General features: G+C 71.3%; 35 protein-coding genes, 4 pseudogenes and 3 riboswitches. Of the genes and pseudogenes, 18 read left to right on the top strand and 21 right to left on the bottom strand.

Features of this window, described 5'->3' with window-relative positions:
* Window positions 1-590 (top strand): S8 family serine peptidase (locus tag ABZ570_RS22045; RefSeq protein ID WP_358066557.1); only part of this gene is annotated, 590 nt, incomplete at its 5' end.
* Window positions 591-602: 12 nt separating this feature from the next.
* Here the strand turns inward: ABZ570_RS22045 and ABZ570_RS22040 are convergent.
* Window positions 603-923 (bottom strand): hypothetical protein, encoded by a 321-nt coding sequence (locus tag ABZ570_RS22040; RefSeq protein ID WP_358066555.1) that lies wholly within the window; start codon window positions 921-923, stop codon window positions 603-605.
* 270 nt (window positions 924-1,193) lie between these two features.
* On the opposite strand from ABZ570_RS22040, the gene ABZ570_RS22035 reads away from it, so the two are divergent.
* Together ABZ570_RS22035 and ABZ570_RS22030 are read left to right on the top strand one after the other, a co-directional pair.
* Complete coding sequence (locus ABZ570_RS22035) at window positions 1,194-1,490, top strand: GYD domain-containing protein (protein ID WP_358066552.1); 297 nt, start codon at window positions 1,194-1,196, stop codon at window positions 1,488-1,490.
* A 472-nt stretch (window positions 1,491-1,962) separates the two neighbouring features.
* A pseudogene (locus ABZ570_RS22030) lies at window positions 1,963-2,743 on the top strand (transposase family protein).
* 214 nt (window positions 2,744-2,957) lie between these two features.
* On the opposite strand, the gene ABZ570_RS22025 reads toward ABZ570_RS22030, so the two are convergent.
* Complete coding sequence (locus tag ABZ570_RS22025; protein WP_358066550.1) at window positions 2,958-3,698, bottom strand: alpha/beta fold hydrolase; 741 nt, start codon at window positions 3,696-3,698, stop codon at window positions 2,958-2,960.
* A gap of 55 nt (window positions 3,699-3,753) precedes the next feature.
* Here ABZ570_RS22025 and ABZ570_RS22020 point away from each other — a divergent pair, with 55 nt between their 5' ends.
* The gene (locus ABZ570_RS22020; RefSeq protein ID WP_358066547.1) at window positions 3,754-4,716 is read left to right on the top strand and encodes a YafY family protein; all 963 of its coding nucleotides are present in this window, start codon (window positions 3,754-3,756) and stop codon (window positions 4,714-4,716) included.
* A 160-nt stretch (window positions 4,717-4,876) separates the two neighbouring features.
* Here ABZ570_RS22020 and ABZ570_RS22015 read toward each other — a convergent pair whose 3' ends face one another.
* Window positions 4,877-5,605, bottom strand: coding sequence for a restriction endonuclease (locus tag ABZ570_RS22015; RefSeq protein ID WP_358066545.1), 729 nt, complete (start codon window positions 5,603-5,605; stop codon window positions 4,877-4,879).
* Window positions 5,606-6,143: 538 nt separating this feature from the next.
* Between ABZ570_RS22015 and ABZ570_RS22010 the strand changes: the two are divergent.
* A pseudogene (locus ABZ570_RS22010) lies at window positions 6,144-6,643 on the top strand (integrase core domain-containing protein); the annotation flags it as partial.
* Between the two features lie 115 nt (window positions 6,644-6,758).
* On the opposite strand, the gene ABZ570_RS22005 reads toward ABZ570_RS22010, so the two are convergent.
* Window positions 6,759-7,295: a hypothetical protein gene (locus ABZ570_RS22005; protein ID WP_358066566.1), complete on the bottom strand. Its 537-nt coding sequence runs from the start codon at window positions 7,293-7,295 to the stop codon at window positions 6,759-6,761.
* Between ABZ570_RS22005 and ABZ570_RS22000 the strand changes: the two genes are divergently transcribed.
* Entirely contained in the window at window positions 7,185-7,979 is a 795-nt protein-coding gene (locus ABZ570_RS22000) for an FAD-binding protein (RefSeq protein ID WP_358066563.1), read from the top strand. The two genes, ABZ570_RS22005 and ABZ570_RS22000, sit on opposite strands and share 111 nt — an antisense overlap.
* A gap of 231 nt (window positions 7,980-8,210) precedes the next feature.
* Here ABZ570_RS22000 and ABZ570_RS21995 read toward each other — a convergent pair.
* The 6 genes and pseudogenes from ABZ570_RS21995 to ABZ570_RS21970 all read right to left on the bottom strand — a co-directional run.
* Window positions 8,211-8,582 (bottom strand): annotated as a pseudogene (locus ABZ570_RS21995) (transposase); the annotation flags it as partial.
* A gap of 630 nt (window positions 8,583-9,212) precedes the next feature.
* Window positions 9,213-10,601 carry a hypothetical protein gene (locus ABZ570_RS21990; RefSeq protein WP_358066542.1) on the bottom strand — a complete coding sequence of 463 codons (1,389 nt, stop codon included), beginning with the start codon at window positions 10,599-10,601 and terminating at the stop codon, window positions 9,213-9,215.
* The gene (locus ABZ570_RS21985; protein ID WP_358066539.1) at window positions 10,598-11,101 is read right to left on the bottom strand and encodes a SigE family RNA polymerase sigma factor; all 504 of its coding nucleotides are present in this window, start codon (window positions 11,099-11,101) and stop codon (window positions 10,598-10,600) included. Before ABZ570_RS21985 ends, ABZ570_RS21990 begins: the two co-directional genes overlap by 4 nt.
* A 186-nt stretch (window positions 11,102-11,287) precedes the next feature.
* The gene (locus tag ABZ570_RS21980) at window positions 11,288-11,638 is read right to left on the bottom strand and encodes a hypothetical protein (RefSeq protein WP_358066536.1); all 351 of its coding nucleotides are present in this window, start codon (window positions 11,636-11,638) and stop codon (window positions 11,288-11,290) included.
* A gap of 51 nt (window positions 11,639-11,689) precedes the next feature.
* Entirely contained in the window at window positions 11,690-14,044 is a 2,355-nt protein-coding gene (locus ABZ570_RS21975; RefSeq protein WP_358066533.1) for an FtsX-like permease family protein, read from the bottom strand.
* A 5-nt stretch (window positions 14,045-14,049) separates the two neighbouring features.
* A complete protein-coding gene (locus ABZ570_RS21970; RefSeq protein ID WP_358066530.1) occupies window positions 14,050-14,754 on the bottom strand; it encodes an ABC transporter ATP-binding protein in 705 nt (234 codons plus the stop codon).
* A gap of 205 nt (window positions 14,755-14,959) precedes the next feature.
* Here ABZ570_RS21970 and ABZ570_RS21965 point away from each other — a divergent pair, with 205 nt between their 5' ends.
* Both ABZ570_RS21965 and ABZ570_RS21960 read left to right on the top strand, forming a co-directional pair.
* Window positions 14,960-16,303, top strand: coding sequence for a histidine kinase (locus ABZ570_RS21965; RefSeq protein ID WP_358066527.1), 1,344 nt, complete (start codon window positions 14,960-14,962; stop codon window positions 16,301-16,303).
* Entirely contained in the window at window positions 16,300-16,977 is a 678-nt protein-coding gene (locus tag ABZ570_RS21960) for a response regulator transcription factor (protein ID WP_358066524.1), read from the top strand. The genes ABZ570_RS21965 and ABZ570_RS21960 overlap by 4 nt, the downstream gene beginning before the upstream one ends.
* A 655-nt stretch (window positions 16,978-17,632) precedes the next feature.
* Here the strand turns inward: ABZ570_RS21960 and ABZ570_RS21955 are convergent.
* Entirely contained in the window at window positions 17,633-19,306 is a 1,674-nt protein-coding gene (locus ABZ570_RS21955; RefSeq protein WP_358066521.1) for a M14 family zinc carboxypeptidase, read from the bottom strand.
* A gap of 402 nt (window positions 19,307-19,708) precedes the next feature.
* On the opposite strand from ABZ570_RS21955, the pseudogene ABZ570_RS21950 reads away from it, so the two are divergent.
* Window positions 19,709-19,910, top strand: a pseudogene (locus ABZ570_RS21950) (transposase); the annotation flags it as partial.
* 283 nt (window positions 19,911-20,193) lie between these two features.
* On the opposite strand, the gene cobF reads toward ABZ570_RS21950, so the two are convergent.
* Genes cobF through cbiE form a run of 3 tightly spaced genes read right to left on the bottom strand, consistent with a single transcriptional unit; the run spans window position 20,194 to window position 22,963 of the window.
* Complete coding sequence (gene cobF, locus ABZ570_RS21945; RefSeq protein ID WP_358066519.1) at window positions 20,194-20,964, bottom strand: precorrin-6A synthase (deacetylating); 771 nt, start codon at window positions 20,962-20,964, stop codon at window positions 20,194-20,196.
* Between the two features lie 5 nt (window positions 20,965-20,969).
* Complete coding sequence (gene cobM / locus ABZ570_RS21940) at window positions 20,970-21,740, bottom strand: precorrin-4 C(11)-methyltransferase (protein ID WP_358066517.1); 771 nt, start codon at window positions 21,738-21,740, stop codon at window positions 20,970-20,972.
* Entirely contained in the window at window positions 21,737-22,963 is a 1,227-nt protein-coding gene (gene cbiE / locus ABZ570_RS21935) for a precorrin-6y C5,15-methyltransferase (decarboxylating) subunit CbiE (RefSeq protein ID WP_358066514.1), read from the bottom strand. The genes cobM and cbiE overlap by 4 nt, the downstream gene beginning before the upstream one ends.
* A 79-nt stretch (window positions 22,964-23,042) precedes the next feature.
* Window positions 23,043-23,146: riboswitch (cobalamin riboswitch) on the top strand.
* A gap of 78 nt (window positions 23,147-23,224) precedes the next feature.
* On the opposite strand from cbiE, the gene ABZ570_RS21930 reads away from it, so the two are divergent.
* Genes ABZ570_RS21930 through ABZ570_RS21920 form a run of 3 tightly spaced genes read left to right on the top strand, consistent with a single transcriptional unit; the run spans window position 23,225 to window position 28,142 of the window.
* Entirely contained in the window at window positions 23,225-25,312 is a 2,088-nt protein-coding gene (locus ABZ570_RS21930) for a putative cobaltochelatase (protein WP_358066511.1), read from the top strand.
* Window positions 25,312-25,926, top strand: a complete 615-nt coding sequence (gene cobO / locus ABZ570_RS21925) for a cob(I)yrinic acid a,c-diamide adenosyltransferase (RefSeq protein WP_358066508.1) — start codon at window positions 25,312-25,314, stop codon at window positions 25,924-25,926. Before ABZ570_RS21930 ends, cobO begins: the two co-directional genes overlap by 1 nt.
* Window positions 25,923-28,142, top strand: coding sequence for a cobyrinate a,c-diamide synthase (locus tag ABZ570_RS21920; protein ID WP_358066505.1), 2,220 nt, complete (start codon window positions 25,923-25,925; stop codon window positions 28,140-28,142). Before cobO ends, ABZ570_RS21920 begins: the two co-directional genes overlap by 4 nt.
* Window positions 28,143-28,184: 42 nt before the next feature.
* Here ABZ570_RS21920 and cobN read toward each other — a convergent pair whose 3' ends face one another.
* On the bottom strand, window positions 28,185-31,823 hold the full coding sequence (gene cobN / locus ABZ570_RS21915; RefSeq protein ID WP_358066502.1) for a cobaltochelatase subunit CobN: 3,639 nt from the start codon (window positions 31,821-31,823) through the stop codon (window positions 28,185-28,187).
* Between the two features lie 72 nt (window positions 31,824-31,895).
* Window positions 31,896-31,978, bottom strand: a riboswitch (cobalamin riboswitch).
* A 68-nt stretch (window positions 31,979-32,046) separates the two neighbouring features.
* Here cobN and ABZ570_RS21910 point away from each other — a divergent pair.
* The 4 genes from ABZ570_RS21910 (at window position 32,047) to ABZ570_RS21895 (ending at window position 37,040) form a co-directional block, all read left to right on the top strand.
* Window positions 32,047-33,249, top strand: a complete 1,203-nt coding sequence (locus tag ABZ570_RS21910) for a precorrin-3B synthase (protein ID WP_358066499.1) — start codon at window positions 32,047-32,049, stop codon at window positions 33,247-33,249.
* On the top strand, window positions 33,246-33,875 hold the full coding sequence (locus tag ABZ570_RS21905; RefSeq protein WP_358066496.1) for a precorrin-8X methylmutase: 630 nt from the start codon (window positions 33,246-33,248) through the stop codon (window positions 33,873-33,875). The genes ABZ570_RS21910 and ABZ570_RS21905 overlap by 4 nt, the downstream gene beginning before the upstream one ends.
* A gap of 121 nt (window positions 33,876-33,996) precedes the next feature.
* Window positions 33,997-35,529 (top strand): RNA-guided endonuclease IscB, encoded by a 1,533-nt coding sequence (gene iscB / locus ABZ570_RS21900; RefSeq protein WP_358066493.1) that lies wholly within the window; start codon window positions 33,997-33,999, stop codon window positions 35,527-35,529.
* A complete protein-coding gene (locus ABZ570_RS21895) occupies window positions 35,526-37,040 on the top strand; it encodes a precorrin-2 C(20)-methyltransferase (RefSeq protein WP_358066490.1) in 1,515 nt (504 codons plus the stop codon). Before iscB ends, ABZ570_RS21895 begins: the two co-directional genes overlap by 4 nt.
* Here the strand turns inward: ABZ570_RS21895 and ABZ570_RS21890 are convergent.
* From ABZ570_RS21890 to ABZ570_RS21870, 5 genes are all read right to left on the bottom strand, one after another.
* On the bottom strand, window positions 37,028-37,864 hold the full coding sequence (locus tag ABZ570_RS21890; protein WP_358066487.1) for a cobalt-precorrin-6A reductase: 837 nt from the start codon (window positions 37,862-37,864) through the stop codon (window positions 37,028-37,030). The two genes, ABZ570_RS21895 and ABZ570_RS21890, sit on opposite strands and share 13 nt — an antisense overlap.
* Window positions 37,865-38,287: 423 nt before the next feature.
* The gene (locus ABZ570_RS21885; protein WP_358066484.1) at window positions 38,288-38,986 is read right to left on the bottom strand and encodes a (2Fe-2S) ferredoxin domain-containing protein; all 699 of its coding nucleotides are present in this window, start codon (window positions 38,984-38,986) and stop codon (window positions 38,288-38,290) included.
* A complete protein-coding gene (locus ABZ570_RS21880) occupies window positions 38,983-39,744 on the bottom strand; it encodes an ATP-binding cassette domain-containing protein (protein ID WP_358066481.1) in 762 nt (253 codons plus the stop codon). Before ABZ570_RS21880 ends, ABZ570_RS21885 begins: the two co-directional genes overlap by 4 nt.
* Entirely contained in the window at window positions 39,744-40,748 is a 1,005-nt protein-coding gene (locus tag ABZ570_RS21875) for an iron chelate uptake ABC transporter family permease subunit (protein ID WP_358066560.1), read from the bottom strand. Before ABZ570_RS21875 ends, ABZ570_RS21880 begins: the two co-directional genes overlap by 1 nt.
* A 56-nt stretch (window positions 40,749-40,804) precedes the next feature.
* On the bottom strand, window positions 40,805-41,791 hold the full coding sequence (locus ABZ570_RS21870) for an ABC transporter substrate-binding protein (RefSeq protein ID WP_358066478.1): 987 nt from the start codon (window positions 41,789-41,791) through the stop codon (window positions 40,805-40,807).
* 30 nt (window positions 41,792-41,821) lie between these two features.
* Window positions 41,822-41,997, bottom strand: a riboswitch (cobalamin riboswitch).
* Between the two features lie 282 nt (window positions 41,998-42,279).
* On the opposite strand from ABZ570_RS21870, the gene ABZ570_RS21865 reads away from it, so the two are divergent.
* Window positions 42,280-42,552, top strand: a complete 273-nt coding sequence (locus ABZ570_RS21865; RefSeq protein WP_358066475.1) for an IS3 family transposase — start codon at window positions 42,280-42,282, stop codon at window positions 42,550-42,552.
* 211 nt (window positions 42,553-42,763) lie between these two features.
* Here the strand turns inward: ABZ570_RS21865 and ABZ570_RS21860 are convergent, their stop codons facing one another.
* Window positions 42,764-43,537 carry a maleylpyruvate isomerase N-terminal domain-containing protein gene (locus tag ABZ570_RS21860; RefSeq protein WP_358066472.1) on the bottom strand — a complete coding sequence of 258 codons (774 nt, stop codon included), beginning with the start codon at window positions 43,535-43,537 and terminating at the stop codon, window positions 42,764-42,766.
* Window positions 43,538-43,839: 302 nt separating this feature from the next.
* Between ABZ570_RS21860 and msrB the strand changes: the two genes are divergently transcribed.
* Entirely contained in the window at window positions 43,840-44,304 is a 465-nt protein-coding gene (msrB, locus tag ABZ570_RS21855; protein ID WP_358066469.1) for a peptide-methionine (R)-S-oxide reductase MsrB, read from the top strand.
* The last annotated feature ends 122 nt before the right edge of the window (window positions 44,305-44,426 follow it).

Here is a 44,426-nt window from a genome sequence, read left to right as displayed (position 1 = left end):
CGAACTCGGCGACCACCAAGTTGCAACGGGCGCTGGCCGCCGAGGGTGTCGTCACCGCCTGGGCGGCCGGCAACGACGGCCCGGACAACAGCGCCACCAACCCTCCGGGTCAGGACCCCACTCCGGGCATCATCATGGTCGCCTCCTACGACGATCACGGCACCGGCACCCGCGACGGTAGCGTGTCGACGTTCTCCAGCCGCGGGTCGGCGGGGCACCCGGAGACCTACCCGGACGTCTCGGCGCCCGGATCGAACATCACCTCGGCCTGCCGGCCATACCTGCTGATCTGCTCGACCGGTCTGGACCCGCGCAACGGCCCCGGGCCGCTGGACCTCGGCACGTTCAACACGATCAGCGGTACCTCGATGGCAACCCCGCATGTCGTGGGCATCGTCACCCAACTGTTCCAGGTCGCACCGAACGCGACCCCGGCCCAGGTCGAGGACGCGCTCAAGGCCACGGCGTACAAGTTCACGGACGGCGCGGCGTACCAGACCGTCGGGCCGTACACCACCGCAGTCGACAAGGGAACCGGCCTCGTCGACGCGTACGCGTCGGCGGTACGGCTGGGGGCGACACCTGCCTGACGGCCGATCAGCTCAACGGCCCAGCAGCGAGTTCCGCCACAGCTCACGACCCACGACCAGGACCGCTACGAACCGCACGCCGCGGCGTTCATGAAGTAGTACCGGGGACGTCTGGCGCAGGAGAAGGTCGTCCTGCTGGCGTTCGAGGAGAGGCAACACTGCGAGCGCTGGGCTTGCTCCCCTGAATACCGTGAGCCTTTCCGAGGGCCGGGCAGCCGCGACGGCAGCCCGGCCCTCCCGGTCAGAGCGTCCCGGCTTCCCTGCGCCGGAAAGCGACGCGTCGCCGACCCCGTCGAGGGCGTCCTCGTCGATGTCGGCGAGCGTCCGCGGCATCCTGGCGAGTCAGCCGGCCGCCGTGCGGGCCGTGCGCAGTGCCCTCAGGTCACCGCATGCGGATCGGCACCGGCGGACTGCCAGCTCTCCAGCTCGACGGACGCCGGCGGCTGGCAGGACGTCACTGGACACCATGGGCACGCCGGTCGGCGCGTACTCCCCCGGCTTCCACCCGCAATAAGCCCGAACTGGTGTGCACTTGATGCGGATTCCGGCCGTTATGCCCAGAATTAACCTTACGATGAGGTCTCTTCATGGAGGTGAAGGACCATGCCGACGTACATCGCGCTGCTGAACTGGACCGATCAGGGGATCCGAGCCTACAAGGACACCGCGAAGCGCGCCGAGGTCTTCGCCGCAGCCACCCAAAATCTCGGGGCGAATCTCCTGAAGATTTACTGGACCGTCGGTCCGTACGACCTCGTGGCCGTCATCGAGGCGCCCGACGACGAAACCGCCACCGCGGCGCTCCTGCAGCTCGGCGGGGCGGGCAACGTCCGTACCACAACCCTGCGGGCCTTCGGTCGAGAGGAAATGGACCGCATCATCGCCAAAACCGCTGGCTAAGGCCTTCCACACTGCCTACGACGGATCCGGCTCCGCTGGTGGGTCAGATATCCCGGTTTAACGTTTCGCAACACCCTTTCCCGGGACCCACGTCCGCCCCCCGGTCGGATCAACCAACCCCTGCCACCTGCGCTCGCTCCTACCAAAACCTGGATGTTCCTCTGGAGCTCAAGGCACGAGGCGGTGAAGTCGGCGACTACGGGCGTGGACAACTGGAGAACTTTCCGCTCGTGCTGAGGGCTAACCTGCGCCCACGCCAGGTCCCAGCACGTGCCGGCGCTCACGTCTCCGAGAAGCCCTCGCATGGCACCGCCAGCTGTCGCATCACGGGTGGCTACTGGCCCGGGGATGGCCCGGCCCCCACGCGAGCGGCAGAGGTCATCCCCTCGCGAACGGCAACCGCTATCGCACCTAAGGGACGTCTCGTAACCCCGGCCTCTGTCCGCTAGGGACGATCATCAATGATGCCTGCGTGCAGGTGATCTCCGCAGCCCGAGCCCAGTGGATCTTCCCGTTCACCGGGCTGCAGCCCGCCCAGCTCCGCCGGCTGGTCCGCCTGGTCGCCGAGCGCGGCGGGGACTCGATCGCCGACGGGCGGCCGGGCCGGCAGCGAGCCCTCGACCTCGCCGATCGGGTGCTGCTGGTGGCCACGTATTGGCGGACGAACCTGACCATGCGTCAGATCGGCCCGCTGTTCGGGGTGTCGCACTCCGCCGCGCGCCGAGTCATCGCACCCTCGGACCGCTCCTCGCACTCGCCCCGGTGCGGCGGCGGCCGGTCGACCAGATCGCGATCGTCGACGACACGCTCGTCCCCACCCGCGATCACCGCCTCGCGCCGCCGAGCAAAAGCTACCGCTACTCGACGAACCTGCAGGTCGCCATCGACGCCAGCACCCGCCTGGTCATCGCCGTCGGCGACCCTCAGCCAGGCGACCGCAACGACACCATCGTCTACCGCAGCAACGGCATCCACCAGAAACTCGAAGGAAGGCCGGTCATGGCCGACGGCGCCTACCGCGGCAACCCGGAGGTGATCATCCCGTACCGCAAACCCGCCGACGGCACCGCGCTGCCGACCTGGAAACAAGACCTCTACCGCGAACACCGCGCGCACTGTTCGCGCCCGGGTCGAACACCCTGGCCAGGATCAAGAACTGGAAAATCCTGCGCGGATGCCGCCGCGCCGCCCACACATTGACCGATGCTGCTTCTGGCATCGCCAACCTGCGCAACATCGCCCTCGCCGGGTGAGCACCAACCCGGTACCAGGCAACGCCTTCACAGAGTTACGAGACAACCTTTAGCGACGGCGCCTGCACGTCGCGGACCATTCGAATCTCCCGCACGCCGTCCTCGACCCGGGTCGTCCCGTCGGCGGCTTTGGGTGGCATGGCCGGTCGTTCGGTTCCTTCGTCGATTGCGTACCGCTGCCGGGTGAGCTGGTGTGGTCACCCGGCAGCGACGGTTACGCCGTCAGCCGCGTGTGGTGCAGGATTGCGGCCAGCTCGACCGGCCGGTTGAGCATCGGCCAGTGCCAGGTCGGCAGTTCCTCGTAGCGCCACGCGTCGCCAGCCATGTGGCGGTACAGCGGATTTGTCGCGGCCATCCCCTGCACCTGCGCGGCGGCGAAGCTCGACAGCACGCCGAGTCTGGGCAGTTTCTCCCATGCCCCGGTCAGCCGGACCGGGGCGGTGGCGGTCGCCCACGGCTGGTCGACCGACCGCTCGCGCAGCAGCGTGACGATCGAGTCATCCACGTCGGGCACGCCAGCGGCCAAGTCGGCCCAGGGCGGCGGCGGCAGCCGCCAACCGTCACCGTGGTCGGCCACCAATGCCGCGTTGCGCTCGCGCTCGGCTGGCGGGGTGAACTCGACCTGGGACACCCCGTCGGGCAGCGGGCCGGTGTCGACATAGACCAATTGGGCGACGCGGTCGGTGACGCGGTCGGCGGCCGCCGTGACGACGCTACCGGCGTAGCTGTGCCCGACGAGGACCACGTCGCGAAGGTCCTCGTAGCGCAAGAGGTTGACCACGTCGGTGACGTGGACGTCGAAGTCGGTGTCGGGACGGGCCAGGTGGGCGCGCTCCCCGAGGCCGGTCAGGCTGATCGGGTACACGTCGTGGCCGTGCCGGCGTAGTTCAGCGGCCGTCGAATGCCAGGCCCAGGCGCCGAGCCAGAACCCGGGGACCAGTACGAATGTCGTCATGCCCGGCACGCTACGGTCAATACCGGACAGTTTCCGCCCGGATTAGGAGGACTTCTTGGCTAGGCCGACCGCCCGGGTACTGGCCCTGCTGGAGATCCTCCAGTCGGGCGGCGCCTTCAGCGTCGCGGACCTGGCCCGCCGGCTCGGCGTCGACGAGCGCACCGTCCGCCGCTACGCGACCCACCTCCTCGACCTGGGCATCCCGGTCGAGGCGCGCCGTGGTCGCTATGGCGGGTACCGCCTCGCGCCCGGATACAAGTTGCCGCCACTCATGCTCACCGACGAGGAGGCAGTCGCCATCGCCCTCGGCCTTGCCGCCGGGCACAGCGCGGGACTGGTCACAGCCGATCACCCGGCCACCGAGAGCGCCATCGCCAAGCTGCGCCGGGTACTGCCAGCCGCCCTTGCCCGGCGTATCGACGCCCTACTGGTCACCATGGACGTCACCGGGCCGGTCCGGCGGCCCACCCCGCCCGGCACCGAGGTGCTGCTGGTGCTCGCCGAGGCGGCCCGCCACCGACACCCGGTGCAGCTGACGTACACCACCTGGCATGGCCGCGCCAGCGAACGCGGCCTCGACCCGTATGGGCTGGTCTTCCACAACGGTCGCTGGTACGTCACCGGTCGCGACCACGCCAGCGGATCCGTGCGGACGTTCCGACTCGACCGCATCGGCTCCACTCGCGCCACCGGCGGGACGTTCGAGGTGCCGGCCGGGTTCGACCCCACCGGACACGTCCTTGCCGGACTGGCCTCGGTGCCCTACGCCCACGACGTCTCGGTCCTGCTGCACACCAGCCTCGCCCAGGCACGGCGGCGGATCCCTCCATCGGTCGGCACACTCACCGAAGTCGCCGACGGAGTGCGACTGACCACCCGAGCCGAACACCTCGACGGCGCCGCCCAGATGCTGGCCGGGCTCGGCTGGCCCTTCACCATCGAACGGCCCGCCGAACTCAGAGCCGAGGTGCGCGCCCTGGCCGCCCGCCTACTCACCCACGCAGACGCAGGCGATTGACATCCTCTCCCGCCTAAAGGCACTAGCTGTATCACTCCCGGAGCGCAGGGTCATTGCGAAGCCCGCCGGATAGCGTTCACCGGAGAACAGCGAGGAAGCGGCGAACGCCACAGCAATCGCTGCTACTAGACGTGACTGAAGCGCCAATGAGGTCGCTGAGTCATTGCCGTTGGGAGAGGAACCGAGAGACCAAGAGGGCTGGCAGGGCACCCAGGCAAGCCACGGTCATCCAGGTGGCCCACACCTCCCTGAGCCACGGTGGCGCGAGGTCTGGGTTCTGAGAGAAGAACCAGATGGTGACGGCGCCAACAAGGCACATCACGAAGGGCGCTAGAAGAATCGCCAGGCTGACAGGACCCGGCGCCCTCAGCGCAGGTTGCGGCGCACGTGCATCGGGAGCAGCCATGCCCGGTCGCATGGACACGAGTGAGGACGGGGACGGGACCGTCGATGGCTTGGCTTCTGCTCTGGGTTCACTGGCAGGGTGGGAGCGCCGGGTGCTGATGCGCCGGGCGCTGGCATTCACGGCGGCCATGGAGCCGTCGAGTGAGTAGACGAACAGTGCGATGTTGTGCTCATCGGCGTAGGCGACAGCAGTTGATGCGTAGTCACTGCCGGTGAAGAAGATCAGCTGCTTATGGGTGGCATGACCACGGGCGCCGAACAGCAGCTGCAGCGCGGGCCGGCCGACAGCGAACGCTTGATACTTGACCTGAGCGAGTGCGTCTGATGCGCAGACGTCGATCCCCCCATCCGAGCCGCCCGGGTTTGCGCGTGCGTCTCGGTAGCCCCAGTAACGCATCCAGGCGGCCGCGTTGTGCTCGGCGTCCCGCCACGTCCGAATCTGCCGAGGCGCTGGATGTTCGGACCCGCTGCCCGCGCTGATCACAGCCGGGAGTATGGCAGCCGCCCCAGTTGCGCGCCATCCATGAATGGGCGTCGGGCAAGCCTGCGTCGCAGTGGTACACCTCGCACCCCGCCACTAAATCAGGTATTTGCACCAATAACGAAACTTTTGATGCACTTGCGTGCATTGCGAGCCGCCTCCCACGGAGGGTTGTCCCTGTCGGCCCGTGAGCGGGCCGCGCGACGCCGCCCTGGGCGCGCTCTTTCGTTAAGCGCTGCACGCGTGGAAGTAGCCGTCGCCCCGGTGATCACCCTCGAGGTGCAGCTACATCCGGAATTAGATATTGCGTGATGAATCGCTGATGTTTCTCCCGCCTCGGCGTCGAGCCAGCCTCGCACTGTACGAGCCTGGTCGTGCTCGCCGAGGGCCTTGAGGAGTTCGGCGATCAAGGTCGCCACGGCGAGGCTGCGTTCGTCGGCCACGTCGCGGGAAGGGCCCCTTCAGCTCGCGACACGCGACCCGGCTCGGTATCGCGCCGTCGCGGTGCACCGCATCCTCGCCGCGGCGCGGTTGAACCGGCGACCGCGCAGCGACGCCCGGAAAGCCGAAGAACAAGTGGCACGGCTCGAAGATGGGCCATGCCTTCATCCACACCGTCATCGACGGCCACTCGCGCGTCGCCTACGCCGAGGTCCACGACGACGAGGGGCCGCCATCGCCGCCGGAGTCCTGCACCGCGCGGTCCAGTGGTTCGCCGACCGAGGTGTCACCGTTGAGCGCGTCATCTCGGACAACGGGTTCGCCTATCGCTCCCACCTGTGGCGGGACGCGTGCGAGGCCCTCCCCATCAAGCCCGAGCGGACACGGCCCTACCGGCCACAAACGAACAGCAAGGTCGAGCGCTTCCACCGCACCATGGCCGACGGCTGGGCCCGCGCCCGCTACTACACCCCTGAGCCCGAGCGCCGCGACGCGCTTGAGGCGTGGCTGCATCACTACAACCACCATCGACCGCGCACCGCCTGCGCGAACCGGGCGCCCTTCACGCGATTGATCAACGTCCCCGATCAGTACAGCTAACAGGCCTAGTGTCAGGGGCCCGCAAGCTTCCGCTTCACGACTGGTCAGGGCGGTGAACCACCGAAGAGGTGCCCGAGCCATCGACACGCTCAGTCACGCACGGCTGACGATAGGATCAGCAGCTCCAGTCGCCCCAGCGCCAGACCTTCCACGTGGCCTTAGGCCGACCGTGATACTCGCAGCCAGCACTGCCGCCGCCTGCGCTGCCTGCGCCACCTGTGCCCTTGGTGGCCCGCTGAGTTTTCCACGGCTGCTGCACGTAGCAGAGGCCTGTCTTGCCCGAGCCGGGCTCCCCGTTCGGCGGCTCGCCAATAGCCTCTGTGAGGCTGCGAGACGCGTAGAAGTGGGCATCGCCGGCATCGTCTGGCCCGAGCAGCGAGCTATTCCACTCCTCCTCATAGCTGTCTCGCGCCTTGCCAACCTTGTCATAGGCGTGCCGCATATCGACGTTCACGGGGTTTGCGTCCGCGCCATCCGGCGCAGCCAGCGCCGCCTCCTCGTAGCTGGAGTGCGGAAGCGACACGAGCGCATCGGCGATCGCCTGCCCAGGATCGAATGCCTCAACCTCGGCCCACAGTGCGTCAGCCTGCGCCTCCCGCTTGCTGTTGTCGAGCGCGACGCGGGTACGGCCACGGTCGGGGGCGGGGCGCACATCGGCGATTTATCCGGCGCTGGGCAGCAGCACGGCTTGGCCACGCCCACGGGGACCGTACGGACGGTCGGGATGGCCGGTCTGACCCTCGCCGGCGGTTACGGTCCACTCTGCGGGCGGTACGGGCTGGCGGTGGACAACCTGCTGCGCGCCGATGTCGTACTGGCCGACGGCCGCCTCGTGACCGCCAGCCCAGACGGCGACGCCGAACTGTTCTGGGCCTTGCGCGGCGGCGGTGGCAACTTCGGTGTCGTCACCAGCCTGATGTACCGGCTGCACGAACTGCCGACCGTCCTGTCCGGGATGATGCTGTTCCCGTTCGCCCAGGCGGCCACCGTGCTGACGGGGTACCGCGAGATCGTGGCGACCGCCGCCGACGAGGCGACGATCATGGCGGGGTTCCTGCCCAACCCGGACGGGCCGCCCCTGGTGTTTCTCTGCCCCATGTGGAGCGGAGCCGACCTCGCCGAGGGCGAGCGGCTCATCGCGGGGCTGGAGCGGCTGGGCAACCCGGTCATGAGCCAGATCGCCGCAACGCCGTACCACGACGCGCTGAGCATGTTCGACGGCGCCATGCGGGTCCCGCCGAGTTACGGCCCCAACTACGAGCGGCTGGCCAGCGCCAAATGCCGCTACGACCCGGACAACATCTTTGCCTCCGCCGTACCGGCCCTTGCGGTCTAGCCCTCTCGATCAGGCCTGCGGGTGCCGAAAAACCTATTCGGGCAGGTCAAGCGGCATGTTCGTAAGCCATACCGAAATGCCCTCTGTCCGGCGTCTCGCAGGCAAGGACTTCAACGGATACCCGCGGACTCGACTTCCGCAGAAGCTGGGCGAGGTCCTCGATTCGGTGGTGGATGCCTACGTTGCGGGGTCACAGGCGACGCGCAAAGTCATGCTCGCCTCTGTGCGGCCGGTGCCGGTGTACTGCCGCTGGACCCCGACCGAGCACACGCCCTTCTTCAGGAAGCCGGTCTCGTCAATGACCAGCACGCCGTCGGGGTCGCCGAGCTGCTCGATCAGCCAATCACGCACGTCGTCGCGGACGGCGTCGGCGTCCCACACCGCCGTACGCAGCAGCCGCTGCATCGCCTGCGGATCGGCGTGACCAGCCCGACCGGCCAACGACCAGCAGGTCTTGCGTTCCACGCCTGACAGCAGCCCTTCCACGAACTGCCCGGCGGTCCGACGTGGCTCCGCCCGCACGAACCGGGCAGCGACACGCGTCACCGCCTCGTCCAGGATGACCCGCCACCGGTCAAGGTCTAGGCTGTGGCCCACGGCCATCGCACGATCTTCGGTTGTCCTCACAAACCATCGATGATCAACGCGGTGGCCGTCCTCATGCCCGCGCCACGCCCAACGCCGAAAACAAGTGCTAAGGAGGCCGAATGACGAAGGTAGGCAACGTCCTGCTCGTTGCTGGTCTGACATTCGGGACCCTGGGCTTGGCGCTCATTCCGCTTCCCGGTCCCGGGGTCCCAGTTCTTTACACGGGGGCAACGGTGGCGGTCATCGGATTGGTTGTCAGGCTGGGCGGGGCGGGCCGGCCGGGTCGGTGGCGGCCAACACGAAAGTGAACCAGGCCGTGTTGTTGCGGCATGAGCCGCCGGCTCAGCGGAGTGATGTTGGAGTACGAGGCCGCGTTTTAGAGGTGAATGCGCTGGTCATCGACGGAATTCGGTGGAGGACGCGGGTTGGGGCGCCGTAGCCGGACGTGCCGACTGCTACGGGCCCTGGCAGACGGTGTTTGGGCTGTATCGGCGCTGGCAGCGTGACGGCACGTGACAGCGGATCGTGACCGGGTTGCAGGCCGGCGCTGATGCCGCGGGTGCGACGTGGGACGTCCCACGTTCACGGTTCCACCGGGTCTGGGCTCTGGCCGTGCCGGTGGCGTGTGTTGTCCAGCCCATGTGATCATGAGGATCGCCCACCCAGTCGGCGTGCTTGCCTGGTCCGCCGGTTGTGGAGCCAGAGCGCCAGCCCTTCGCGATTGCGGTACGCCGCGATACCGGCCACCAGGACGGTGATAAGGACCCCCCAGTACCAGAAGCGGGGACCCACCCCGTGAGGCGGGCTTGCGTCGCGGGTGCGGCCGCTGTGGATCACGTCGTTGGAAACGTCGATCGAGACGACGTCTTGCGGGGCGGTGAGCAGGGTGGTGGGAGCCTCTGCGCCTCGGCGGAGGGCCAGCACCCGGACGCTGCCGACGTTGCCGTACGCCAGTCGCTGATCCATCTCCAGGGGCGCGTTGAACGCGCCCGGCGCGTCGGGTGCAGGTTGGTAGGCGACGACCCACGCGGATCCGTCCGCCGCCCACCCGAGCAGCCGGATGGCGGTCACCCCGGAGACGGCCGGAGTGTCGATCGCGCCGAGGTCCCGGCCGGTGGCCGGGTCGACCCGTCGCAGGCTCCAGCTGTCGCCGTCCCGGCGGGTAACCGTCAACGCCCGGCCGTCGGTGCTCCAGGCACCCTTGCCGGCCAACTCCGTCTCCGGCGCGAGGGTGAACGAGGAGAGCCGCCGGCCGTCCAGTTCGGTGACGGTGACCGTCCGTCCGGTCTGGAAGGCGAGCCGTGCACCGTCCGGGGCGAATGCCGGCCAGGCGAGGCCCTCGGACTCGTCGGCCAGCCGGGTCCGGCGCTCGCCGTCCAGCCAGACGATGCTCAGCATTTGCCGGTAGGCGCTGCGCTCCGGGTTGGCCGGCACAGTGTCCCAGACGATCAGCGCCCGGCCGTCCGGCGACCAGCCGGCCGGTCCGGTCAGGACCGTGCCCGGGACGCCGCTGGACACGGTACGGCTGCGCCCGGTGACCAGGTCGACGATTTCCACCCGGGGCGCGAGGCCGACCGAGCGGAAGGCGACCAGGCGGCCGTCGGGAGACAGGACGGTGTCCCCACCGGCTTGCGCCTCGATCTCGCCCTTGATGATCCGGTAGCGGTCGGCGTCCGCACCGACGAGCGTAATGATGCTGCCCTCGTCGCCGTACATCAACCCGGGAGCCTGACCGGTGAAGATCACCGAGGCGGGGCCGAGTCGCGGCCAGTCGGTGGCGTGCAGGCTACCGAACGGCGGCACGCCGACCCGGTCAGGCAGTGCCGCGTCCGCGCCGGCCGCCCGGTCGACGGCGGGGGTGCCCGCCAGCGGCAGCACCAGCCCGGCCACCGCGACCAGCACCAGCGCCGCCCCGGCCGCAAGCACGGTACGGCGGCGGTGGCGGCGGGCGCTGGCAAGCGCCTGCTCGTAGACCGGGTACGCGGGGACGTCGGCCGCGGCGGTGTGCAGCACCTCGCGAAGTCGAGCAGTCATCGTGGACTCCTTTGCGCCGTCCGGTCGACCAGGTCGGGGGCGATGGCGCGCAACCGGCGAACCGCGTCGTGGCTGTGCCGCTTGACCGTGCCGACCGAGCAGCCGAGCACCTCGGCGACCTGCGACTCGGTCAGGTCTTCGTAGAACCGCAGCACGACCACGGCACGCTGGCGCGGGGTGAGCTGACGCAGCGCAACCGCGAGGCTCAGCCGCAGCGCCGTAGCGTCTGAGTGATCGTCACCGGCCCGGTCGGTGGGCTGCGACTCCAGCCGCTCGGCGAACCGCCGGCGCCGCCACCAGGAGACCTGCTGGTGGTACATGACCCGCCGCACGTACGCTTCCGGGTCGCCGCCGTGGATCCGGCGCCAATGCCGGTAGGTCCGTGCCAGGGCGTTCTGCAAAAGATCCTCGGCAAGCTGATGATCGCCGGTGAGCAGATAGGCCGCCCGGGACAGCGCCGGCGACCGGTGCACTACGAACTGATGGAACGTCTCGGTCATGCCCACCCCCTCGCACGTTAGAACGCCTCCCGTCGCCCCGATGGTTGAGGCCGGGCGCGGCGGGAAAGCAAGCACCGCCCCCGTGTGTTGTCGATGTGGGTGGCAAGGAAGACTGAGGTGGCCAGCACGATGGCCTCAAACAGCCCGGCCAGCAGTACTCGCATGAGGGGTGCTGCTTCTTCTGCTCTACCGTGTCGTCCGATGCGTCAGCCGTCGGACCGCTTCGGAGAGTTGGTTTCCTCGTTGGCGATACCAGGTCGTGGCCGGTGCCACGGCAGCAAGCGCGAAGAAGGCACCCGCGGTGATCAGGTGCGGTTCCGTTCGTCCTTGAGCGAGCGCGTACAGCCCGCCGGCCGTGCCCCCGGCAACGAGGCCCAGCGCGGGCGGCCAGCGGTCAGTTGCCAGTCCCGTAATCACCACGATGTAGGACGGCATTGCCATGAGAAAGAGCACCCAGCCGTGCCACTCGTAGCCGTCGGCAGCAACGAGTAGCTGTTCGCCGGTTCGCCGGGTCGGCTTTGTGATCTCGGTGCTCATGGTGTCCTTTCGCAGACGTATGGTGCCGACGGGTCGGCGTCGTTGAAGCGGTTACTCGGTGCGCAGGGCGACGGCGGTGCGGGTGCGGGCGGCCCAGCCGGCTGGTAGGAACGCGCCGGCGCCGGCGATGAGCAGGCCGCCGAGACCGAGGAGTAGCAGCGTGGTCGGCTGGTAGACGTCGGTGACGGAGGCGGGCAGGTTGGTGCCGGCAGCCTGGCCCATCGCGGGTGTGACTGCCCGGTGCACGGCGACGCCGATCGCGACGCCGATCGCGCCGCCGGCCAGTCCGGTCACGGCCACGGAGGCGATGACCATCGCGATGGTCTGCCGGGGCGTCATGCCCAACGCCTTGTGGATGCCGAGATCGCGGACGCGTTCGCGGGTGTCGAGCACGACCATGTTCAGCACGCCCATGGCGGCGACGGCCACCAGCATCAGGGTGAGCAGAGCGGCCAGCGCGTCGAGGAGCACGATGGTGCCGCTGCTGCCCGTGGATCGTTGCGGCTCCGCGGTGAAGCCCGAGGTTGCCAGCGCGCTGTTCAGGCCGGTGAGGTACCTGGTCACGTCGACGCCGTCGGCCAGGCGGATGTGGTAGCTCGCGGCGGTCAGGTTCGGCTTCGTGGCGGCGAACGTTGCGGCGTCGGCGAACACCAGCAGGTTGTTGGTCGGGTGGAGCACCTCGCCGACGATCCGGACCGGCATCGCCTTGCCGTGGTCGGTCAGCACGATGCTGTCGCCGATCCGGGTGCCGGTCGCGGTCAGGAACGTGCTCGGCACCGCCGCCTCTCCGGGGCGGGTGAACCACCTGCCGGAGACCATCTCGTAGCCGTCCCAGGAGGCGTCGCCGGTGAAGGCGTCGAGGCGGGCGGAGCCGGTCATCCCGGCGACGGCGACCCGTGTGGTGGCGACGCTGTAGTACTTGCCCGTCCCGGGTTGCGCCTGGATCGCCGTGGTGATCTTCGCGGTGTCGTCGGCGCTCAGCACCCGCGGTTTGGTGTTGGGGGCGGGGCCGGCTCCGGGCGGTGGGGCGAAGGTGTCGATGATGACGTCGGCGGCGGCGTGGTCCTTGGCGAGCTGCACCTGGTTCAGTGAGGCGGCCACGCCGACGGCGAAGGTGACTGTGGTGGCGCCGAACATGATCGCGGCGAGGACTGCGGCGGCGCGGGCGGGCCGGGCGAACGGGTGGGCCAGTCCGAGGCTGACCGGTCGCGGCAGCGGGAGCCGGGCGGTCAGCCGGGCTGCCCATTGCCCGCGGCCGGGGCGAGGCCTACGTCCGACGGCGATCGCGTCGATGGTGCGGAGCCGGCCGGCCCGTAGCGCCGCGGCCCACGCGGTCAGCGCCACCATGCCCAGCGCGCCGGCGACCACGACGGCGTCGGTCCACCAGGTGACGCCGGCGGTGGTCGTGCCGTAGAGCTGATCGGTGTCGGCCAGCACCGGGATGGCCAGGAGATTCCCGGCCACGACCCCGGCCGCGATGCCGACCGCGGCCGGAGTCAGCGCCTGCGCCACGTACGCTCGCACGACCTGCGCGGGAGTGAACCCGATGGCCTTGAGGACGCCGATGCGTCGCGTCGCGGTGCCGACCGCGCCGGCGATCACGGTGCCGACGACGAGCACGGACATGACCAGGCCCAGTACCCCGAACGCGAGCAGGAACGGCAGGAACAATGCGACTTCGCGCTCGTTGGCGTCCTTGACGGTGAGCCACGATTGCGCCCCGGCCAGCGCCGGCGATCCGACGAGCGCGACCACCGCCGCCTGGCCCCGGTCGACGTGCGCGGCCGTGCTCGCCTCCGCGAAGCGGTAGAGCATCTGGTAGCCGCCGGCCGCGCCGGGTGCGGTCAACGCGGCAACCTCGGACGGTGACACCCAGGCGTCGCCGGTACGGCTGACCGAGCGGGCGACACCGACCACCGTCAACGCCGGCTGCCCCGGCAGGTCGGGAAAGCGCAGGACGGTGTCCAGCGGGGACGGCCCGAGGGGGTAGTCGGCGGCGACCACGATCTGGCCGGGGCCGTTCACCCACCGTCCCTGGCTCAGCGGCACGCGGTCGACTTCTCCGCCGGGCGTCGCACGGCCGACGATCGTCATCGGCGGCAGGTCGATGTCGGCGGCGGCATCGCGTGGCGTGGCGGTCGCGGTCGGGAACGGGCCGGCGGACGCGATGACGCCGTCGGCCCGCGCGGAGGCCGTCAGCCGCGCGGCCGTCGTCTTGGCCGCGTCGAACTGCGTCGTGAGGTGCGCGCCGTGCTGCTGGGCGAACGCGCGGTCGAACGGCCCGCTGGAGGCGGCCAGCAGCGACCCGCCGAGCACCGCAGCGGTCACCGCCATCATCGTGGCCAGCCCGATCACCACGGTCTGTACCCGCCGGCGTGCCACGCCGGCGCGCACCACACGTGCCATAGCGCTCATCGGGCCCGCCCCACCGTGACAGCGCGGGTGTTGTCGGCGACGACCCGGCCGTCCACGAGCCGGATCGTGCGGGTTGCGCACGACTCCGCCAGGGCCAGGTCGTGCGTGACCAGGACGATTGTCTGGCCGTCGGCGTGCAGGTCGTTGAGCAGCCGCTTGACCTCGTCACCGGAGGCGGTGTCCAGCGCGCCGGTCGGTTCGTCGGCCAGCAGCAGCGTTGGCCGGTTCATCAGTGCTCTGGCCACGGCGACGCGTTGCCGTTCGCCGCCGGAGAGCCGGCCGGGATAGGCGGCGGCGTGCCGTGCCACGCCGAGCGCGTCCAGCAACTCCTCGGCGCGGAGGCGGGCTGCACTGCGCGTCATGCCGGACAGTTGCGCGGGCAGGACGACGTTGTCGAGGACGGTCAGGTCGTCGAGCAGGTTGAAGAACTGGAACACCATGCCGATCTTGTCGCGCCGGTAGCGGGCCGAACCCGCCTCGTTGAGCTTGTCGACGCGTACGCCGTCCACGGTCACGGTGCCGCCGCTGGGCCGGTCCAGACCCGCGATCAGGTTGAGCAGCGTGGACTTGCCGCTGCCGGACGGCCCGAGAACGGCGACCGCCTCGCCGGGCGCGATGCTCAGCGTCGTGTCATGCAGTGCGGGCGGTCCGTCGTCGTATCGTCGCGTTACGTCGTGCAGCTCGATGGCTGGCACGGTCATCGTCGTCTCCCTCGATTTGCTGATTGGCTGGTGAACGACGCTAGGCGCGACCGGCCCCCGGAAGCGTCGGCTCGGCGAGCGATCTTCGGCGGCCCCGCGGGATGACGGCGATGCATGTCATCCTTACGGCCTACGCTCCCGGCGTGAGCCCGATGGATCTTCAGGCCGATGCCGTCGGCCGCGGCGCACGGTCAGAATGGGCCGGGTGACGAACGCGGCAACGATGACGCACCCGCTGCGGGCATGGCTGAGCCAGCTGCTGCGACCATCGGGTCCGTTGCCGCGGCCCTCCCGGCGCAACCAGGTCTTCGACGCGGTCCTCGCGCTCGGCCTCGGCCTCTTCGCGATCCAGGCGAGCTACGGCGTGTCCTCTACCGCCGCCAGCGGGGGCGTCGCCGTGCCGCAACAGCCGGAACCGCCGGAACCACCGATCCCGCTGGAACCGGCGGACACCCTCGAGGCGAACGTTCCGGCGCTGGCCCAACATCACCTCATCTGGGCGATCGTTATGGTGCTCATCGCGGCGCCACTGATGGTGCGCCGCCGCTATCCGTTGGCGGCACTCTGGATCGTCATGGGTACGGCCGTAGCGCTGGCCACGGTGACGGACGACCGCGCCACGCTGAGATTCTCGTTCTACGTCTGCGTCATTGCGGCGTACAGCGCCGCCGTCTACAGCCCTTACCGGCTGCCCACGCTGGCGAGCCAGTCCGCGGCGGCCCTGCTTTACCAACAGCTCCAGACATCGTCGACATTGCCCACCGTCTCCACCGACGCAGTCCCGTTCCTGGTGCTGATCCCCATCGCCATCGCGACCGACGGGCTGCGCAGGTGGCGACGCCGGGCCGAAGAGGAACGCGCGCGGACGGCCGCGCTGCAACGCGAACGGCAGGAGGCGCTACGCCGCGCCGCCGAACAGGAACGGGCCCGCATCGCGCGGGAACTGCACGACGTCGTGACCCACAACGTGAGCATGATGGTCATCCAGGCTGGCGCCGCTCGCCGGGTGATGGCGGCCGACCAGGCGCAGGCCCGCGAGGCGTTGCTCGCGGTCGAGGCCGGCGGCCGGGCGGCGATGTCCGAGCTGCGCCACGTGATGGGGCTGCTGACGATGACCGCCGGCGGCCCCGACGCGGCCGGCGCCGCCGACCTCGCACCCCAACCCGGCCTCGACCGGCTGGACGCGCTCGTCGCTGGCGTACGGGCCAGCGGCGTACCGGTCCAGCTGCGCGTGACCGGGCAGCCCCGTCCGGTGCCGGACGGGATCCAGTTGGCGGCCTACCGGGTGGTGCAGGAGGCGCTGACGAACACCGTTAAATATGCGGCCGGCGGGTTCGCGACCGTCGACGTCGACTACCGCGCCGACCACCTATGCGTGGAGGTGGTCAACACCAGCGGCGCGGAGCGCGGTCCGGCAGTGACCGGCAGCGGAAGCGGGCTGATCGGGCTCCGGGAACGTCTTGCCGTCTACGGTGGAACCCTGCACGCCGGGCCACGCCCCACCGGCGGCTACCGCGTCCACGCACAGATCCCCCTGGAGGCCCCGTGACCCCGCCGCTACGCGTCGTGATCGCCGACGATCAGGCGCTGGTCCGGGCCGGCTTCCGGATGATCCTGGCCAGCGACGGCTTCGACGTGGTCGCCGAGGCCACCAACGGCAGCGAAGCGGTCGACGCTGTCCGGTCTACCCGCCCCGACGTGGTCCTCATGGACATCCGAATGCCCGAGCTGGACGGCTTGGAGGCCACCCGGCGCATCCTCACCGGCGCCGCCGCCGACCAGCCAAGCGTGATCATGCTGACCACCTTCGACCTCGACGAGTACGTGTACGCGGCGCTGACCGCCGGAGCCAGCGGGTTCCTCCTCAAAGACGTCAGCCCCGAACACCTGCTCGCCGCCGTCCGGTTGGTCCGCACCGGCGACGCGCTCCTCGCGCCCACGATCACCCGCCGCCTCGTCGAACGATTCGCCCGCCGCCACCACAGCGAGACGCCCACGATTCCCCGCGACCTGGCCGCCCTGACCGCACGCGAACTCGAAGTCCTGCGCCTGCTCGCCGAGGGCCTCAACAACGCCGAAATCGCCGACCGCCTCACCGTCTCCGAAGCGACCGTCAAAACCCACGTCGCCCACATCCTCGCCAAACTCGGACTCCGCGACCGCGTCCAAGCCGTCGTCCTCGCCTACCAGACAGGACTGATCAACCCGGCAACACCGCAGTAGCCCAACCCGACGGCGCGACGCGTCTGGCCGGGGAGAACCCACGGTGGCGATACCTGCGCATCGTTGGGAGTGCCGCAAGAGCTCGGCGTGCGGGACTCGGCGACGTCGGTGCGCGCGATCCTGCGCCGCCATCGGCTCGGTCCGGCGCCCCGTCGCGGTGGCCCGACCGGGACCAGTTCCTGCGCACCCATGCCACCGGGACGATCGCCTGTGATTTCCTGACCGTCGAAACCATCGGCCTGGCCAGGCTGTACGTGATCGAACTGGAGCACCGCCGGGTGCACCTGGCCAGGATCACCACCCACCCCACCGCAGCCTGGGTCACCCAGGCGGCCCGCAACCTGCTGATGGACCCCGACGAGCACGCCGGGCGGTTCCGGTTCTTCATCCGCGAGCGCGACAGCAGGTTCAGGGCCGCGTTCGAGGCGGTGTTCACCGCGGCCACCATGGAAACGATCAAGACACCGCCGCCTCGGCGGCATCATCCATCCACGAGTACCAGCATGCCGCGCACGGACGACATTTTCGACACCCGCAGGGTTGAGGAGGGGTACGGGCGATGCCGAGCTTGCCCGGATACGAGATCGTGCAGGGTGTCGCTTCCGGGAGAGCGTCGCCTGGCGAGTTGCCCCGCCAGGCGGCGCCTACGTCGACGTCAGCGCTCGGTGCCGATCGGCTTCTTCGGCCCGGCCGGGCAGCCGCTCATGTCGATGGCCTTAGTCTCGCCGCGGCCGATCGTGACCCTGACCGAATGGTGGATCTTGCCCTTGGGGTTCCGGCACGACACCACCCAGCTCTCCTGCAGCAGGGTGGAGCTTTGCTGGCTCTGCCGTAGGGACGGCAGGACGTGCCACTCGAACCGCCCGTTGTCGGGCACCCGCATCGTGCTCTCGATGTGCAGGTCGGACGGCAGCACGACCATCTCGCCGTCGCGTTCGACGGGCGAGGAGTCAACCGAGACGTCCTTGCTGATGGTGAGCTGGATGCCCCGCGGGGCCGACCCGGTGAGGATGGAGTGCGTACGCGGATCGTTGGCGGCATCCCAGGCGATGAGGAGCGCGTCGCGGATGCTCGACCCCGCGTAGAACCCGGTTCCGCGGTACTGGTCGATGACGTACTGGTACTGCGGGTGAAACCGTTCGAGGCCGCTGTGGCCCGGCGTCAGCTCCGGCGTGAAGCCGAGGGTGCCGTTCGCGTACAGGCCCTCCTGCTCCGCCACACCGCTGGCGACGTAGTAGACGTCGGGCCAGGGACCGGTCGGCCAGCCGCCCAGGGCCGCGCCGAGTTGCTGCGCCAGGCCGTCATAGAGGGCTACCTCGGCCGGCACGGGCTCCAGCGGCGACGACGGGGCGCGCAGCAACCGGGCATCCGGCGTGTGGTTGTTCACCGCGACCACGACCTGGTGGCTGTTCAGCAGGTCGGTCATGGCCGCGATCTCCGGCTCGGAGTAGGGGGCCGCGCCGTGGTGGTTCTCGGCGGTCCGGGAAGCGCTCGATCCCGGGCCGCCCCAGAACGCTCCGTAGTTGCGGTTCAGGTCCACGCCGAGTTGCCGGCTGTCCGCGGCCGCGCACTGCTCCCAGGTCGGCACCGCACCGGCCGCGACCCGACAGTTCTTGCGCTTCATCTCGTTGATGAGCTCCCGCGACATCGTGTAGCCGTCGGGGTTCACCGCTGGCACGATGATCAACCGAGAGGAGTCGACGAGCTTTTTGATGTGGCTGTCCGTGGCGTAGTTCTCCAGGACGTCCCGGGCGAACTCCATGGTGAATTCCAGCGTCGGCCACTCGCGGGCGTGGTGCAGGCCGGTGGTCAGGAAGACCGGCTCGCCGGAGTCGGTCTGCACGTCGCTGCTGATCTCCATGCCCAGGATCGTGTGCCCCAGCAGGGACTTCCGGGACAGCTCGAACACCTTCACCTTGTCGGGGTAGCGGCGCTCGAGCTCTCGCATCTCACGTTCGGCCTCGTCGAGCGTCCGGTACGACACGCGGCCGCTCGGCAGGCCGGAGGCGATCGCGGGGTTCGTCTGCCGCGCCGCTTCCCGCTGCGCCTCGACCACGCGCTCGGCCGTCATGTCGGCGAGTTGTTCCGTCGCGTCGGATACCTCCACCTGCCAGTTTCCGCCGGCGAGTTGCGCGCGGTCAGCCGCGCCGTGCAGCAGCACCTCGGCATGCGTGCCGGTGAAGTCGATCACATCCAGACCAAGGTCCATCAGTTTCTGACGTTCGGCGTTGGTGGTGGCCTTGACCTTCGCGATGGCCAGCCCGTTCACGGCAGCGCTCGGCTGTGGATCGGGGGCCGCGGCGGCGGCCGTCGCGAGGCTGACGGACATGGCGACCACCATGCCGAGGGCACCCGCCCGTCTTGGCCATCGAGAACTCAACGAGGTGATGGCGGCCGTTCTCGAGTGGCGGGCAGCGGGGATGATCGACTTCAACGGGCACTCCTGTCGGTCGTGCGGGGCTTACCGGTCCGACCTGGGCAATCCGTCACCGCAGTAGACGGACGGCGGAACTCCGAATGGAGGGAACCGCCGTAGGACGTCACCGTAAAGATCGTCCGATTCAATGCGGTGTCCGTCAATGCCGCACGGCAAAACGGTGATCGACGCGCCGACGTCGTACTGTCGGGTCCCCGCCTCTAGGATTCCCTTAAGCTCGGCCCCGTGTGCCGCAGTGGTCCTGTGTGGCCTCGGCGTGTTCGCGGAGACGTGACCGGTCACCGCATGATCATCCTTCACGATCCGCTCTGGATGCCGGCGGGATCGGTGTCGCCCGGCTGCGGGTGACCCTCGCAGGACGGGCGTTGCCCCGCACCACCGACGGGCGGATCATGCTGCCCGTTGACGTCAGCGGTTGGCTGCGCCCGGACGCGGCCACCAGCCGTCGTGGACGCAGGTGCTCGGCGCGGTGCGGCTGGGCCCAGCCGACGACGCCAGGTAAGTACCCGCGTTGTCTGCACCACGCCTTCTGGCAGCGAGGACGCCCTCGGCAGGCTCGTTGCGCTCAGTGAGCCGTCGCGCTTGGCCGGCGTCGTCACCTCTTAAGACTGGATGTTGGTCCGGAGGAAGGGGTGTCCCTGTTGGGGCGTCCATCGAAGTACACGGACAACGCCGTGGCGTTGGGCGCCCGGTGTGCGCCGCCGCCTGTCGGGTCTTTCGATCCCGGCCTCGACGGTTTGTCGCTTCGCGTCCAGGGCGAGTCTGACGGCGCTTTCGGGTCACGGGCCGTTCGGCGCGTCGCGGCGGCGCAGCAAATACGTGTCCATGATCCAGCCCTTGCTCTCGCGGGCCTCCTGTCGCGCTCGCACGATGCGCGCCGCGACGTCCCGCAGGGGCCCGGCGATGAGGATCTCGTCCCGGGTGCCGAGATAGGCGCCCCAGAAGATGTCCAGATCCTCGTCCACGTGCCTGGTGAAGGCGCATTGTGCGTCAAGCATCACCACGATGTCGTCGACGTCACGCGGCAACTGCGCGGCCAGGCGGCGGCCGGTGGTGACCAGGAACGGACGGCCGACCCGGTTGAGGCCGATCCGGTGCCGCGCGGCGAGGGTTGCCACACTGCTGATGCCGGGGATCACCGTGTAGGTGAAGGTGATGCGCTGGCGGGCCAGGATGTCCTCGACGACGGCCAGGGTGCTGTCGTAGAGGGCCGGGTCCCCCCAGGCCAGGAAGGCGCCGCAACCGTCGTCCGGCAGGTGCTCGGCGATGGCCGCTTCCAGCAGGTCGGCTCGCTCCCGCCGCCAGTCGTCCACCGCTTTGACGTAGCCGTCGGCGCTGCGGTCCCGGTCGGGGTCTCGTACCTCGACGACCCGGTGGTCTGGGCGAGCGAAGCGGGCCATCAGCTCCTGCCGCAGCGCGATCAGGTCGTGCTTTTCGGCGCCCTTGTCGAGCAGGAAGAACACGTCGGTCTGCCGCATCGCCTCTGCGGCGGCCAGGGTGAGCTGACCGGGGTCGCCCGCACCGATGCCGATGATGAGGATCGTCCGCATCCGGGTCACCGTGCCCGACCGGCCGGGCGCTTCGCGTCGCGGTCTCGTCCCGGGGAGTAGAGGTAGCTGTCGGGGAATGAGTCGGCGGCCAGGACGGCGCCGACGATGATGACCGCGGTGCGGCGGATGCCGTGTGCCTCGACCTGGTCGGCGATGTCGGCCAGGGTGCCGCGCAGGATGATCTCGTCGGGCCGGCTGGCGTTGGCAACCACGGCGGTCGGGCAGTCCGCGCCGTAGTGCGGGAGCAACTGGTCGGCGAGTTGGCGAGTGCGGGCGACGGCCAGGTGCAGTACCAGGGTGGAGCGACTGCGTCCCAGCTCGGCGAGGTCCTCTCCGGGCGGCATCGGCGTCGAGCGCGCCTGGGTGCGGGTGAGGATCACGGTCTGCCCCACCGTCGGCACGGTCAGCTCCCGGCGCAGCGCGGCGGCGGCCGCGGCGTACGACGGGACTCCGGGGACGATCTCGTACGGCACGCCGGCGGCATCCAGGCGGCGCGCCTGCTCGGCGACGGCGCTGAAGACGGCGGGGTCGCCGGAGCACAACCGGGCCACGTCGTGCCCGTCGCGGTGGGCGTCGGTCATCGCCGCGATGATTTCGTCGAGGGTCAGCTCGGCGGTGTCGACCAGCCGCGCTTCGGGTGGGCAGGTGGCGAGCAGGTCGGCGGGGACGAGGCTGCCGGCGTACAGGCAGACCCGGGCTTGGGCGAGCATGCGCTGGCCGCGCACCGTGATCAGGTCAGCCGCGCCCGGCCCCGCGCCGATGAAATAGACAGTCATGACTTCCTCACCGCCCATTGCACGACCGGCCGGGCGGGTGCCCAGCCGGTGAAACTGCCCAACGGCGCGACGCGTTCGATCGACAGACGGGTGAGGTCCCCGCCGCGCCGGGTCGCCTGGTCTGCGAGTTCTCGTTCGCCTTCGAGCGTGACCGCGTGGGCGACGAGTCGTCCGCCGGGGCGCAGCGCGTCCCAGGCCGCGTCGAACACCCCCGGTGCGGTGAGCCCTCCGCCGACGAACACCGCGTCGGGCGCGGGCAGCCCGGCGAGGGCTTCCGGTGCGCGGCCACGTACGACGCGTAGCTGCGGCACGCCGAGGGTACGGGCGTTTCCGGCAATGCGGTCGGCACGGTCGTCGCGGCTCTCCACCGCCACCGCCGAGGTTGCCGGGTCGCTGCGTAGCCACTCGATGGCGATGCTGCCAGAGCCGGCGCCGACGTCCCAGAGCAGCTCACCGGCGGTGGGGGCGAGGCGGGACAGGGCGAGCGCTCGCGCCTCCCGTTTGGTGAGGGCACCGTCGTGGTCGAAGGCGTCGTCGGGCAGCCCTGGCATCGTGGCCAGCACGCGGGTACCGGCCGCGGCGGCAACCCGGACGGCGACGATGTTGAGGGCGTCGCCGGGCTCGGTGACCCACTCCTGCGCACGGCCGTCGACCCGGTGTTCCCGATCCGTGCCGAGCGCGGCCAGGACGGTCATCTCGCTGGGCCCGTAACCGGCGTCGGCGAGGATGCGAGCCAACGCGGCGGACGTGGCGGCGTCCTGGCTGAGTACCAGCAGTCGCCGGTCCGGGACCAGGTCGCGGCGGATGCCGTCCAGGTCGCGGCCCACCGCGCTACGCACTGTGACCTGCTCCACCGGCCAGCCCATCCGCGCGCAGGCGAGCGCGATCGACGACGGGTGGGTGACCACCCGTACCCGGTCGGGACCGAGCAGCTGCACCAGGTGGCTGCCGATGCCGAACCACATCGGGTCGCCGCTGGCCAGCACGCAGACCCGCTGCCCGGCATGCGCGGCGAGCAGACCCGGCAGGGCGGGCAGCAGCGGCGTCGGCCAGGGCACCCGCTGCGCCGGCACGGCCGCCGGCAGCAGGTCGAGGTGCCGCTGCCCGCCCAGGATCACCTGCGCGTGCTGGAGCGCGTCGCGTCCGCGCTCGCCGAGACCCGCCCAGCCGTCCGCGCCGATGCCGACGACGGTGACCGGCTCGTCGAACGTCGTGGACCTCACGCGGCGCAACGGTAGTGCAGGAGGTCGCGGCCCTGCCGTCCCGGGGGCGGGTGTGACATCATCGGCGGCGACGGCGCGGTGAGGAACACCGGTGAGGCGGCCCGAGTCAGGGTCGGCGAGTCCGGGGCGGTCCCGCCACTGTGACCGGTGCGGCCCTGTGCCGTATCCGGGAGCCAGACACTCGCTGAGCCGTACCGCGCCGCTGTTCGGCGGCGTGGTTGGTGACCGGCCGTGGGCGAGGACCCACGCGAGGTGAAAGGTGTGACCGTGCGGTCGTACCCGTTCTCTGCCGTCGTCGGCATGGACGACATGGCGTTGGCGTTGAGTCTGTGCGCAGTTTCCCCGGCGATCGGTGGTGTGCTGGTCCGGGGTGAGAAGGGCACGGCGAAATCCACCACCGTCCGGGCCCTGACAGCCCTGCTGCCGCCCGTCGAGGTGGTCGACGGCTGCCGCTTCTCCTGCGATCCGTCGGCGGTCGACCCGCACTGCCCGGATGGGCCGCACCCGGCCTCGCCGCCGGCGGACACCCGGCCCGCCCGGCTGGTTGAACTGCCGGTCGGAGCCGGCGAGGACCGGGTCCTCGGTGCGCTGCACCTCGAACGCGCGCTCAGCGAGGGCGTGACCGCCTACGACCCGGGCCTGCTGGCCTCCGCCCACCGCGGCCTGCTGTACGTCGACGAGGTCAACCTGCTCCACGACCACCTGGTCGACGTGCTGCTCGACGCGGCGGCGATGGGACGGGCCACGGTGGAACGCGACGGCGTGTCGGTGACCCACGCGGCCCGGTTCGTGCTGGTGGGCACCATGAACCCCGAGGAGGGGGAGCTGCGGCCGCAGCTGCTGGACCGCTTCGGTCTCACCGTCGAGGTCGCCGCGAGCCGGGACCCGCAGGTGCGGGCCGAGGTGATGCGCCGACGCCTGGCGTACGAGGCCGACCCGGACGGCTTCGCCGCCCGCTACGCCGACGCCGACGCGGCGCTGGGCGCCCAGGTCGCCCATGCCCGGAAGCTGCTGCCGGCGGTGCGTCTCGACGACGCCATGGTGGCCCGGATCGCCGCCCTCTGCGCGGCCGCCGAGGTCGACGGGATGCGCGCGGATCTGGTCATCGCCCGCACCGCGATCGCGCACGCCGCCTGGTGCGGACGCACCGAGGTAATGGTCGGTGACGTGCGGGTCGCCGCCCGGCTGGCCCTGCCGCATCGCCGCCGCCGCAACCCGTTCGATCCTCCGCAGCAGGACCAGGCGGAGCTTGACCGCGCCCTGAGCGACGCCGGTCTGGACGAGCCGCCGCCCGGGGGCGAGCCGGATCCGCCGTCGGACGACCCGACGCCTCCGGACGACCCCCAGGGCCCCGACGGCTCCGATGGCCCCGATGACCCTGACGGGCCGCCCGACGGCGGCGGACCGGGCCACGGGGCGGACGGCGGGCGGGACGACGAGCGGCCGTACCGGCAGCGCCCTGACGCCCGGTCCGTCACCGGATCGGACGGTGACCGGCCCCGTACCGCGCCGGTGCCGGCAGCCACGCCCTACCGGGCGCGACTGTTGCAGGTCAGCGGGACCGGTGCCGGTGCGGCCGGACGCCGGTCCGCCGCGCTTACCACCAGCGGACGCACCGTCGGCGCACGGCGTGCCACTGACGGAATGCCCGGCCGACCGCACCTGGTGGCGACGCTGCGCGCCGCCGCCCCGCACCAGCGGGCCCGCGGGCGGCGGGGCCCCGGCATTGTGGTCCGCCCGGTGGACGTCCGGCTGCCGGTACGGCAGGGCCGGGAAAGCAACCTGATCCTGTTCTGCCTGGACGCCTCCGGGTCGATGGGTGCCCGGCAGCGCGTCGGTGCGGTCAAGGCGGCGGTGTTGTCCCTGCTGTTGGACGCCTACCAGCGCCGCGACAAGGTCGGGCTGGTGACCTTCCGGGCCGCCGACGCCGAGGTGGCCCTGCCGCCTACCGCCAGCGTGGAGGTGGCAGCCGCCCGCCTGGAAGCGTTGCCGACCGGGGGCCGCACTCCGCTGGCGGAGGGCCTGCTGCGCGCCCGCGAGGTGCTGCGCGTCGAGCGGATCCGCGACCCGCGGCGGCGTCCGCTGCTGCTGGTGGTGACCGACGGGCGCGCCACCGCCGGTCCGGACGCCGTGGCCCGTGCCCGGCACGCGGCCCGGCTCCTCGCCGCCGACGGCATCCACGCCGTGGTCGTCGACTGCGAGCAGGGCCGGGTCCGGATGGGGCTGGCCGCGGACCTCGCCGTCACCCTCGGCGGCGAACACATGCCCCTGGAAGACGTCGCCGCCGACACGCTCACCCACGCGGTGCGATCCCACACCGCCGCCCAGCACAGAATGGGAGCCGCCTGATGCCACAGGGACAACCGGTCACCGTCCCCGATGACGGCCTCACCACCCGCCAGCGCCGCCACCGGCCATTGCTGATCGTCCACACCGGACAGATGAAGGGCAAGTCCACCGCCGCCTTCGGGCTCGCGCTGCGCGGCTGGAACCAGGGCTGGTCGATCGCGGTCTTCCAGTTCGTCAAGAGCGCCAAGTGGACGGTCGGCGAGGAGAACGCGCTGCGCGCCCTCGGACAGGTTCACGAGCAGACCGGGCAGGGTGGCCCGGTCGCCTGGTACAAGATGGGTGCCGGGTGGAGCTGGAGCCGCACCCGCGGCACCGAGGCCGACCACGCCGAGCAGGCCGCCGAGGGCTGGGCGGAGATCAAGCGCCGGCTCGCCACGAGCGAACATGACCTCTATGTGCTCGACGAGTTCACCTACCCGATGAAGTGGGGCTGGGTAGACGTCAACGACGTGGTGGAGACGCTGCAACAGCGACCCGGCCACCAGCACGTTGTCATCACCGGCCGGGACGCCGACCCTCGACTGGTCGACGCCGCGGACCTGGTCACCGAGATGACCAAGATCAAGCATCCGATGGACGCCGGGCAGAAGGGCCAGCGGGGGATCGAATGGTGACCCTCCCCCCACGGCTGCTCGTCGCCGCTCCCGCCTCCGGGCAGGGCAAGACGACGGTGGCCACGGGCCTGATGGCCGCGCTGCGGCAGCGTGGCCTGACCGTCAGCGGCCACAAGGTCGGCCCGGACTACATCGACCCCGGCTACCACGAGCTGGCCACCGGTCGCCGCGGCCGCAACCTTGACCCGTTCCTGCAGGGCGAGCAGCGGATCCTGCCGCTGCTGCGGCACGGCGCCACCGTCGGGGCACCCGCCGACCTCGCGATCATCGAGGGCGTGATGGGCCTGCTCGACGGCGCCGTCGGCCGCGCCGGATTCGCCTCCACCGCCCACGTGGCCCGGCTGACCCGCACCCCCGTGCTGCTCGTCGTGGACGTCTCCGGCGCCTCCCGCAGCATCGCCGCGCTGGTGCACGGCTTCGCCACCTTCGACCCGCAGCTCACTGTCGCCGGGGTCATCCTGAACAAGGTCGGCTCGGTGACCCACGAGGCGGAGGTCCGGGAGGCGCTCGCCGTCACCGGCGTCCCGGTGCTCGGGGTGCTGCGCCGCGACCCGTCGCTGGACACCCCCAGCCGGCACCTCGGCCTGGTGCCGGCCGCCGAGCGGGTCGCCGCGGCGCGTCGCACGGTCGACGCCCTCGCCGCGCACATCGCCGCCGGCGTCGACCTCGACGCGGTCGTCGCGGTCGCCCGTCGCGCACCCGCCCTCTCCGGTCCCGCCTGGGACCCGGCCGCCGAACTCGGCGGTCTCACCGTCGACGCGACCGTGGCCGTCGCGTCGGGCCCGGCGTTCACCTTCCGGTACGCCGAAACCGACGAACTGCTCGCCGCCGCCGGCCTCCGGCTGGCCCCCGTCGACCCGCTGCAGGATCCGGCCCTGCCCGACGACACCGCCGGGCTCTACCTCGGCGGCGGGTTCCCCGAGATGTACGCCAGCGGGCTGGCAGACAACGCGCCGCTGCGCCGGGCGGTAGCCGCCGCGGCGGCGGCCGGCCTGCCGGTCGTGGCCGAGTGCGCCGGCCTGCTCTACCTCGCCCAGGACCTCGACGGCGCGGCGATGGCCGGAGTGCTTCCCGCACGCGCCCGGATGACCGACCGGCTGGTGCTGGGCTACCGGGAGGCCCGCGCCGCCACTGCGAGCATGATCGCCGACGCCGACGACCTGGTCACCGGGCACGAGTTCCACCGCACCCGCGTCGAGGCGATGCCCGGCGGGACGTCCGCCTGGCGTTTCCGGCCCCGCCCGTCGGCGGCGCACGGCACCGCCGCACCGACGCTCGACGGCATCGTCGGCGGTCCGGATGGCAACGTGCACGCCTCCTATCTGCACGTGCACTGGGCGGGGCACCCGGACCTGGCCGGCCGGTTCAGCGCCGCCGTCCACCGGCACGCCACCGGGGTGGCGGTGCGCGTGCCGCGGACCCGGCGCCCCGCCGCCGCCGCTTCGCCGGCCGCGGCGGTCCACCCATCCACCGTCGGCCGGGTCGCCCTCGTGGGCGCCGGCCCCGGCGATCCGGGGCTGATCACGCAGCGAGGACTGGACCGCCTCGCCGAGGCCGATGTCGTGGTCGCCGACCGGCTTGTGCCGCACGCCCTGCTGCGCGAGCTGCGGCCCGGGGTACGGGTCATCGACGTGTCGAAGGTGCCGCGGGGCGCGTTCGTCCCGCAGGAGCGGATCAACCAGATCCTCGTCGAGGAGGCCCGCGCCGGACACCGGGTGGTACGGCTCAAGGGCGGCGACCCGTTCGTCTTCGGCCGCGGTATGGAGGAGGCGCAGGCGTGCCGGGCCGCCGGCCTGCCGGTCGAGGTGGTGCCGGGCGTCTCCAGCGCCGTCGCCGTACCGGAGTTGGCCGGGGTGCCGGTGACCCACCGTGGTCTCACCCAGGGCTTCACCGTCGTGTCGGCCCACCTGCCTCCCGGTGATCCGGGCAGCACCGTCGACTGGGCCGGCGTGGCCCGGGCGGGAACCACCATCGTGCTGCTGATGGCGGTGCAGACCCTGCCCGACGTGGCGGCGGCGCTGCTCGCGCACGGCATGGACCCGGCCACCCCGGCGGTCAGCATCGAGAACGGCGGCACCGACCGGCAGCGGGTCCTGTCGGGCCGCCTCGATGACATCGCCGCCGTCGCCGCCGCCCACGGCCTGTGCGCGCCCGCCGTCACCGTCGTGGGCCAGGTCGCCGCGTTCGTGGACGCCGCCCAGCCCGCGGACGCCTGAGCGCGCCCGCGGGGCCGGACCGGCTCCGGGGGCGCAACCAGGTCAGTCGGCGTCCTCCAGGTCGCCCTCCACCTCCAGGTACGCCTGCCGCAGCGCGTCCATCAACGCCGGGTCCGGCTTGGCCCACAGTCCCCGGTCGGCGGCCTCGGTGAGCCGCTCGACGATGCCGCGCAGCGCCCACGGGTTCGACCGGCGCAGGAACTGCTGGTTCTCCGGGTCCAGGACGTAGCTCTTGGCGAGTTGCTCGTACATCCAGTCGGCGACGACCCCTGCGGTCGCGTCGTAGCCGAACAGGTAGTCCACCGTGGCGGTCATCTCGAACGCGCCCTTGTAGCCGTGCCGCCGCATCGCCGCGAGCCATCGCGGGTTGACCACCCGGGCCCGGAACACCCGTGCGGTCTCTTCGGTCAGCGACCGGGTTCGGGTCGCGTCCGGAGTGGTGCTGTCGCCGATGTACGCGCGCGGCGCCTGCCCGGTCAACGCCCGCACCGTGGCGATCATCCCGCCGTGGTATTGGAAGTAGTCGTCGGAGTCGGCGATGTCGTGCTCACGGGTGTCGGTGTTCTTCGCCGCCACCGCGATCCGCCGGTACGCCTGCTCCATGTCCTCCCGGGCGGGCCGTCCGTCCAGGTCGCGGCCGTAGGCGAAGCCGCCCCAGACCGTGTACACCTCGGCCAGGTCTGCGTCGTCGCGCCAGTTGCCGCTGTCGATCAGCGGCAGCAGTCCCGCCCCGTACGCTCCCGGCTTGGAGCCGAAGATGCGGGTGGTGGCACGGCGCTCGTCGCCGTGCTCGGCGGCGTCGGCGCGGGCGTGCGCGGCGAGGTAGTTGTCCTCGTCCGGCTCGTCGAGGGCGGCCACGGCGCGGATCGCATCGTCGAGCAGCAGCACCACGTGCGGGAAGGCGTCCCGGAAGAAGCCGCTGATGCGCAGCGTGACGTCGATGCGGGGCCGGCCCAGGTCGGCCAGCGGGATGATCTCGAAGCCGGTGACCCGCCGGGATGCGGGATCCCAGATCGGCTGCGCGCCGATGAGCGCGAGCACCTCGGCGATGTCGTCACCGGCGGTACGCATCGCCGACGTGCCCCAGGCCGACAGCCCGACCGAGCGTGGCCAGTCGCCGGTGTCGCTGCGGTAGCGCTCCAGCAGAGAGGTGGCCATGGCCTGTCCGGTCTCCCAGGCCAATCGGCTGGGAATCGCCTTCGGGTCGACGGTGTAGAAGTTGCGGCCGGTCGGCAGCACGTTCACCAGCCCGCGCAGGGGCGAGCCGCTCGGCCCGGCGGGAACGTAGCCGCCGTCGAGGGCGTGCAGGACCGCATCCAGCTCCCCGGCGGTACCGGCGAGCCGCGGCGCCACCTCGGTGGCGGCGAAGGCGAGCACCTGCCGTACGGTGTTTGTCCGCGGGTCGCCCGCGCCGAGTACCTCAGCGCAGACCCGGTCCACCGCATCGGATGCCCAGTCGTGGCGCTCCATCGCCTCCGCCAGCCGCCGGGCCACCGCCTCGATCCGGTCCACCTCGGCGGTCTGCTCTGCCGCGGTCTCAGCGAGGCCGAGCGCGGAGCGTAACCCGGGCACCGCGCCGGCCTGCCCGCCGAACACCTGACGGGCCCGCAGGATGGCCAGCATCAGGTTGACCCGCGCCTCGCCGGTCGGGGCCGCGCCGAGCACGTGCAGCCCGTCGCGGATCTGGGCGTCCTTGACCTCACACAGCCAGCCGTCCACGTGCAGTAGGAAGTCGTCGAACTCGGCGTCGTGCGGCCGCTGGTCCAGCCCGAGGTCGTGGTCCAGCCGCGCGGCCTGGATCAGCGTCCAGATCTGTCCCCGGATGGCGGGCAGCTTCGCCGGATCCATGGTGGCGATGTTGGCGTGCTCGTCGAGCAGCTGCTCCAGCCGCGCGATGTCGCCGTAGCTCTCCGCCCGCGCCATCGGCGGCACCAGGTGGTCCACGATGGTGGCGTGCGCCCGGCGTTTGGCCTGCGCGCCCTCGCCCGGGTCGTTGACCAGGAACGGGTAGATCAGCGGCAGCTCACCGAGGACCGCGTCCGGGCCGCAGCCCGCGGAGAGGCCGAGGTTCTTGCCGGGTAGCCACTCCAGCGACCCGTGCTTGCCCAGGTGCACCACGGCGTGCGCGCCGAACTGTTCGTCCAGCCACCGGTACGCGGCCAGGTAGTGGTGCGTCGGCGGCAGGTCCGGGTCGTGGTAGATCGCCACCGGGTTCTCCCCGAACCCGCGCGGCGGCTGGATCATCAGCAGCACATTTCCGGCCCGCAGGCCGGCCAGCACGATCTCACCGTCCCCGCCACCGGACCGGTCGACGAACAGCTCACCCGGTGGCGGCCCCCAGTGCGTGGTCATCGCCTCGCGCAGCTCGGCCGGCAGTGCGTCGAACCAGCGGCGGTAGGTGGCCGCCGGGACGCGTACCGGGTTGCCGGCCAGCTTCTCCTCAGTAAGCCACTCCGGGTCCTGCCCGCCGGCGGCGATCAGGGCGTGGATGAGCCGGTCACCGTCGGCGTCCTCACCGTCGCCGCCGGGCACCAGGCCGGGCAGCGCGTCGGGACCCTCGACCGGGCCGACGTCGTAGCCCCGCTCGCGCAGCGCCCGCAGCAGCCGTACCGCGCTGGCGGGGGTGTCCAACCCGACGGCGTTGCCGACCCGGGCGTGTTTGGTCGGGTACGCCGACAGCACCACCGCGATCCGCCGTTCGGCTGGCGGAACATGCCGCAGGCGGGCGTGCCGCACCGCGATCCCGGCGACCCGGCGGGCGCGTTCCGGATCGGCGACGTAGTGCGGCAACCCGTCGGCGTCGGTCTCCTTGAACGAGAACGGCACCGTGATCAGCCGGCCGTCGAACTCCGGCACCGCCACCTGGGTGGCCGCGTCCAACGGACTGAGCCCATCGTCGCTGTCGACCCAGGTCTCCCGGTCCTGCGTCAACGCCAGCGCTTGCAGGATGGGCACGTCCAGCGCGGCCAACGCGCCGACGTCCCAGGCCTCGTCGACTCCGCCGGCGGACGCCTCCGCCGGCCGGGTGCCCCCGGCAGCAAGCACCGTGACCAGCAGCGCGTCGGCCCGGCCGAGGGTCTCCAGCAGCCCCGCATCGGGTGTACGCAGGCTCGCGCAGAACACCGGCAGCGGCACCCCGCCGGCGTCCTCGACCGCCGCGCACAGGGCCTCCACGAAGGCGGTGTTGCCGCTGAGCTGATGCGCCCGGTAGTAGAGAATCCCCACGGTCGGACCGGCCACCGTGGGCGCCGGACGCGGCATCACCCCCCAGGTGGGCTGCTCGACCGGCGGCGCGAAGCCGTGGCCGGTCAGCAGCACCGTGTCGCTGAGGAAGGCGTGCAACTCCCGAAGGTTGTCCGGCCCACCCTGGGCCAGGTAGGCGTGCGCCTGCGCCGCGATGCCCTGCGCCACCGTGGAGCGAGCCATCAGGTCCGCATCCGGCAACTGCTCGCCGCCGAGGGCGACCACGGGCAGGTCACCGCCGAGCAGCGCGTCCAGGCCGCGTTGCCACATCCGGTAGCCGCCGAGGATGCGCACCACCACGAGCTCGACACCGGCCAACAGCCCGGCCAACGCGTCGGGCTCCTCACCGACGCGAGCCGGGTTGGCCAGCCGGTATGCCGCACCGCTGGCCCGGGCACTGAGCAGATCTGTGTCCGAGGTGGACAGCAGCAGGATCATGCGGTCACCAGACCGGGCATGGTTGACTCCTCCCCCGGGTCCGCGCCCGTGGTCGTCGGTCGCGGCCGACCGGAGTGTCTGGCTCCCGACCCGGCATCTGGTGTGCCGAGCCGGTGACAGTGGCGGGACCGCCCCGGACTCGCACCGGGTTCCTCCACGCCGACCGCGTGATGCTGATCTCGGCACAAGATCTGCGCCGAGGCCCCGACTCTACGATGAGCCGGTGCCCGCTGTCTCCTCCCCGTCCGACCGCTCCGGCGGCGACCGCTGCCCCGGAGTGCTGCGGGCCCACCAGGCCGCCGACGGGTTGCTGGTGCGGATCCGCGTCCCCGGGGGTCGGCTCAGCGGCCCGCAACTGCGTTCCCTGGCCATAGCGGCCGGCCGCGACGCCGACGGCGCGCTGGAGCTGACCTCCCGAGGGAACGTGCAGTTGCGCGGTATCCCCGACCCCCACGCCGTCGACCGGATCGCCTCCGTCCTGATGGAGTCGGGGTTGTTGCCCAGCGCCACCCACGATCGGGTCCGCAACATCGTCGCCTCGCCCCTGAGCGGCCTGGACGGAAGCGGACGCATCGACGTCCGTCCGGTGGTTGCGGCCGTCGATGCCGCACTCTGCGCTGCCGACGACCTCGCCGAGCTCAGCGGCCGTTTCCTGATCGCCCTCGACGACGGCCGGGGCGACGTCGTCGCTCTCGGCGCCGATCTGTGCTGGACGGCCGGCAGTGGCGCGTTGCTGCTGGCCGGGCGGGACGTCGGGCTACGGACCGGCGCCGACAAGGTCGCCGAGGCGATGGTCGTCGCCTTACGGGCGTTCCTCGAGCAGCGCGGCGGCCGGCGAGACGTGTGGCGCATCGCAGACCTGCCGGACGCGTTCACGGCGATCCTCGCCGCGCTGGACGGTCCGCACGCCGACCCGGTCGACCCGCCGCGCGGCGGGCCGCCCCAGGTCGGCCCGCACCCGGACGGCTTCGTCGTCGCGGCGGCGCGGTTCGGCCGGCTCACCACCGAGCAGGCGCATGCCGTGGCGGCCCTGGCCGACGGGCCTGTGGTGGTGACCCCGTGGCGCACGATCGTCGTGCCTGGGCCGTCCAGGGTGGCGGCGCCCCGGCTGGCCGAGGTCGGGCTCGTCGTCGATCCGGCATCACCCTGGGTGGGGGTGACCGCCTGCACCGGCCGGCCCGGTTGCGGCAGCGCCCTGGCCGACGTGCGCGCCGACGCGGCGGCCGCCCTCACCGCCGCCGACCCGCCCGCCGCCGGTGCCCTGCCGCTGCACTGGGCCGGCTGTGACCGCTGCTGCGGCCGGCCGGCCGGCCCGGCCGCCGTCGCCGTGGCCACCAGCACCGGTTACCGTGTCGCGGGTCCCCGGGGGGATGATCATCACGGCCCGCTGCCCGAGCGGGTGGCACAGGCACGGAGAACACGATGAGTTACGACTACGTCCGCGACGGCGCGGAGATCTACCGCCGCTCGTTCGCCACCATCCGCGCCGAGGCCGACCTGTCCCGGTTCCCCGCCGACGTGTCCCGCGTGGTGGTCCGGATGATCCACGCCTGCGGCATGGTCGACCTGGTCGACGACGTCGACGCGCACCCCGAGGTGGTCGCCGCAGGCCACGCGGCGCTGACAGCGGGCGCGCCGGTGCTCTGCGACGCGGCGATGGTCGCCGCCGGGATCACCCGCAGCCGGCTGCCCGCCGACAACGACGTCCTCTGCACACTGCGCGACCCGGCGGTGCCGGACCTGGCCCGCAGTCTCGGCACCACCCGCAGTGCCGCCGCCATGCAGTTGTGGCGGGACCAGCTCGACGGCGCGGTGGTGGCGATCGGCAACGCCCCCACATCGCTGTTCCGGCTGCTCGAGATGATCGACGAGGGCGCCGGCCGACCGGCCGCCATCGTGGGGGTGCCCGTCGGGTTCATCGGCGCGGCCGAATCCAAGCAGGCCCTCGCCGCCCACCCGGCGGGGATCCCGTACCTGGTCGTGCACAGGCGTCGTGGCGGCAGCGCCGTCACCGCGGCGGCCGTGAACGGCATCGCGAGCGAGGTGGAGTGACGGTCAACTTCTCGGCCCTGAGGGACCGAGCTTGCTTGGTTCGTCGGGGTGGTTGACCAGCCCTAGGAACCTCTGAAAGGGAGGTGACTACGTTGTACACAGGTGTGCAGACCCACTCCGGGTGCTTCCTCAGCCCCGGACTCTGGAATCCGTGTCAGCAGACACGGCCCCGAGTAGCCACGAAACGGGACACGGACGCCGCAAGGCAGCCGGTGTGCGACATGGGCGAGGGGAGACCGGCGTGAGCCGGCGTCACCCGGAACCCGCTTCGGCGGGAACCGGAGCGGGCCGTGAGGCCCACACCCATCCGGTGGTGTTCGTTGTTGACCGGCACCATCGTCCGTTGCAGCCGTGTTCCCCGGCCCGCGCTCGGAAGCTGCTCGCCTCCGGACGGGCGGTGGTGCACCGGCACACCCCGTTCGTGATCCGGCTCAAAGACCGCGAGGTCGCCTCCTCGCAGGTGGACGGGGTGGAGATCGGCGTCGACCCGGGTTCGAAGTTCACCGGTATCGCCGTCTTCCGCGCCGACAACACAGTTCGGACCGGCCTGTTCGCGATCGAAGTCCGCCATCGGGGCGGGCAGATCCGTGACAAGCTGACCGCCCGCGCCGTGTTCCGGCGTGGTCGCCGGTCGCGGAACCTGCGCTACCGGGCACCCCGGTTCCTCAACCGCCGCAAGCCGGACGGGTGGTTGGCGCCGTCGCTGCGGCACCGGATCGACAACACCATGTCCTGGGTCGATCGGCTGCGCCGGTGGGCCCCCGTGACCGGCCTGCACGTGGAGCGGGTCGCGTTCGACACGCAACTGTTGCAGAACCCGAACATCGCCGGGGTCGAGTACCAGCACGGCACCCTGCACGGCTACGAGGTCCGTGAGTATCTGCTGGCAAAGTGGGGCCGCGAGTGCGCCTACTGCGGCGTGGCCGGGATGCCGCTGAACATCGACCACATCGTGCCGCGCTCGCGGGGCGGCTCGGACCGGGTGTCGAACCTGACCCTGGCCTGCGTCCCGTGCAACCAGGCAAAGGACGTCATGTCAGTCGACGTCTTCCTCGCGGACCGGCCCGCTGTGCTGGCCCGGATCCGACGCCAAGCGCAACTGCCGCTGCGAGACGCTGCGGCCGTGTCGGCAACCCGGCGGGCGCTGTGGCAAGCGCTGGCCGCCACCGGCCTGCCGGTGGAGGTAGCCACCGGCGGGCGCACCAAGTGGAACCGGCACCAGACCGGCGCGCCGAAAACCCACACCCTCGACGCCCTACACGTCGGGACCATCACCACCGTGAGGTCCTGCCCGGGGCGGGTACTGGTCGCCACCGCGACCAGCCGCGGCTCGTACGCCCGCACACGCTGCGACCGATACGGATTTCCCAGGCTGCGGATGCCAAGGAGTAAATCGGTGTACGGATTCCAAACCGGCGACCTGGTGCACGCTGTCGTACCCGCCGGCAAGAACAAGGGCCGGCACACTGGCCGGGTCGCTGTGCGAACCACCGGAAGCTTCAACATCCGCACCAGCCACGCCCTTGTGCAGGGCATCCATCACCGTCACGTCCGGCTGCTGCAACGCGCCGACGGATGGGCCTACACCCGAGAGGAGGAGCGGCGTTTCCTCCCGGCCCTGAACGGCCGGGTGTCCACGCCGCAACACCGATGACGCAGCCCGGCACACTCTATGGCGTCGGCGTCGGACCCGGCGACCCGGAACTGCTGACGGTCAAGGCCGCCCGGCTGATCGCCGACGCCGAGGTGATCGCCTACTACTCGGCTCGGCACGGCCGCAGCATCGCTCGTACCATCGCCGCCGGGCTGCTGCGCGAGCAGCAGCTTCACGAGCCGTTGGTCTACCCGGTCACCACTGAGGGCACCGATGACCCGGCCGGCTACGAGGGCGTCATCCGCCAGTTCTACGACGAGAGTGCCGAGCGGCTGGCCGCTCATCTCGCCGCCGGCCGCGACGTCGTGGTGCTCTGCGCCGGGGACCCGATGTTCTACGGCTCCTACATGTACCTGCACGAGCGCCTCGCCCACCGGTTCCCGGCCGAGGTGGTGCCCGGCGTCACGTCGGTCAGCGCCGCCTCCGCCGTCCTCGGCCGGCCCCTGGTCGAACGCGACGAGGTGCTGACCATCCTGCCCGGTACGCTGCCCGCCGAGGAACTCGCCCGGCGGCTCGCCGACACCGACGCCGCCGCCGTGCTCAAGTTGGGCCGGACCTTCGACAAGGTCCGCGCCGCCGTCGAGGACGCCGGCCGGCTGCCCGAGACGTGGTATGTGGAGCGGGCCACCTCGCAGCGCGGCCGGCAGGCCCCCCTTACCGAGGTGCCGGCTGACGAGGTGCCGTACTTCTCCCTGGCCCTGCTGCCCAGCCCGACCAGTGCCGCCGCCCGGGACGAGCCGCCGGCCCCGACCTCAGGGCGGGTGGGGGAAGTCGTGGTCGTCGGCCTCGGCCCGGCCGGGCCCCGGTGGCTGACCCCGGAGGTGGCGCGGGCGCTGCGTGAGGCCGAGCACCTGGTCGGTTACGGCCCCTACGTCGACCGCGTGCCGGTGCGCCCGGGCCAGCAGCGGCACACCTCAGGCAACCAGGTGGAGACCGATCGGGCCGCGCACGCGTTGGAACTCGCGCTCGCCGGCGCCCGGGTGGTGGTCGTCTCCTCCGGTGACCCTGGAGTTTTCGCGATGGCCAGCGCCGTCTACGAGGTGGCCACCGCGCACGCGCGGTTCGCGGATGTTCCCGTGCGGGTCCTGCCCGGCCTCACCGCGGCGCAGGCCGCGGCGAGCCGGATCGGCGCTCCGCTCGGTCACGACTTCGCGGTGTTGTCGCTGTCCGACCGGCTCAAGCCGTGGCCGGTCATCGAGGCCCGGCTCGCGGCGGCCGCGGCGGCCGACCTGGTCCTGGCGCTCTACAACCCGGCCTCGGCCAGCCGCCGCTGGCAGGTCGGTGTCGCCCGTGACGTGCTGGCGCGCCACCGCGAGGCGAAGACGCCCGTGGTGGTCGCCCGCGACGTCGGTCGTGCCGGTGAGACGATCACCGTCACCACGCTGGCCGATCTCGATCCGGAGACGGTGGACATGCGCTGCCTGCTCATCGTCGGCTCGTCCACGACCCGGGTCAGCACGAGGGGCGACGGGTCCACGGTGGTGTGGACTCCGCGTACCTATCCCGGCTGAGCCGGCACGGCGGACAGCCAGCGCATCGCCTCCTCGACCGTGGCAACCGGCGTCGAGGAGGCGACCGGTGCGGGCCGTTCGATCATCAGCACCGGCAGCTCGAGGCGGCGTGCGGCCGCGAGTTTCGCTTCCGTGAGCGGGCCTCCGCTGTCCTTGGTCACCAGCACGTCGATGCGGTGGGTACGCATCAGCTCCAGTTCGCCCTGGAGGGTGTAGGGGCCGCGACTGCGCAGCAGCCGGACATGGGCGGGGACCGGTTCCGCGGGCGCGTCGACGACCCGAGCGAGGATCCACAGCCCGGTCAGCGGCAGGAACGCTGAGATGCTCTGTCGGCCGGTGGTCAACAGCACCCGTCGCCCGAGCGCCGGCAGCATCCGCGCTGCGGCCTCGGCATCGGGTACCCGATGCCACCGGTCGCCCTGCTGGGCTGTCCAGCCCGGTCGTTCCAGCCGTAGATGGGCCACGCCAGCGGTGGCGGCGGCGTCGACCGCGGCGGCCCGCATCCGGGCCGCGTACGGGTGGGTCGCGTCCACGACGGCGTCAATGCGGTGCGTGGTGAGCCACCGCGCCAGGCCGCTGGCGCCGCCGAACCCGCCGATACGTACCTCACCCACCGGTAGGCGGGGATCGGCGACCCGCCCGGCCAGTGAGGAGATCACCCTGGTCGCTGGCTGGTCGACGAGCAGGGCGGCGAGGGCCCGTGCCTCGGCGGTGCCGCCGAGGATGAGCACCCGCCGCTCAGGAATTGAACCGGTGGTGGTGTGCCGGTCCGGGGATCGGCTGCACTCCGGCGAACCGTGCCCGGCGGGCGAGGATGCCTGCATGCCGTTGACCTCCGTCGGTGGTGGGGCAACCCCGGAATGGGCGAGTCCGAGCTGGCCATCGTGCCACGAGCGCAGAACGCCCGTGCCGACGAGGTCCGCTGCGGACCGGAGCTGCGCTGTGTGCAGACCGCCGCCGCGCTCTGCACGACCTCTCGACCGCACTGGCCGTTGGCTTGGCGCCCCTGCCCGGCACCGTACGGACGCTCGTCGCGGTCACCCACCTGGGATCCGTGCCCTGATCGTGAACGTGATAGGCGCCCCACCTGCCTCGTTCTGGCGGATCGACATCGCGCCGCTCACCGCGACCGTCCTGAGCGGCGGATCCGGGCGCTGGACGGTGCGGATGAGGCAGGTCCGCTGGCGTGCCAGTAGTGGCTTTGTACGCCGCTCCCCCGGTTCCTGATCGAGCCGATGGCTGCACATTCACGAGTCGCGTGGGCGTCTGCCGTCAACCGGCATGCCATCGCGCAGGTGCTCGTCGGTGATACGGACGGCGAGGTCGGCCTCGACGTGTTCGTACCAGGTGTCGTCGGGATACACGGCCACGAGCGGGCCGAGGTTGCACGGGAACAGGCAGCCGGTGGCGGTGACCAGGACGTCGTCGTCGCCGAGGCCGTGCTCCTTCAGGCGTTTGCCGAGGGTGGCGGCGACGTGGTCGGCGCCGTATGCGGTGCAGCGGGGCCCGCGGCAGACCAGCACGTGCCGGCGGTGGTGGGTGATCTGTGACCAGGCCGGGCTGCGGAACGGTCCGGGGTTGCCGTCGAGCGTGGTGTGCTCGCCGGTGATGGCATCGCTGACCGCCGTGACCAGTGCGGGCTGCGCCGCCAGCGGCGCGGCGACGAGAATTCGTGTCTGCCGGTCCCGGGTGGTGCGCCAGTGGGCGACGGCACGGCGGATCCAGGTGTCGAGGTATCGGTCGGGCGGTACGTGCGTGGCCACGAGCAGGACTTCGCCATGTTCCGGTACGGCATCGAGGGCTGTGTGCAGGGACGGCTCGGCGCCGTCGAGAAAACATGCCCGCACCGGTACGCCTGTGGCCTCGGCGGCAGCCGCGGCGAGGCGGTGGATCGCGTCGTGGCCGCCGTGGTGGGTCGCCCCGCGTGAGACGAGCAGGACGTTCATGCTGCCGGTGCCCGGTAGGTGATGACCGGGCGCCCGTCGTGCACGGTGACGTCGGCGTCCACGGCGTACACGTCGGCGAGCAGCGCGGGTGTCAGCACGCGGACAGGCGGTCCGGAGGCGACGACCCGGCCGTGGTGCAGCACCACCACGAGGTCGCAGAACATCGCGGCCAGGTTGAGGTCGTGCAGGGCGGCGAGGGTGGTGACGCCGCTGCGGCGGACCAGGTGCAGCAGCTCCAGCTGGTGGCCGATGTCGAGGTGGTTGGTGGGCTCGTCGAGCAGTAGCAGTTGCGGCTCCTGGGCCAGGGCCCGGGCGAGCTGCACCCGTTGGCGTTCCCCGCCGGACAGCGTCTGCCACTTGCGGTGGGCGTACTTGGTCATGTCGACGCGTTCGAGGGCGTCGGCCGCGGCCGCTCGATCGGTGTCGCTGTCGGACCAGCGGGACCGGCGGTGCGGGGTGCGGCCGAGCAGCACCACGTCGAGCGCGGTCAGGTCGAGGTCGGTCTCGGCGTACTGGGCGAGCAGGGCCATCCGCCGCGCCGCGGCGGCCCGCGGCAGCCCGGCCACCTCGTCGCCGGCGATGGTCACGGTCCCGGACCCGGGGGCGATCAAGCCGGCGACAACCCGCAGCAGCGTGGTCTTGCCGGACCCGTTCGGACCGAGCAGGCCGACCAGGCTGCCGCGCGGCGCCGAGCAGGTCACGCCGTCGAGGAGGCGAGCGGCCGGCACGGACCACGAAACATCACGGATGTCGAGCATCAACCGTTCCCCTCCCGTCGACGCAGCAGGACCACGAACGCGGGCACACCGAGCAGGGCGGTCAGCACGCCCACCGGCAGCTCACGGGGTTCGAACAGGGTCCTGGCGGCGGTGTCCACCCAGATCAGGAAGATCGCTCCGGCAAGGACGACGACCGGCAGCAGCCGCCGGTGATCGGGGCCGGTGAACCGCCGTGCGGCGTGCGGCAGCATCAGCCCCACGAAACCGATCGCGCCGCTGATCGCGACCAGCACGGCGGTCAGCAGCGCCGTGGTGACCAGCAGCAGCCACCGGACAAGCCCGATGTCGACGCCGAGGGCGGCGGCGGCCTCCTCGCCGAACGCGAACGCGTTGAGCGCCCGGGCAAACCAGAGGATCACGGCGAACACCGCCGCGAACGCCGGCATCGCCCACCCGAGTGCGGCCCAGTCGGCGCGGGCGAGCGAGCCGGACAGCCAGAAGGTGATGCTGTGGGTCGCGTGCGGATCGGCCGCCCAGATGATCACGAACGAGGTCAGCGCGGCGCACAGCTGCGCGATGGCGACGCCGGCCAGCACCACCCGGGTCGGCCGCAGGACCGCCCGTCGGCCGGCGGCAGCGACCACGACGGCGAACGCGGCGAGCGCCCCCGCGAATGCGCCCCCGGTGAGCGCCGCAGTGCCCGCACCGAGGCCGAGGACCAGAACGGCGACGGCGCCCAGCGACGCCCCGGAGGAGACGCCCAGCAGGTACGGGTCGGCGAGCGGGTTGCGGGTGACGGTCTGCATGACCGCCCCGGAGGCGGCGAGCCCGGCGCCGACCACCGCGGCGCCCAGCACCCTCGGCAGCCGCAGCTCCCACACGATGTGGTCGCGCAGCAGCGGCACGTCGGCGCTCGTCAGGCCGAGATGGTCGGTGATGACGAGCCACACGGTGCCCAGGGACAGGTCCGCCGGCCCCACGGTCACGGCCGCAGTCACCGACAGCAACAGGCAACCCGCGAGCACGACCACCACGGTCACCATGCGCACCGCCCGGACCGGCCGCGCCGGGGTCTGCGCCGGCTGGGCGGTAGCGGTGGTCAGTTGCCCACCCCGCCGACACCCCGGGCCAGGGCCTCCACGGCGAGCACGTTCCGCACGCCCGCGGAGGTGGAGGAGAAGTCCAGGACGACGTACCGCTTGTCCTTCACGGCGGGCAGGTCTTTGAGCGTCGCGTGCTTTTCGAGGAACGCCTGCTTGGCGGCGGCGGGATCCCAGCTCGCGTCGATGAGCACGATGACGTTCGGGTTACGCTCGACGACGGTCTCCCAGCTGGTGTCGGCCCAACTGCCGTTCAGGTCGGCGAAGATGTTGGTGACCCCGGCCGCGGACATGATCATGGCCGGGCTGCCGCAGCAGGCGCCGGCACTGGGCGCGTCGGTGCCGGCGTCCCACCACAGCACACGCGTGCCCTTCGCGCCCGCTGACACTTTCGCGATGCGCTCCTGCTGGTCGGCGATCAGCGTCTCGGCCCGCTCCCCTACGCCGAAGATCCCGGCGATGTCACGGATCTCGGCGAACACGTCATCCATCGTCAGCTTCGCCGGTCGCGTGTCTTTCGGGCAGCCGGCGGCGGAGATGTACGTGGCCACGCCCAGCTTCTGCCACTCGGCGCGGTCGCCGACCCCCTCGTCGCTGAACGCACTTGCGAAGGAGGCGTAGACAAAATCCGGCGCGGTGTCGAGCAGCTTCTCCTTCGACGGGTACTCCTTGGCCAGTACCGGCACCTTCGCGTACGCGGCGGTGTACTCGGGCAGCACCTGGTCGTCGAGGTAGGCGGTGCTGGCCATCCGGTCCTGCAACCCGAGCGCCAGCATGATCTCGGTGGCAGACTGGTTCAGCGTCACCGCCCGCGCCGGGGGCTTTGTGATCGTGACCGGTGTGCCGCAGTTGGTGAGTGCGACCGGCCCGGCCGCGGCGGGCGCCGTGGTGGCCGGCTTGTTGTCGCCGGTCGCGGCGCAGCCGCTGATCAGGGCGAGCAGGACGGACAGCGGCGCAGCAACGCGCCAGGACACCGGGGACCGCATGGCGGGACCACCTTCCAGCACCTCGTGGACGGGTCGTGCAGGTGCCGTGGCCGGTCTCCTGGCTGACGGGTGGTGCGCCGGCGGCCGGCCTTCCCAGGCATTGCGCCCAGTGACCTTTTCGGTGGCCTCCAGCATCCCGATCACAGTGGCGAGGGCCGCACCGGTCTCACACCGGCTTCCCGAACACCACGGCCAGGACACCCTAACCAAACCACACGGTGTCGTCACCGTGGCCTAGGTCATGGTCGGAGACCGCGTTGGTTCACCGTGTTCGCTCGCGTGAAGTGTCGTCGATCAGCCACGCACGACGCGCTCCAACGGCTCAGCGAAGTCGCTCGACCGGTGACCGGTCTGCTGTACTCGCTGCTGAACCGGCCCCGCAGCTACTCTCACTCCAACACACCGGTGTCGCGACGATCGGTTGAATCCGAAACTACACATCGTTCCGCGGTTCAGAACGCTTACAGGACAACGCGATCCTGCCCTCCATGGGCTCCGTCGGCGACTCGTTCGACAACGCACCCATGGAAAACCTCTGGTCTACGCTGAAGATCGAACTCGTCTACCGCACGAGCTGGCGCAACCGCGACGAGGCCGAAAACACGATCTTCGCCTGCATCGACGGCTGGTACAACACCCGCCGCGTCCAGACGGAACTCGGGTACCTCAGCCCCGACGAGTACGAGGCCGCCTCGCGCACCCGTCAACACGACCCAGCCGAGCCAACTATCGCCACCCCTGCTCCAGCCGGCAGCAGGTAACCACCGCTCCATCAAAGCGGGGGAACTTAACCCGCCCGACCAAGCTCAGCCAGCCCTTCACCCGCTGGTCCATCCGCAAACTGCTCGCCTACCTGCGCAAGGTGCACGGTCGGGTGATCCGCATCGGCCGCGAGGCCCTGCGCTAACCCCGGACCCAGTGGCGCCCGCAGGAGCGCGCGCACAACCGACAGATGCGTCACAAGTGCGCGTTTTACGCGTTCGGGTCCCAGTCTGCGAGCTGCTCCATCGGCTCGGTGTCGCCGGTGGTCTCCAGGCCGTCGAGCGGGACGCGCTCGTAGAAGTAGAGGACCAGTTCGCTCGCTGCGCCTCGCATCGTCATGTCGCCCGGCTCCGCGTCGGCGGCGAGGTCGTCGCAGCGGACGCCGTCGGCGTTGAGGGTCAGGCGCCAGGAGCGGCCCTCGGTCGTGTGCAGGTCGATGGTCGCCGGCTTGAACGGCCAGGGGACGGTCGTCGCCGAGACGGTCGTCAGGAACTCGTCGACGCCCTCGACCGCGACGTCCGTCGGCAGCGGCTGTGCGGCCCCCTGGGTGAGCTGGGCGTCGTAGGTGTGGACGGCGATCTCCTGGATCTGGTGCCGGGCCACGGCTCCGCTGGTCTCCGGGGCCTGCGAGCGGCCCCACCAGGTCCAGCAGCCGCGGTCCGGGCCGGCCTCGCGAATCGCGTCGAGCATGAGCTCGGTCGACTCGGCGAGCCAGGCGTCCAGGGCTTCGCGGTCGCGGGGCGCGGTCGGGGCGCCCTTCGGGTCCGTCCTCGCCGGGGGCTCAGCGCCCGGGCCCGCCGCGATGATGGCGGCCTGGCGGCGGCGGCCGTCGCCGAGGTGCTGCGCCAGTTCGCGCAGCGTCCAGTCCGGGCAGGTCGGGACCTGGACGTCAAGGTCGGGGGCGGACGCGATCGCGGCGCGGAACGCGGCCGAGCGGTCGTCGATCAGCCGCAGGACCTCGGGGAACTCCAAAATGTTTTGCACCTCGGTTGTGTATCACTGCGCTCCGGCCGCCGGGTAGCGAATTTGTCGGACGAACGCGTCGACAGCCGGGCGGAGCGCCGGCGCCGAAGCCGTCCTGAAACTCCGCGCGCTGCTCGCCAACGGCGACTTCGACCGCTACTGGACCTACCATCTGGGCCAAGAGCGGGGTGGCGGGCCTCGCGTGAAGCTGACCGTGGTCCGCTTACCAGCCCCGTGGTTAGTCGATTCTAGGCGGGGTACGCACCGGAGACGCGTGTGCAGGCCCGTTGAGCGTTCTTGCCCACCTTCGGAGAGGAAGAACGGTGTCACACGAGTACCGCAAGAGCCCCGAGGCAGTTTCTCGGCTGTCGCCGGAGCAGTACCGAGTCACCCAGGAAGCGGGGACGGAGCCAGCCTTCAACAACGCCTACTGGGACAACGAGGAGCCGGGGCTCTACGTCGACGTCGTGTCCGGCGAACCGCTTTTCGCTTCCGTCGATAAGTACGACAGCGGCACCGGCTGGCCGACCTTCACCAGGCCGATCGAATCGGAGAACGTGGTCGAGGTTCGAGAGTCGGGCCACGGCACGTTCGGCACCGAGGTCCGGTCGGCGCACGGGGACAGCCACGTGGGCCACGTGTTCGACGACGGTCCCCCGGAAACTGGCGGACTGCGTTACTGCATGAACTCGGCGGCGCTTCGGTTCATCCCACGTGACGACCTCGAGCGTGAAGGCTACGGCGAGTACCGCAAAGTTTTCGAGCGCCCGGACGGGGAACATCGATGACCGAGACGACTGAGAAGGCGATCCTGGCCGCAGGGCGATTGCATAGTCGGCCAGCGGGCTGTTGACCAGGAGTTTCGAGACGTTTTCGGCCTCTATGGAGGCGAAAGAAACGGGTGAGGCCG

Source organism: Micromonospora sp. NPDC007271 (genome assembly GCF_040634005.1).
GTDB lineage: Bacteria > Actinomycetota > Actinomycetes > Mycobacteriales > Micromonosporaceae > Micromonospora.
Note: the sequence above shows the minus strand (reverse complement) of the source record. Positions and strands in the feature narration are given on the sequence as shown.

Excerpts from the sequence above, each read along its gene's own strand:
- ABZ570_RS21975 (WP_358066533.1), bottom strand. The coding sequence starts at position 14,044 with ATGGCACGTGTGGTGCGCGCCGGCGTGGCACGCCGGCGGGTACAGACC.
- ABZ570_RS21980 (WP_358066536.1), bottom strand. The coding sequence starts at position 11,638 with ATGAGCACCGAGATCACAAAGCCGACCCGGCGAACCGGCGAACAGCTA.
- ABZ570_RS21885 (WP_358066484.1), bottom strand. The coding sequence starts at position 38,986 with ATGAACGTCCTGCTCGTCTCACGCGGGGCGACCCACCACGGCGGCCAC.
- cobF (WP_358066519.1), bottom strand. The coding sequence starts at position 20,964 with ATGCGGACGATCCTCATCATCGGCATCGGTGCGGGCGACCCCGGTCAG.
- ABZ570_RS22035 (WP_358066552.1), top strand. The coding sequence starts at position 1,194 with ATGCCGACGTACATCGCGCTGCTGAACTGGACCGATCAGGGGATCCGA.
- ABZ570_RS21895 (WP_358066490.1), top strand. The coding sequence starts at position 35,526 with ATGACGCAGCCCGGCACACTCTATGGCGTCGGCGTCGGACCCGGCGAC.
- ABZ570_RS22040 (WP_358066555.1), bottom strand. The coding sequence starts at position 923 with ATGCCGCGGACGCTCGCCGACATCGACGAGGACGCCCTCGACGGGGTC.
- ABZ570_RS21890 (WP_358066487.1), bottom strand. The coding sequence starts at position 37,864 with ATGCAGGCATCCTCGCCCGCCGGGCACGGTTCGCCGGAGTGCAGCCGA.
- cobM (WP_358066517.1), bottom strand. The coding sequence starts at position 21,740 with ATGACTGTCTATTTCATCGGCGCGGGGCCGGGCGCGGCTGACCTGATC.
- cobN (WP_358066502.1), bottom strand. The coding sequence starts at position 31,823 with ATGATCCTGCTGCTGTCCACCTCGGACACAGATCTGCTCAGTGCCCGG.
- cobO (WP_358066508.1), top strand. The coding sequence starts at position 25,312 with ATGCCACAGGGACAACCGGTCACCGTCCCCGATGACGGCCTCACCACC.
- ABZ570_RS21865 (WP_358066475.1), top strand. The coding sequence starts at position 42,280 with ATGGGCTCCGTCGGCGACTCGTTCGACAACGCACCCATGGAAAACCTC.
- ABZ570_RS21970 (WP_358066530.1), bottom strand. The coding sequence starts at position 14,754 with ATGACCGTGCCAGCCATCGAGCTGCACGACGTAACGCGACGATACGAC.
- ABZ570_RS21990 (WP_358066542.1), bottom strand. The coding sequence starts at position 10,601 with ATGACTGCTCGACTTCGCGAGGTGCTGCACACCGCCGCGGCCGACGTC.
- ABZ570_RS21870 (WP_358066478.1), bottom strand. The coding sequence starts at position 41,791 with ATGCGGTCCCCGGTGTCCTGGCGCGTTGCTGCGCCGCTGTCCGTCCTG.
- ABZ570_RS21880 (WP_358066481.1), bottom strand. The coding sequence starts at position 39,744 with ATGCTCGACATCCGTGATGTTTCGTGGTCCGTGCCGGCCGCTCGCCTC.
- ABZ570_RS22025 (WP_358066550.1), bottom strand. The coding sequence starts at position 3,698 with ATGACGACATTCGTACTGGTCCCCGGGTTCTGGCTCGGCGCCTGGGCC.
- ABZ570_RS21905 (WP_358066496.1), top strand. The coding sequence starts at position 33,246 with ATGAGTTACGACTACGTCCGCGACGGCGCGGAGATCTACCGCCGCTCG.
- ABZ570_RS21955 (WP_358066521.1), bottom strand. The coding sequence starts at position 19,306 with ATGTCCGTCAGCCTCGCGACGGCCGCCGCCGCGGCCCCCGATCCACAG.
- ABZ570_RS21875 (WP_358066560.1), bottom strand. The coding sequence starts at position 40,748 with ATGGTGACCGTGGTGGTCGTGCTCGCGGGTTGCCTGTTGCTGTCGGTG.
- ABZ570_RS21985 (WP_358066539.1), bottom strand. The coding sequence starts at position 11,101 with ATGACCGAGACGTTCCATCAGTTCGTAGTGCACCGGTCGCCGGCGCTG.